This is a genomic window from Streptomyces sp. NPDC001732 (assembly GCF_053596315.1).
This window is the reverse complement of the sequence record NZ_JBSFFY010000049.1, coordinates 1-49,087: the sequence shown is the minus strand read 5'-3', so window position 1 is coordinate 49,087 and position 49,087 is coordinate 1. Positions and strand designations below refer to the sequence as shown.

At 70.3% G+C, this 49,087-nt stretch carries 37 protein-coding genes and 1 pseudogene; 25 read left to right on the top strand and 13 right to left on the bottom strand.

The genetic code is table 11. The features are described 5' to 3' along the window. Positions 1-115 precede the first annotated feature (115 nt). The 5 genes and pseudogenes from ACWCXX_RS31160 to ACWCXX_RS31140 form a co-directional block, all read left to right on the top strand. Positions 116-466 (top strand): annotated as a pseudogene (locus ACWCXX_RS31160) (heavy metal translocating P-type ATPase); the annotation flags it as partial. Next, complete coding sequence (locus ACWCXX_RS31155; RefSeq protein ID WP_451133071.1) at positions 463-984, top strand: copper chaperone PCu(A)C; 522 nt, start codon at positions 463-465, stop codon at positions 982-984. The pseudogene ACWCXX_RS31160 and the gene ACWCXX_RS31155, both read left to right, overlap by 4 nt. A gap of 344 nt (positions 985-1,328) precedes the next feature. Beyond that, on the top strand, positions 1,329-2,369 hold the full coding sequence (locus ACWCXX_RS31150; protein ID WP_451133069.1) for an ABC transporter substrate-binding protein: 1,041 nt from the start codon (positions 1,329-1,331) through the stop codon (positions 2,367-2,369). Positions 2,370-2,434: 65 nt separating this feature from the next. After that, on the top strand, positions 2,435-3,400 hold the full coding sequence (locus ACWCXX_RS31145; protein WP_451133075.1) for a FecCD family ABC transporter permease: 966 nt from the start codon (positions 2,435-2,437) through the stop codon (positions 3,398-3,400). Between the two features lie 5 nt (positions 3,401-3,405). After that, positions 3,406-4,200 (top strand): ABC transporter ATP-binding protein, encoded by a 795-nt coding sequence (locus tag ACWCXX_RS31140; protein ID WP_451133067.1) that lies wholly within the window; start codon positions 3,406-3,408, stop codon positions 4,198-4,200. Between the two features lie 17 nt (positions 4,201-4,217). Here the strand turns inward: ACWCXX_RS31140 and ACWCXX_RS31135 are convergent, their stop codons facing one another. From ACWCXX_RS31135 to ACWCXX_RS31125, 3 genes are all read right to left on the bottom strand, one after another. Continuing rightward, positions 4,218-4,658, bottom strand: a complete 441-nt coding sequence (locus ACWCXX_RS31135) for an amidase family protein (RefSeq protein WP_451133065.1) — start codon at positions 4,656-4,658, stop codon at positions 4,218-4,220. Continuing rightward, the gene (locus ACWCXX_RS31130; RefSeq protein ID WP_451133063.1) at positions 4,655-5,182 is read right to left on the bottom strand and encodes an amidase family protein; all 528 of its coding nucleotides are present in this window, start codon (positions 5,180-5,182) and stop codon (positions 4,655-4,657) included. The genes ACWCXX_RS31135 and ACWCXX_RS31130 overlap by 4 nt, the downstream gene beginning before the upstream one ends. Before the next feature lie 91 nt (positions 5,183-5,273). Beyond that, on the bottom strand, positions 5,274-6,608 hold the full coding sequence (locus ACWCXX_RS31125) for a D-arabinono-1,4-lactone oxidase (protein WP_451133061.1): 1,335 nt from the start codon (positions 6,606-6,608) through the stop codon (positions 5,274-5,276). A gap of 198 nt (positions 6,609-6,806) precedes the next feature. Here ACWCXX_RS31125 and ACWCXX_RS31120 point away from each other — a divergent pair, with 198 nt between their 5' ends. The 3 genes from ACWCXX_RS31120 to ACWCXX_RS31110 are packed head-to-tail and all read left to right on the top strand — an operon-like array spanning position 6,807 to position 8,780. Next, positions 6,807-7,979 (top strand): amino acid deaminase/aldolase, encoded by a 1,173-nt coding sequence (locus tag ACWCXX_RS31120; RefSeq protein WP_451133073.1) that lies wholly within the window; start codon positions 6,807-6,809, stop codon positions 7,977-7,979. A 55-nt stretch (positions 7,980-8,034) separates the two neighbouring features. Further along, the gene (locus ACWCXX_RS31115; protein ID WP_451133059.1) at positions 8,035-8,655 is read left to right on the top strand and encodes a TetR/AcrR family transcriptional regulator; all 621 of its coding nucleotides are present in this window, start codon (positions 8,035-8,037) and stop codon (positions 8,653-8,655) included. After that, entirely contained in the window at positions 8,652-8,780 is a 129-nt protein-coding gene (locus tag ACWCXX_RS31110; protein WP_451133057.1) for a hypothetical protein, read from the top strand. The genes ACWCXX_RS31115 and ACWCXX_RS31110 overlap by 4 nt, the downstream gene beginning before the upstream one ends. A gap of 131 nt (positions 8,781-8,911) precedes the next feature. Here the strand turns inward: ACWCXX_RS31110 and ACWCXX_RS31105 are convergent, their stop codons facing one another. The 3 genes from ACWCXX_RS31105 to ACWCXX_RS31095 form a co-directional block, all read right to left on the bottom strand. Further along, on the bottom strand, positions 8,912-9,502 hold the full coding sequence (locus ACWCXX_RS31105; protein WP_451133055.1) for a hypothetical protein: 591 nt from the start codon (positions 9,500-9,502) through the stop codon (positions 8,912-8,914). Positions 9,503-9,507: 5 nt separating this feature from the next. Beyond that, the gene (locus tag ACWCXX_RS31100) at positions 9,508-10,473 is read right to left on the bottom strand and encodes an aldo/keto reductase (protein ID WP_451133053.1); all 966 of its coding nucleotides are present in this window, start codon (positions 10,471-10,473) and stop codon (positions 9,508-9,510) included. A 115-nt stretch (positions 10,474-10,588) separates the two neighbouring features. Next, positions 10,589-13,039 (bottom strand): non-ribosomal peptide synthetase, encoded by a 2,451-nt coding sequence (locus tag ACWCXX_RS31095; RefSeq protein WP_451133051.1) that lies wholly within the window; start codon positions 13,037-13,039, stop codon positions 10,589-10,591. 212 nt (positions 13,040-13,251) lie between these two features. On the opposite strand from ACWCXX_RS31095, the gene ACWCXX_RS31090 reads away from it, so the two are divergent. The 4 genes from ACWCXX_RS31090 to ACWCXX_RS31075 all read left to right on the top strand — a co-directional run bounded on the left by ACWCXX_RS31090 (position 13,252) and on the right by ACWCXX_RS31075 (position 20,596). Further along, on the top strand, positions 13,252-14,451 hold the full coding sequence (locus ACWCXX_RS31090; protein ID WP_451133049.1) for a MalY/PatB family protein: 1,200 nt from the start codon (positions 13,252-13,254) through the stop codon (positions 14,449-14,451). A 79-nt stretch (positions 14,452-14,530) separates the two neighbouring features. Then, positions 14,531-16,531 (top strand): B12-binding domain-containing radical SAM protein, encoded by a 2,001-nt coding sequence (locus ACWCXX_RS31085; protein ID WP_451133047.1) that lies wholly within the window; start codon positions 14,531-14,533, stop codon positions 16,529-16,531. Further along, positions 16,524-19,802, top strand: a complete 3,279-nt coding sequence (locus ACWCXX_RS31080) for a condensation domain-containing protein (RefSeq protein ID WP_451133045.1) — start codon at positions 16,524-16,526, stop codon at positions 19,800-19,802. Before ACWCXX_RS31085 ends, ACWCXX_RS31080 begins: the two co-directional genes overlap by 8 nt. Then, a complete protein-coding gene (locus ACWCXX_RS31075; RefSeq protein ID WP_451133043.1) occupies positions 19,799-20,596 on the top strand; it encodes a thioesterase II family protein in 798 nt (265 codons plus the stop codon). Before ACWCXX_RS31080 ends, ACWCXX_RS31075 begins: the two co-directional genes overlap by 4 nt. 21 nt (positions 20,597-20,617) lie before the next feature. Here ACWCXX_RS31075 and ACWCXX_RS31070 read toward each other — a convergent pair whose 3' ends face one another. Genes ACWCXX_RS31070 through ACWCXX_RS31045 form a run of 6 tightly spaced genes read right to left on the bottom strand, consistent with a single transcriptional unit; the run spans position 20,618 to position 25,285 of the window. Next, complete coding sequence (locus ACWCXX_RS31070) at positions 20,618-21,382, bottom strand: thioesterase II family protein (protein WP_451133041.1); 765 nt, start codon at positions 21,380-21,382, stop codon at positions 20,618-20,620. Then, positions 21,379-22,434: a serine hydrolase domain-containing protein gene (locus ACWCXX_RS31065; RefSeq protein WP_451133039.1), complete on the bottom strand. Its 1,056-nt coding sequence runs from the start codon at positions 22,432-22,434 to the stop codon at positions 21,379-21,381. Before ACWCXX_RS31065 ends, ACWCXX_RS31070 begins: the two co-directional genes overlap by 4 nt. Before the next feature lie 58 nt (positions 22,435-22,492). Further along, a complete protein-coding gene (locus ACWCXX_RS31060) occupies positions 22,493-23,296 on the bottom strand; it encodes an ABC transporter permease (protein WP_451133037.1) in 804 nt (267 codons plus the stop codon). After that, a complete protein-coding gene (locus tag ACWCXX_RS31055; RefSeq protein WP_451133035.1) occupies positions 23,293-24,060 on the bottom strand; it encodes an ABC transporter permease in 768 nt (255 codons plus the stop codon). The genes ACWCXX_RS31060 and ACWCXX_RS31055 overlap by 4 nt, the downstream gene beginning before the upstream one ends. Further along, a complete protein-coding gene (locus ACWCXX_RS31050; RefSeq protein WP_451133033.1) occupies positions 24,057-25,031 on the bottom strand; it encodes an ABC transporter ATP-binding protein in 975 nt (324 codons plus the stop codon). Before ACWCXX_RS31050 ends, ACWCXX_RS31055 begins: the two co-directional genes overlap by 4 nt. Continuing rightward, positions 25,028-25,285 (bottom strand): acyl carrier protein, encoded by a 258-nt coding sequence (locus ACWCXX_RS31045; RefSeq protein ID WP_451133031.1) that lies wholly within the window; start codon positions 25,283-25,285, stop codon positions 25,028-25,030. Before ACWCXX_RS31045 ends, ACWCXX_RS31050 begins: the two co-directional genes overlap by 4 nt. Positions 25,286-25,608: 323 nt before the next feature. Here ACWCXX_RS31045 and ACWCXX_RS31040 point away from each other — a divergent pair, with 323 nt between their 5' ends. From ACWCXX_RS31040 to ACWCXX_RS30980, 13 genes are all read left to right on the top strand, one after another. Beyond that, a complete protein-coding gene (locus ACWCXX_RS31040) occupies positions 25,609-26,388 on the top strand; it encodes an SDR family oxidoreductase (RefSeq protein WP_451133029.1) in 780 nt (259 codons plus the stop codon). Positions 26,389-26,472: 84 nt separating this feature from the next. Then, positions 26,473-31,935, top strand: a complete 5,463-nt coding sequence (locus tag ACWCXX_RS31035) for an SDR family NAD(P)-dependent oxidoreductase (protein WP_451133027.1) — start codon at positions 26,473-26,475, stop codon at positions 31,933-31,935. Continuing rightward, positions 31,928-34,288, top strand: coding sequence for a lantibiotic dehydratase (locus ACWCXX_RS31030; RefSeq protein WP_451133025.1), 2,361 nt, complete (start codon positions 31,928-31,930; stop codon positions 34,286-34,288). The genes ACWCXX_RS31035 and ACWCXX_RS31030 overlap by 8 nt, the downstream gene beginning before the upstream one ends. Before the next feature lie 79 nt (positions 34,289-34,367). Further along, positions 34,368-37,481, top strand: a complete 3,114-nt coding sequence (locus tag ACWCXX_RS31025) for a glycine--tRNA ligase (protein ID WP_451133023.1) — start codon at positions 34,368-34,370, stop codon at positions 37,479-37,481. Between the two features lie 248 nt (positions 37,482-37,729). Then, positions 37,730-38,080 (top strand): hypothetical protein, encoded by a 351-nt coding sequence (locus ACWCXX_RS31020; RefSeq protein ID WP_451133021.1) that lies wholly within the window; start codon positions 37,730-37,732, stop codon positions 38,078-38,080. Positions 38,081-38,204: 124 nt separating this feature from the next. After that, a complete protein-coding gene (locus ACWCXX_RS31015; RefSeq protein WP_451133019.1) occupies positions 38,205-39,500 on the top strand; it encodes a radical SAM protein in 1,296 nt (431 codons plus the stop codon). Beyond that, positions 39,497-40,357 (top strand): radical SAM protein, encoded by an 861-nt coding sequence (locus tag ACWCXX_RS31010; RefSeq protein ID WP_451133017.1) that lies wholly within the window; start codon positions 39,497-39,499, stop codon positions 40,355-40,357. Before ACWCXX_RS31015 ends, ACWCXX_RS31010 begins: the two co-directional genes overlap by 4 nt. A gap of 7 nt (positions 40,358-40,364) precedes the next feature. Next, positions 40,365-41,174 carry an aldo/keto reductase gene (locus tag ACWCXX_RS31005; protein ID WP_451133015.1) on the top strand — a complete coding sequence of 270 codons (810 nt, stop codon included), beginning with the start codon at positions 40,365-40,367 and terminating at the stop codon, positions 41,172-41,174. Positions 41,175-41,238: 64 nt separating this feature from the next. Beyond that, a complete protein-coding gene (locus tag ACWCXX_RS31000) occupies positions 41,239-41,844 on the top strand; it encodes a phytanoyl-CoA dioxygenase family protein (RefSeq protein ID WP_451133013.1) in 606 nt (201 codons plus the stop codon). Continuing rightward, positions 41,841-42,530 carry a phytanoyl-CoA dioxygenase family protein gene (locus ACWCXX_RS30995; RefSeq protein WP_451133011.1) on the top strand — a complete coding sequence of 230 codons (690 nt, stop codon included), beginning with the start codon at positions 41,841-41,843 and terminating at the stop codon, positions 42,528-42,530. The genes ACWCXX_RS31000 and ACWCXX_RS30995 overlap by 4 nt, the downstream gene beginning before the upstream one ends. Before the next feature lie 27 nt (positions 42,531-42,557). Next, entirely contained in the window at positions 42,558-43,691 is a 1,134-nt protein-coding gene (locus ACWCXX_RS30990; protein WP_451133009.1) for an amino acid--tRNA ligase-related protein, read from the top strand. Then, positions 43,688-44,854 (top strand): cytochrome P450, encoded by a 1,167-nt coding sequence (locus tag ACWCXX_RS30985; RefSeq protein ID WP_451133007.1) that lies wholly within the window; start codon positions 43,688-43,690, stop codon positions 44,852-44,854. The genes ACWCXX_RS30990 and ACWCXX_RS30985 overlap by 4 nt, the downstream gene beginning before the upstream one ends. Positions 44,855-44,890: 36 nt before the next feature. Further along, positions 44,891-46,828 (top strand): prolyl oligopeptidase family serine peptidase, encoded by a 1,938-nt coding sequence (locus ACWCXX_RS30980; RefSeq protein WP_451133005.1) that lies wholly within the window; start codon positions 44,891-44,893, stop codon positions 46,826-46,828. On the opposite strand, the gene ACWCXX_RS30975 is transcribed toward ACWCXX_RS30980, so the two are convergent. Beyond that, positions 46,753-47,655 carry an AfsR/SARP family transcriptional regulator gene (locus ACWCXX_RS30975; protein ID WP_451133003.1) on the bottom strand — a complete coding sequence of 301 codons (903 nt, stop codon included), beginning with the start codon at positions 47,653-47,655 and terminating at the stop codon, positions 46,753-46,755. The genes ACWCXX_RS30980 and ACWCXX_RS30975 overlap by 76 nt on opposite strands. Positions 47,656-49,087: the final 1,432 nt, after the last annotated feature.

Below are 49,087 nucleotides of genomic sequence, written 5' to 3'. Positions count from 1 at the left end.
ACCTCGCTGCGTTGTCGGAACGTCCGAATACATCCAGTATGCGGACGCCCCTCCGCCTTGCGATGCACCGCATCTGACGCCGCGCGCTGATCCACTGAGGATTACGGGACAGCCCTTAGCCTCGGCCGACCTCGGGATCGCGATGGGCGCCGGCACGGACGTGGCGATCGGCGCCGCCGACGTGACGCTCGTGCGCGGCGAGATCGAGGCGCTCGCCGACGCCGTACGGCTGTCCCGCGCCGCCCTCGGCACCATCCGCGCCAACCTGGTGTGGGCGTTCGGCTACAACGTCGTCACCGTGCCGCTGGCCATGGTCGGCCTGCTGAACCCGATGCTGGCCGCCGCGGCGATGTCGCTCAGCTCGGTCCTCGTCGTCGTCAACAGCCTGCGCCTGCGCACCTGGCAGCCCGCCCCCACCGCCGCCCGCCCGCACAAGCCCGGACAGCGGGCGAGGAGCACCTGGTGAACATATCCATGACCGCCCCGGTCGCACGGAGGGCCGGGAGACTGCGACAGTCGCTGCTCGCGGCAGCCGCCCCCGTGGTCGCCTGCGTGGTGGCGCTGGGCGGGCTGACCGCGTGGACGTCCCTCGGGAATGCGGGTACGCCGCCCGACCTCGCCGTCTGCCGCGCCCGCGTCTTCCTGCCGACTGGCGGCACTCCGGACACGGCCGCCTTCTTCCGCATCACCAACCAGGGTGACTCCGCGGACGAGTTGACGGAAGTGACCTCCCCCTCGATCGGAGACGGGATCGCTCTGAGCCGCCACCGGATGACGCCGGAGGGCGCGGCCTACCGTGACGTCGCCGACCGGCTTCAGGTGCCGGCGCGCGGCACGCTGGACATGAGCCCGATGTCCAGCGACGTCACCGTGGCCGCCGACCCGGACTGGCACCTGGGCGACCGGATCTCCTTCGATCTGCATTTCACGCACAGCGGCACGGTGCGCGTGCGGGCGGAAGTCGTGCGGCCCGGATCGCTCTGATCGTGAGCCGCATGCCGCCCCGCAGTTCAAGGTAGTCGGCAGGCGGTGCCCCTTGGTTCCCGGCGGGGAAAAGGAGAATCCTCACGAGTGGATGTGCGGTAATGCGCCTTTCGCGTGGGCCCGGTCCGTGCCAGCATCTTGCCTGCGGAGTGCGATGGAATTCGCCTTCCCGAGCGCACTCCGCACTCCTGTCGGCTGCCCTGATCGCCACACCCCGTCCCGGTGCGGGAGGCAGCCGGCAGGATTTCTTCCTTTCTCCGTGCATTGCGGGAACCGGAAAGCTGGACCGCCCGACTACTGGATCGGGGGATCGGCCCCCTCCCGCGGACACCGGAGGAACGCGCATGCCCGTCACCAGACCAGCAGCCGCCGTCGCGGCCGTCATCGCCCTGAGCCTCGCGGCCACGGCGTGCGGCGGATCGGCCGATGACGACACCTCGGGCGCTCGTGCGGGAGCGGCCCCCGGGGGCGCCGGCTATCCGGTGAAGGTCGAGAACTGCGGCACGGCACAGGTCTTCGACAAGGCGCCGAGCAGGGTCGTCGTCATGAACGGCGCCTCAGTCGCCGAGGTTTCGACGCTGCTGGCCCTGGGGCTCGGAGACAAGATCGTCGCGAACCAGCAGTCGTACGGCATGTCCGAGGTGCCCGGCCGCGCCGAGGCGATCAAGAAACTCCCGACCGGCGGCGTCAAGCTGAACGACGCCTTCGGCATCCCCCGCGAATCGATGATCGGGCTGCGCCCCGACCTCGTCCTGTCCACCACGTCGTACGGCTTCGACGCGAAGAACGGATTCGCGACCCGCGACGAACTCAAGAACGCGGGGGCGCGCACCTACATTTCCCCGCAGGGCTGCCACGACGAGAATTCCAAACTCACCATCGAGGACAGTTACCGGCTCCTGCGCGACATGGGCCGAATATTTCACGTACCGGACCGTGCGGAGAAAATCATCACCGCCTCCCGCAAGCACATCGCCGACGTCGCGGCGAAGGTGAAGGGCAAGAAGAAACCGAAAGTCATGATGCTGTTCACCAACATGATGATGGGCGGCAACGAATTCAGCGCGGTGGTGGCCAAGGGAATCTACAACGACATTCTCGACAAGGCAGGAGCCGCCAACGTCTTCGAGAACGCGTCGAAGACGTCGTTCGCCGACCTCAGCAAGGAGAAGGTGGCGGCCACCGACGTCGACGCGCTCGTCGTCATCGCCTACCAGGACCCGAACCCCGCGGCCTACGCCGAGAAACTGTTCAAGGAGTTCCCCCAGTGGCCGGCCGCGAAGACCAAGACGTACGTGACGGTGTCCGACTCGATCTACCTGAGCCCCGACAACGACCGGGCCGTGGAGAAAATCGCGAAGAAGCTGCACCCGGAAGCGTTCTGACCCCACCGGGCCGGCGCCGCGCGGTGCTCGCACTCGTCGTCCTGCCGTTCGTGCTGGTCGCCGTGATGCTGGCCGCCGTCAGCATCGGCGCGGTCAACGTGCCGCTGGGCGAGGTGTGGCGCATCGTCCTGCACCACGTCACCGGCATCGGCAGCCCTCCCGGTGACGGGGCCGTGGACCAGATCGTGTGGACGTTCCGCACCCCACGCGTGGTGCTCGCCGCCGTCGCGGGCGCGGGGCTCGCCCTGTCCGGCGCGGTCCTGCAGACAGTGGTCGCCAACCCGCTCGCCGACCCGTTCGTGCTCGGCTTCTCCTACGGCGCCACGCTCGGCGCGGTCCTCGTCATCACCCTGGGCGGGGGAGCGGCGCTGTTCGGAGTGGGGGTGTCGGCCGCCGCGTTCGCCGGGTCGGTCGTCGCGGGCGCCCTGGTGTTCTGGCTGGGACGTCGACGTGGCCGGATGGCGCCGACCCGGCTGATTCTGGCCGGAGTGGCGGTCGGCTACGTGTTCCTGTCGGCCACCAGCTACGTACAGCTCCAGGCCACCCCCACCGAACTGCGTACCGTGATGTTCTGGATGCTCGGCAGCGTGGCCGGTGCCCAGTGGCACCAACTGCCCGCCGTCACCACCGTCGTCATCGGCTGCACCGCCCTGCTCACCCTCTTCGGCCGCAAGCTCAACGTGCTTCTCGCCGGCGACGAGACCGCCACCTCGCTGGGCACCGACGTCAACCGGCTCCGCACCCTCCTGCTCCTGCTCAGCGCCCTGCTCACCGGCTCGGTGATCGCCGTCGCGGGCGGCATCGGCTTCGTCGGGCTGATGATCCCCCACCTGGTACGGCTCACCACCGGCGCCGACCACCGCAGACTGCTGCCGCTGTCCGCACTGCTCGGAGCGGTCTACCTCGTCCTCGTCGACCTGCTCTCGCGCACCCTGAACCGGCCGAGCGAACTCCCGCTCGGCATCCTCACCGTCCTGCTGGGCGCCCCCTTCTTCCTATGGCTGCTGCGCCGCAACAAGGGTCTGGACTGACACATATGCGCCTCACCGTCGACCGGCTCCACATCACCCTCGACCGGCACCCGATCCTCAACGGCGTCGACATTGATGCCCGGCCCGGCGAACTCGTCGGACTCGTCGGCCCCAACGGCAGCGGCAAGTCCACCCTCCTGCGTGCCGTCTACCGTTCCCTCAGGCCGGCCGAGGGAGTGGTCCGGGTCGGCGACGACGACATCTGGAAACTCAGCCCGCGCGCCGCCGCCCTGCGCACCGCCGCAGTCCTCCAGGACGGAACCGGCAGCAGCGGCGGCCTCACGGTGATCGAGACCGTCGCCCTGGGACGGGCGCCCCACCACGACCTGCTGGGACGCGACGGACCTCAGGACCAGCATGCAGTGGAGGACGCCGTGGACCGGTGTGGTGTCCGGCACCTGGCGCACCGCGACTACGCCTCACTGTCCGGTGGCGAGCGCCAACGTGTCCTGCTCGCGCGGGCCCTGGCCCAGCAGCCTCACCTGCTCGTCCTGGACGAGCTGACCAACCACCTCGACATCCGCGCCCGGTTCGAACTGCTGCAGCTGATCCGGTCCGCCGGCACGACGACGCTCGCCGTCCTGCACGACCTCGATCTCGCGGCCCGCTTCTGCGACCACCTCGTCGTGCTCGACCGGGGCGACGTCGTCGCGGCCGGGCCTGTCCTCGACGTGCTCACTCCGGCCGTACTCGCGAAGGTCTTCGGCGTGGCCGCGTCGGCACGGCGCGACGAGGACGCAGTGGTGCGGCTGACATACGCGGCGGATCCGCTGAGCGCGGACGCTCGCGTAGCGAACTAGTTTTTCCGAGGTGCTGTTCAGCGCTTGAGGGCCGTGAGCAGTACCTCGCATGCCTCGGCGGCGGTTCTGGCCGTCTCCGAACAGATACGGCAGTGCTCGCGGTGCCCGGCATGCCGGCCGCACAGGATGCGGAAAACCTCGTCGGCACCGGTGAAGTCGGGACAGTCCCGCTCGACCGCGCAGCCCAGTTCGGTGAAGACGCGGGCCGATTCCGCCACGACCGCGGCCACCGCCGGCTCCACCGGCACGGCTCCGCCCAGCTCCGGCGACCAGGCCACACGCAGCGTCCGCGGATCGGCGGCGAGGGGCGCGGCGAAGACGGCGGGGTCCTCGCCGATCGAGATCGGGCAGCGCGGATCGGACCCGGCCATCACGGACAGCAGCAGAGCGACGTCCTCGACCGTGCGAGCCGGCGGACCCTGCACGACCTGCGTGGCCCAGGGGTCAAGTTGGGTCACAGCGGCACCCGGCCGGGCGAGGGGCGCAGACCGACGACGTTGCAGAACGAGGCCGGGTTGCGGATCGACCCGCCCATGTCGCTGCCGTCGGCGAGCGGCTGCAGGCCGGCGGCGAGCGCGGCCCCCGCGCCGCCGCTGCTGCCACCGGCCGACTTCGTGCGGTCGTACGGGTTGCGCGTGGGTCCGCACAGCGGATTGAAGGTGTGCGAACCCGCCCCGAACTCCGGCACGTTGGTCTTGCCGATCGTGATCGCCCCGGCGGCGCGCATCCGCTCGATGCTGACGTCGTCGTGCTCGGGGACATGCTCGGCGAGCAGCGGCGAGCCGTGGGTGGTGCGGATGCCGGCCGTGTTGTGGGTGTCCTTGTGGGCGACCGGCAGACCGTGCAGCGGGCCCACCTCCTCGCCGCGCGAGAGACGCTCGTCGGCCGCGGCCGCCTCCTCCACGGCCCGCTCGGCCGCCAGGGAGACGATCGCGTTGATCTCGGGGTTGAGCTGCTCGATCCGCTCCAGGTGCGCGGTCACCACCTCCCGCGCGGGGACAGCTCACGGGCGCGCAGCCGCCGGGCCAGACCGGTGGCGGTGGCGTCGCAGATCTCCGGGTGCAGGGGCTGGGTCACGGCCGGACTCCCTCGGGGCTGGTTCCCAGGACACGGTCGAGGTAGGGGTTGGCGAAGACTCCGGTCGGGTCGAGCGCGTCGCGCAGGGCGACGAAGTCGTCGAAGCGCTCGTAGCGGGGCCGGAGCCGCCCGGCGTCCAGCTGGTGCATCTTGCCCCAGTGGGGACGGCCGCCGTACGTGCCGAGGATGTCCTCGCAGGCCCGGAAGTACCGGTCGTGAGGCATGCGATGGTACTGGTGGAAGGCGATGTAGCAGCTCTCGCGGCCGTACGCGGTCGACAGCCAGATGTCGTCGGGCGCGGCGAAGCGCACCTCGAACGGGAACGACACCCGCTCCTCGTGGGCGTCGATCCACCGCTTGATCTCCTTCAGCGCGTCGACGACGTGCTCGCGCGGGACGGCGAACTCCCCTTCGTGGAAACGGACGTCGCGGGGCGAGGCGAAGACGCGGTACGAGAGATCGGACCACTCCCGCGTGGACATCGCCCGTGCGGCGAAGCGCGTGATCGGGGGGACCAGGCCGGGGAACCGCGTGCCGAGCCGGTTCAGCCCTTCGAAGCCGAGGTTGCTGACGGTCTCGTCCACGCGTCGGGCGACGGCGCCGATCGGCTTCAGCGGGGCGTCGGCGGGCAGGCGGTGGAAGCGGCGGGTCAGGGCCGTCGTGCTGTGCGGGAACCAGAAGAACTCGAAGTGGTCGTTGGCGTCGGCGAGTTCGTGCACGCGGTCGAACGTCTCGGCGACCGGCATGGCGGAGTCGTGGGCGTGCAGGGCGAACAGCGGGACGCACTGGAGGGTCACCGCCGTGATGACGCCGAGGGCACCGAGGCCGACGCGCGCGGCGGCGAAGAGCTCCGGCCGCTCGGTCGGCGAGCAGGTGGCCACCGACCCGTCGGCGAGAACGAGTTCGAGCCTCCGGACCTGGGTCGCGATGCCGCCGTAGCGGGTGCCGGAGCCGTGAGTGCCGGTCGAGACGGCGCCGGAGATCGTCTGGCGGTCGATGTCGCCGAGGATCTCCATGGCGAGGCCGAGTTCGGCGAGCAGCGGGTTGAGCTTCCACAACGGCATCCCGGCGTCGACGGTGACCAGTCCGGTCTCCCGGTCGGCCGAACGCAGGCCGGACATGCGGTCGAGGCGCAGCTGCACGCCCGGGGCGACGGCGACCGGGCTGAAGGAGTGGCCGGCGCCGACGGCCTTGACGCCGAGCCCGTCCCGTACCGCGTCCTCGACGGCGGCGGCCACCTCGCCGGTGTCCGCGGGACGCACCACACGGGCCGGACGCGCCGTCTCGTTTCCCGCCCAGTTCCGCCACGTGCTCGTGCTCGTACTCGTCATGGACCGGAAGCGTGGGGTGCCGCACCCCGTCACGTCAAGAGTCTTGGACCCTTGACTTGGACGCTTGACCAAGGGATGGTGGCCGCGCCCGCAGCAGGTCCGGAGAAAGGCCCGCAGTCAATGGGAGACGTGACGTCTCAGCAGCTCACCGCATCACTCCCCGCCCACCCGGCGCGTCCCGGCACCCCGGCCGGGTTCGTGGAACTGGAACGGGCCACGGCCCATCTCCAGCCGCCGTTCGCAGTGGTCGACGTCCAGGCCCTGCGCGCCAACGCGGCGCAGCTGGCCCGCCGGGCCGACGGCAAGCCGATCCGCCTCGCCAGCAAGTCGCTGCGCTGCCGCGCGCTGATGCGCGAGGTCCTCGGACTGCCCGGATTCGGCGGCATTCTGGCCTTCACGCTCCCCGAGGCGCTGTGGCTCGCGGAGGAGCACGAGGACGTGCTGGTCGGCTACCCCACCGCCGACACGGATGCGCTCGCCCGCCTGGCCGGGGACGAGCGGCTCGCCGCGCGTGTCACGATCATGATCGACTCGCCGGAGCAGCTGGACCTCGTGGCGGCCGCTGTCGGCCCGACCGGGCCGACGATCCGCGTCTGCCTCGATGTCGACGCCTCGCTGCGACTGCTCGGCGGCCGCCTGCACCTCGGCATGCGCCGCTCGCCCACGCACGACCCGCACCAGGCCCGCGACCTGGCGCTCGCCGTCGTCGCCCGGCCGCGTCTCCGCCTGGTCGGGGTGATGTCGTACGAGGGGCAGATCGCCGGCGTCGGCGACGACCGGCCCGGCTCGCGCGCGGCCCGCACGACCGTCCGGCTGATGCGGCGGATGTCCACCCGCGAACTCCGGCACCGCCGGGCCGCCGCCGTCCGGGCCGTACGCGCGGTCGCCCCGCTGGAGTTCGTCAACGGCGGCGGCACCGGCAGCCTGGAGACCACCTCCGCGGAGCCGGCCGTCACCGAACTCGGCGCCGGGTCCGGGCTGTACGCGCCCCGGCTCTTCGACCACTACCGCGCCTTCCGGCCGCTCCCGGCGGCGTACTTCGCGCTGCCCGTCGTACGCCGCCCCGCCCCGGGCCACGTCACGGTCCTCGGCGGCGGCTGGATCGCCTCGGGCGCCCCGGGGCCCGACCGGCTGCCGGTGCCGGTGTGGCCGCAGGGGCTGCGGACGCTGCCCCGGGAGGGCGCGGGCGAAGTCCAGACACCGCTCACCGGCGCCGCCGCGGACGGACTCCGCCTGGGTGACCGGGTCTGGTTCCGGCACGCCAAGGCCGGTGAACTGTGCGAGCGGGTCGAGGAGTTGCACCTGGTCGACGGCGACCGGGTGGTGGAGGTCGTACCGACGTACCGGGGCGAACGCCACGCCTTCCTGTGATCCCCCGCGGTCGGGGTACGGTGCCCCGGCCACCCACCGCTTCGAAGGAGTGCACATGACCCGCCGCTCAGCCGAGGAACGCCGCGAGCAGCTGGTCGAGGCCGCCCTGAAGGTCATGATCCGCGACGGCGTCGCCAAGGCCACCACCCGCGCGATCGTCGGCGAGGCGGGACTCCCTCTCGGAGCCTTCCACTACTGCTTCCGCTCCAAGGAGGAGCTGCTGCACGGCGTGATCGAACGGATCATGCACCGCACCCTGCCCCCGGTCCCGGCCCCGGCGACGCGGGCGGAGGACTCGACGCCGCACGACATCATCCGCACCGCCCTCCACACCTACTGGGACCGGGTCCGCGAGCGCCCCGAGGAACACCTCGTCACCTACGAGCTCACCCAGTACGCCCTGCGCAAGCCCGGCCTCGCGGACGTCGCCCGCCGCCAGTACGCCCACTACCTCCAGGTCATGCGCGACCACCTCGATGCCATCGCCGACACGGCCGGCATCAGCTGGACCGTCGACGCCGCCGGCCTCGCCCGCTACAGCCTCGGCGTCATGGACGGCCTCACCCTCACCTGGCTCATCGACCGCGACGACCCCCAGTCCCTGGCCGCCCTCGACGAGTACGTCGACCACCTGTGCGCGGTCGCCGCGCCCGACCGGGAGGGAGCCCGCACATGACGAGTCCGAGCACGCACGCCCTCGCGCTGCTCCTGCGAACTCTCCGCGAACCCCGCCCGGCCACCGCCGCACCCGCCCACCAACGCGTCCACGCCCCGAAGACCGGCCTCACCTCCCCGGCCTGAGGTTCTGTTCGGCATGTTCTCCACCGCCACGTTTCTGATGACACGTCATGTGAAGTGCGGGGCGATTCCGGCGCCGGTCGAGCGGGGCGCCTGACCTGGGGCTTCCGGGGAAGCGGGGCGGTCGGTGCGCCTCAGGGCACGCTGAACCTGAGGGCGAGGCGGGGGCACGGGGCGTCGGGTTCGTCCTCCGGGGGCGGGCCCCATGCCGCGAGGGCGGCGGACACCGTCTGTGCGCCCGATTCCAGGTAGCAGATCATGTTGACCGGGTACCGGCTGTTGTCGAACATGTAGCGGTCCATCGGCGTCGGCTCCTCGCTGATGCGGAGTCCGCGCTCTTCCGGCGGGCCGATGCGGTGCCAGTCGGGATGCAGATGGAAGGACCCGAGCACTTCGGTTCCCTCGCGCTCCGCCTGACGGTGGATGCGCAGCAGGTCGGCGGAGGAGCACCAGAAACCACGCCGGGAGTTTCTGTAGGCGCTTCCGAAGCATGGTTCTATCGAGTGCGAAAACTCCTCCAACGCCACTGGATCGGTGGCGCGAACGTTGGTCGCGAACTCTATGGAGGTGATGGCTGCGGTGCCGTCCTCCACGGTCCCGAGGAGGAGGGCGAAACAGGATGGAGGTTCATGCGGTAAGCACTTTTCGTATTCGTCGTGAGCCGCCGAGATGAAAGACTTCAGGGAATCGAAGTCGATGGACACGGCGTGCGGATTCATGGTCACGGGTTTCATCCTCCGTCGGGAGTGCGTGCATGCTCGTCCGCGGTGCGGCGGGACGCGGTGTCCAGGCGGCGGACGTCGCTCTCGGTGAGTTCGAGGGCTGCTCCCGGAATCAACTCGGCCAATTGCTCCGGTGTCCTGCTGCTGGCGACGGGAGCGACCACATGGGGCTGCGCGCGGAGCCAGGCGAGGGCGATCACGGCGGGGGTGGTGTCGTGTTCGCCGGCGACCTCGTCCAGGGCGCGGAGCACCGCCCGGCCGCGGTCGGTCGATCCGTACGCCTGCGCCGCAGCGCTGCGCACACTCTCCGGCGCGGGCGCCCCCTGGCGGTACTTACCCGTCAGAAAACCCTGTGCCAGGGCGAAGTAGGGGACGCAGGAGACGCCCTCGCGCTCGCAGACGGGGGCCAGAGCGCTCTCGAACGCCTCCCGCTCCATCAGGTTGAAGGGCGGCTGCACGGCGACGTACGCCGCAAGACCCGATCGCTTCGAGATCGCCAGGGACTCGGCCAGCCGGGGAGCGCTGATGTTCGAGGCCCCTATGTGGCGCACCTTCCCCGCCGTCACCAGCCCGTCAAGTGCCGAGAGGGTCTCTTCCAGGGGCGTGTGGGGGTCGTCGGCGTGTGTGTAGTAGAGGTCGATGCGGTCCGTTCGAAGGCGGCGGAGAGAAGCTTCGACGGCCTGCCGGACGACCGTTGGCGAGAGCCCCGTCAGATCGCTCTTGCGACCCACCTTGGTGGCTATCACCAGGCGGTCCCGAATTCTCCGTGACGCCAGCCATTCGCCCAGGATCGATTCGGATTCACCGCCGGTGTTCGAGGGGGCCCACTGGGAGTACGAGTCCGCCGTGTCGATGAAATTCCCGCCGGTCTCCACATAGGCATCGAGAATGCGGAAGGAGGTCGGCTTGTCGGCGGTCCAGCCGAACACGCTGCCGCCGAGGCAGAAAGGAAAAACGTCCAGATCGGAATGCATGATGGCAGTCAAGGGTGCCTTCTGAGTTCTGTCGGCGCGGCGGTCCGGGCCGGACCGCCGCGCGTCGAATGTGAGGTCTTTCTGCGATGCCCTCGCGGCACCGCTGCCACGGTCCTCAGGACCCGGAACCGTCCGCGTCCCCGGCCGTGGCCCGAAGGTGTTCGGCCAGCTCCCGCAAGGTGGGATGGAGGTAGACGTCCGACCAGACGAGTGCCGGGTCGATCGCCATGATGCGCAGGGCCGTCATGGAGTCGCCGCCCAGCGAGAAGAAGTTGTCGTCCCCGCGTACGACCTCGACCCCCAGGGCCTGTCGCCACACCGCGGCGATCCGCTTCTCCCACGGGGAGGCCGGCTCGTCCGCCGGATCTCCCGGCTCCGTTCCCCGGGCGGCCTGCGGGAAGGCGGTGGGCAGGGCACTCCGGTCGACCTTGCCGTGCGGGTTCAGCGGCATCCGCGCGATTTCCACCACGGTGCTGGGAACCATGTAGGCGGGCAGTTTCCGCGCGACGTGAGCGCGTACGTCCTGCGCCTGGAGGCTCTCGCCCTCGTGCGGGACGACATGGGCGACGAGCACGGGGGTGGTCGACGCGCCGGACTCCGCGATGACCACGGCCTCCTTGACCGCCGGGTGCTCCAGGAGCGTCGTCTCGATCTCCGCCAGATCGATGCGCAGACCGTGCACCTTGACCTGGAGGTCCGCCCGGCCGAGCAGTTCGATCACTCCGTCCGCGCCGAACCGGGCGAGGTCGCCCGTCCGGTAGAGCCGCTCGTCGGTGATGTCACCGTACGACCAGGTGATGAAGCGCTCGGCGGTCAGGGCGGGCTGGTTCAGGTATTCGCGCGCCAGACCGGTCCCGGCGAGATACAACTCTCCCGTGACACCGGGCGGAACGGGCTGGAGCCGGTCGTCGAGGATGTAGGTGCGCTGGTTCGCCATGGGACGCCCGTACGGGATGCTGGTCCAGGCCGGATCCGTGGACTCCACCTCGTGGAGGGTCGAGTAGATCGATGCCTCGGTGGCTCCGCCGAGTGCGACGAACCTGAGACCGGGCGCGTGCCTGCGGACCCGGTCGGGCAGCCGCACCGGGATCCAGTCGCCGGCGAGCAGGGCGAAACGCAGCTTGCTCAGCGCGGCCCCGCGGCCGTCGCCCGCGTTCTCGACGTGCTCAAGGAGAAGTTCCAGCAGCGCGGGGGCGGTGTTCCACACCGTGATCCCGTGGTCCGTCGCGAGTTCCGCCCAGTGCCCCGGGTCCTTGGCGCGGTCGGGGGAGGGGAGGACGAGTGTGCCGCCGGCCGCGGTGATGCCGAGGTACTCGTAGACCGACATGTCGAAGGTGGGCGAGGACAGGCCCAGGACCTTGTCCCCGGGGCCCACCCCGAAGCGTGTGTTGAGGTCCGCGATGTTGTTCACCACTCCGCGGTGGCACACGGCGATCGCCTTGGGGGTGCCGGTGGATCCCGAGGTGTGGATGACGTAGCAGAGGTTCTCCGGGCCCGCCCCGGACGTCGGATTGTGCTCCGGGAGACCGGCGAGGACGGCCGCCCGCCGGTCCAGCACCACGGTGCGGCCGGGCGGCCGGACGTCGTCCGGGCCGTCGACGAGATCGCTGCTGGTGATCACCGTCCCGCACGCAGCCCCCTCGATCAGGGCCCTGAGCCGCGGCGTCGGATGCGTCGGGTCGAGCGGTACGTAGGCTCCGCCCGCCTTGAGCACGGCGAGCATGGAAACCAGGAGATCGGGGGAGTGCCGAAGGTGCAGTGCGACGCGGTCGTCCGGACCGACACCCAGGCCGCCCAGGTGGTGCGCCAGCCGGTTGGCCGCCGTGTTGACCTCCCGGTAGGAGAGCCGCGTCGCCCCCTGGATCACGGCGACCGCGTCGGGCTGCCGCTCCGCCAGGTCCTCGAACGCCTCGTGCAGGCACGCCCCGTCGTGGGGCAGCGGTGTGGCGGTGTCGTTCCATTCGACGAGGATGCGGTGGAGTTCGTCCCGCCCGAGCAGCGCGAGTTCAGCCAGTGCGTGGTCGGGGCGGGAGAGACCGTCGCCGAGCAGGGTCACGTAGTGCGTCAGCAGCCGTTCCGCGGTCGCGGCGTCGAAAAGCCTTTGGTCGTAGTGCAGTTCGACGCGCCGGGAGGGGCCCGACGGGTCGGGAAGGGCGAACTCGATCTCGTACGGGCGCTCGGCGACGTCGTCCCCGGTAGCGCCGAGGCGTACGGCGACGGTGGCCGGACCGGGCTGGTCCTCCGCAGCGACCAGGGGGCCGCGGGTGGTGTTCTCGGCCAGGGCGCGGAGGGTGGACGCACCGGTGACGGTGAAGCGGATCAGGTCTCCGGGAGCAGGCGCGCCAGCGTCGTGCAGATCGACGAGTTCCTGCCCGGAGCAGCGGTGGAGCAGTGCGGCGAATCCCGCCAGGAGGACGTTCGCGGGGGAAGTCCGGCAGGCCGACGCCAAGACGGCGACGGCGTTCTCGTACGGGGTCGGTAACTCCTTGACCGCGACTGCCCCGCACCGGGGTGTGAGCGTGCCGCGCGGCCGGTCCGTGGGGAGCTGAATGGCAGAAGAAGTCAAGTCCCTTTTCTTCCCTGATCGAGGGTGCTTCGGAGGCAGTTGAATCATCGGCCAGGAAATCGGGACAGTAGTAGCCCCGCGTCGCCCACCTCAATGTGAGGAGCCTCACAAGTGATCGACGCTCGTCGGGGGGCAACACTAAGGTCCAATCGGTGGCAATTGCGCGAGATCCACATGACGTCAACCTGCGGCGACAGTAGGGAAACGGGGGAATGGTCAGCGTGAGTGCGCGATCGGCTTCACCCTTCGACACCCTCGATGCACCGGACCTGTTACGCCGGGACGGCGAGAAGTGGGCCACCGCGGGAGCCGGAGTGCTGTCCTCCTGGGTCGCCGACATGGACTTTCCCACCGCCCCCGCAGTGCGGGAGGCACTGCGCCGGAGGGCCGAGGGGGATCTCGGCTACCCCGCCTGGTTCGACCAGTCCGGTGGCGGTCCGCTCGGGGGAGTGTTCGCCGAGAGGATGCTGCGCCGGTTCGGCGCCGAGGTGGACGAGACGCACGTGCGCATGTTCACCGACATCAACCAGGCGATGCTGGCCACCCTCCAGGTCGCCACCCGGCCCGAAGACGCCGTTCTCCTGCACACCCCCGCGTGCCCGCCGTTCGTCGAGGTCATCGAGAGGATCGGCCGTCGGCCGCTGACCGTCCCGCTGCAAGCGACCGACACCGGCTGGGAGTTCGACCCGGACCTCATGGAACGGGCGGTGGCGTCCCGTGACTCCGGACGGTGCAGGGTCCTCTTCCTGGTGAATCCGCACAACCCGACCGGCCGCGTCTTCCGGCGCGACGAACTGGAGAACCTGGCTGAACTGGCCATCAGGCACGACCTGTTGGTGATCTCCGACGAGGTGCACGCGGACCTGACCCACCCCGGCCACCGCCACATCCCGTTCGTCTCGCTGAGCGACGAGATCGCCGCGCGCACGGTGACGCTCACCTCCGGCAGCAAGGCATTCAACCTCTCGGGTGTGCGCTGCGCCGTGGCCCACGTCGGGCCGAAAGCCGTCCGGGAAGCCCTCGACGAACGGCACGGCCTGATGTTCGGACAGGTGGGCGTGCTGGGCGTCGAAGCGCTGAAGGCGGCCTGGACCCAGGGGGACGACTGGCTGGACGACGTCACCGGGGTGCTGGACCGCAACCGGCGGCGCGTGGCCGAACGCCTGCCCGAGGGCCTTCGCTACCGACTGCCGGAGGCCACGTTCCTGGCCTGGCTCGACTGCCGCGGCCTCCGCCTCCCGGACCCGGACCCCATGCCCTACTTCCGGGACGAGGCGAAGGTGCTGCTCTTCTCCGGCCCCGCCTTCGGAGCGGCCGGAAACGGCTTCGTACGGCTCAACTTCGCGACGTCCGGGCCGCTGCTCGACGAGAAGCTGGCACGCATGGGTGCCGCGTCCCGCAGGCGTCACTGATCCGATCGGGCCCGCCGTCAGGAGACCGGGCCCGGAGAACTGCCAGTCGACCGGCACCGCGATTGAGTACGGAGGGTTTGTGACCACCCATGTCATCGAAGAGGCGGGAACCGGCAGCGAGCGGACAGTGATGCACCGGGCGGGGGATTCTGCCGACTTCGAGTCGTTCCTGGAGCGATGTCGCCGGCGTCGGGCACGACTGGCCGACGATCTGGGGACGGCCCCGGCGCGGACCCGGTACTTCCCGGTGCTGGCCGTCCTCGCGCCCGTGATGACCCAGGCCGAGGGAGAGATCACCTACCCCGGCGACCCCATGGCCCTCTACGCCGCACTCAGCGTCGCCGTCCACCGGGCCGTGCACGACGCGGGTCCCCTGGAAGAAGCCACGCACTACAACGACCTCGCGCCCGAGTGGACCGCCTTCCCGTCCAAGGAGTACCGGGCCTCCGTGGGCCACGACGGACTGCGCCCGTACGGAACCGCGCCCAACACGGACCAGACGGTGTTCGATCCGCGCGTCTGGGACGAGGCGGCACGGGGCACCTGGATCCGGCTGCTGCGCGAGGTCCGGCCGGGAGTCGTCCTCATCAGCGCCGTCTCACCGGCGCACAGATATGCCCTGGAGATCGCCGCCCTGGTCAGGAGCGAGGTTCCGGACGCCTATGTCGTCCTCGGCGGCCGGCACGCCGACGAGACCGTCACGGCCGCCCCCGGGGGAAAACGACTGCTGGTCAGGCCCAGCGGCACACCGGCCGTGATCCGGGAGGGGAAGGTCCCCCCGGTGATCGACGCCGTCGTCGCCGGTGAGGCGTACCACGCGGTCGACGTACTGATGAGGGCGCTCGCCCTGGCCATGGACCTCGAACACCGACGGGTGGACCCGGCCCAGGTACTGCCCTGTCTGCAGGGGTTGCTCCACCAGGAGGGCGTCGGGCCGGGAACGTCGCTCGTCCTCCTCTCGTCGCGCGATCCGGGCGAACCCTTCCACGCCGTACCGCTCAACGGCCCCGCCCTGGACCTCGCGTCCCTTCCCGCACCGTACGAGGCCTTCGCGATCCGTTCGCACTTCCCGGTCTTCAAGGACCCGGACTCCGGCGCCGCGCTGCGCACCGCGCATTTCATGGTTTCCAACGCATGCCCGTACCGCTGCAACTTCTGTTCCGAGTCCGCCCGGGTCGGGCACGGGCTGAGGCGCTTCAGGGACGACGCGATCGGAAGGGCGATCGAGCGGATGTGCGAGTACGTGGGCTACGGCGCGAAGGCGGTCTTCTTCGACGACTCCGTGTTCTGGAGCGGACGCTACAAAGACATAACGGAATTCTGCCGGGAGCTCAGCCGCATCCGGGCCACCGACCTCGCATCCCACGATCCGCGCCTGCGGACGCACCTCACCGACGAAGACGACGTGGAGCGGCTGCGACGCCTCCGGTGGGGGGCGCAGCTGACCGTCGACACCCTGGTCGCGCTGCACTCGGGAAGGGAGTCCGACGAGATCCTCCGGCAGATGCGGGACGCCGGGTGCTCGTACGTCTACATCGGCATCGAGAGCATGTCCTCCCAGGTCATGGACGGCATCCACAAGAACCTCCGGCGCGAGGAGAGCCGCCCCTGGGGGTCCAAGGTGCGGGAGGCGGCGGCCCTCGTCAAGAAGCACGGTCTGCAGCTGGGCACCTCCGTGCTGTTCGGACTGGACGGGGAGACGCGCTCCAGCATCGACGAGACGATCCGCGAAGTGGGCCGCCTGATCGACGACGGCTTGATCGACCTGGCCAGCCCCAACATCCTCACCTACCACCCGGCAACCCCGGTCACCCGGCAACACGGCATGCACGAGCGGCTCGACTACCACTCGCCGCGCATCGACAACAGGGAGCCGTACATCTACTTCGAGGAGGCGTTCCCCGGCGTCGTCTCCGTCCTCCTCACCGAGGACGACATCTGGCACATCCACGAGGAGACCCGGGTCCAGTGGGGAGGGGCGCGCAACGACACGCCCGTCGACAGGGGACCGGCCCCGGGGGAACCGCCCGGGGAATCTCCCGGTGGGCGCACCGAACCCCTGGAGGCCGTCCATGGCTGAGAAACGGACCACCGAGTACCTCGCCGGCCCCGACGAGACGCAGGCCGCCGTCCTCGCCCCCCTGGCGCCGACCCAACGCCGCATGTGGCTGCTGGAACAGCTCAGACCTGGACGCACCGAGTACAACGTCGTCGACCTCTGGGCCGTCGACGGTCCGCTGGACACGTCGGCCCTCGAAGCGGCGGTGGGCGACGTGCTGCAGCGCCACGAAGTCCTGCGCACCACCTTCCACCTGATCGACGGCGAACCGGTGCAGCGGATCCACCCCGTGAGCGCGGTGGGGCTGGAGGTGATCCCGGGGGTACTGGAGGGGGCCGCGGCACACGAGCGCGTCGAGAGCCTCGCACGCACCCCGTTCGACCTCACCAGCGCGCCGCTCGTGCGCTGGACGCTCCTGCGCACGGGAACCGACACCCATCTCCTCCAACTCGTCGTGCACCACCTCGTCGTCGACGGATGGTCGCTGGAGATCCTGCTGAGCGACCTGTCCGCCTGCTACGCCGCACGGCTGCGGGGCGCGGAGCCCCGGCTGCCCGCAGTGCCCACGCCGTACCGGACGTACGCACTGCGACGCACCGATCCGAAGGTCCTGGAGGAACAGACCGCTTTCTGGAAGGAACTCCTCCGCGACCTGCCACCACCCCCGGCGCTGCCCCCGGCCGCCCCGGGCACACCGTCCGGCGCCCTCCGCGAGTCCCTTCCCGTCGACCCGGCGCTGGTCCGGCAGGTCAAGGAGCTCGCCAAGGCGGAACGCGTCACGGTGAGCGCCGTCTGGCTCGCCTGTTTCGCCGTCGTCCTCGGGCGTTGGGGAGGGACCCGGGACGTGGTCCTGGGAACCCCGCTCAGCGGCCGGACCGGCGCGGACCTCCTCCAGACCGTCGGTTTCTTCATCTCGACGGCCGTGCTGCGCCTGAGGCTCCCGGAAGCCGAGTCCGGCCGCGAGACGCTCAGACGCGCACACGAGATGCTGATCGGTGCCCAGCTGCACCAGGAAGTGCCGTTCGACGACGTCGTCGCCGCCGTACGGCCGACACGGGACGCGGACCTCGCCGCGCCGTTCTCGGCGTGGTTCAACGTGCTCGGCTATCCGACCCATCGGCTCCGCCTCGGGACCGCGACCGCGCGGCGCCTGCCGGCCCCGGTCGCCGGTGTGCCCTTCGGCGTGTCCCTCTACGTGGACCAGCGCGACGAGGACGCCGTACGACTGGACCTCGTGCACGACCCCGCATTCCTGGAACGCCCCTACGCGTCGGCCCTGTTGACGCAGATGCTGGCGGTGGCACGCTCCTTCGCCGACGACGTGTCCGTACACCTCGACGCCCTCGACCTCGACGGGGGACGGCACGGGGCCCCGGAGACTCCCGCGCCCGTGCCCGTCCGGGACGGCATGCTCGACAGGCTCCGCCGCCACCCCGCCGGGAATCCGGCCGTCACCGACCACGAGGACAGCTGGACCTACGCGGACCTGCTCGCGGCCTCGGCCGGTGTCGCCCGGCGGCTCGGGGACGCGGGCCTGGCCCCCGGAGACCTCGTGGAGATCGAGGAGGCCCCCGGACGGCACCTCGCCGCGGCGGTGCTGGGCGTCTGGGAGAGCGGCGGGGTCTTCCTCGTCATGGACCCGAACCACCCCGCGCCCTGGCGGGCGAGGCTGAGGGAGAAGGCGCAGCCGCGCTTCGTCCTGCGGTGCACCGGCGACGGAGTGTCCGTCGAGGAACCGGGGCCCGGTGCACGGGCGCCGCACCACCGCGTCGGCGGCGGCCCCCACCCGGACGCGGGACGCCCGCTCTACCTGCTCCCCACTTCGGGCACGACGCGCGAACCGCGGCTGGTGCTCGGTGCCGAGCGGCCTCTTCTCGCCTACCTGGAGTGGTGGTCGTCGCGGTACAGGATCGGTCCGGGGGACCGGTTCTGCGCACTGTCCGGGCTGTCGCACGATCCGCTCCTGCGCGACATGCTGCTTCCGCTGTGGAACGGGGGAGTGCTGACGGTGCCACCGCTCGGGCACCGGGTGGACCCCGCCCGCACCGCACAGTGGCTGGCGGACCACCGCGTCTCGGTGGTCCACGCGACGCCGATGGTCGGGCGGCTGATCGCGCAGGCCGCGCGGCGCGAGGGTGCGGCGCTGGACCACGCCCGGCTGGTCTGCTTCGGCGGCGACGTCCTCACCGACGAGACGGTCACCGCCTGGCGCGCCGTCGCCCCGTCCGCGCGGATCGTGTCCGTCTACGGGACCACCGAGACGCCCCAGGCCGCGAGTTGCCACGACCTGCCGCCCGGCGCACCCGGCCGCGACCGGCACGAGACCCCCCTCGGGCACGGTGCCGTCGAGGCGCGTCTCGACGTCCGCACGGCAGGGGGCCTGCGGGCCGCCTGCGGTGAACTGGGTGAAATCGTCGTCCGTAGCCCCCTTCTGACGATGGGTTACCTGGACGACGAAGCCGCCGCCGCACAGGTCTACGAGAGCGACCGGGGGGACGCCCCCGGCCGGACCGTCTTCCGCACCGGGGACGTCGGCCGCCGCCTCGCCGACGGTTCGGTGGCGTTCGCCGGCCGCGGCGACGCCATGGTGAAGTCCCGCGGGCACCGCGTCTCGCCAGCCCACCTCGCCGCCGAGCTGCGCGCTCTTGCGGGAGTGGCGGATGCGGCGGTGGTACCGCGTGACGGGGGAACGACGGGCGCACGGCTGATCGCGTACGTGGTCCCCGAGGCCGGTACCGCGACGGAACCGCAGGACGTTCTGCAGCGGCTGGCGCGGCTCCTGCCGAGCGGCCACCTGCCCGACGACGTGTGCTTGCTGGCTGCCCTGCCCCTCACCCCCAACGGGAAGCTGGACGCCCGGCGGCTGCCGGCCCCCGGCGTGCGCACGGGCGGGCCCGGTGCCGCGGCCCCGAGCGGCCGGGCGGCGGCCCCGAAGGGCACGGGGACCCACGCCGAGCCGCGCCGTGGGGACCTGGAACGGACCATCGCGGGCGTCTGGCAGGAGATCCTGCGCCTCCCGGCGGTCGGGACCGACGACAACTTCTTCGACCTCGGCGGCACCTCCGCGGCCGCTGTACGGCTCCGCATCCGGCTGGAGGAGGAACTCGGCCGGGAGCTGCCGCCCCTGCTGGTGTTCCAGAGCTCCACGGTCCGGCGGATGGCGGGCCGGCTGTCGGGGCCGCCCGCAGCGCCCAGGGAAAGCCCGTTCACGCCACCGGCACGCCGCACGAGCGCTCGCGAACTGCGGCGCGCCGCCAGGGCGGCCATCAACTCCGAAGGGGGCCACCGATGAACCGGAACCGAGCCGTGCCGACGGCGGCGCGGAGCAAATGGATCAAGGAACCCGTCCCCCGGCCCGGCACACGACGTCCACGGCTGCTCTGCTTCCCGTTCGCGGGCGGCGGCGCGACCGCCTTCCGTACCTGGCCGGCACTCCTGGAGGACGTCGCGGACGTCCATGCCGTACGGCTTCCGGGACGGGAGGAACGACACGGGGAACCGCCGGTCACCGACCTCGACGCGCTGGCCCGTGAGGTCGCGGACGCCGTCTCCGACTGGTGCCTGCCCCCCTACGCCCTCTACGGCCACAGCATGGGGGCGCGACTCGCGTACCGGGTCGCCCACGCCCTGGCGGAGCGGGGACTTCCCATGCCGGGGCTCCTCGTCGTCGCGGCCCACCAGGCACCGCACCAGCCCGCACCGCGGCCACTGATGCACTCCCTGCCCCGCGAGGAACTCGTCCGGAGAATCAGGGAGTTCGGGGCCACCCCCCAGGTCCTGCTGGACAACCCGGAGATGCTCGACTTCTTCCTGCCCGTCATCCGTGCGGACTTCGCGCTGAGCGAGGCGGCAAAGGAGCAGGAAGCCCGCCCCCTGGACGTGCCGATCCTCGCGCTCGGAGGGGAGGACGACGCGCCGGTCGGCATGAACGAACTGAACGCCTGGTCCCTGCACACGACGGCGGCCTTCCGGGTACGCCGGTTCGCGGGGGGACACTTCTTCCAGTTCTCGAGCGAGGAGCAGCTGATGGAGCTGCTCCGGGAGGAGCTGGAAGATCTCGGGGACGGGCGGGACGAGGGCTTTTGACGTGCCGGAAGCAAAGTGCCGTCAGCGACCGGCACGGTCCTTTGCGAGCTGATGTGCGACGGCCTCGACGAGTCCCGGCACGGCGTCGCCGAGGAGGAAGTGGCCACCGCGTACGGACCGGGTGGTGAAACGGCCCTCGGTGAGACGCGCCCACTCGTCCTCGCTGCCCTCGCCGAGAACGCGGTCGTCGTCGCCCCTGACGGCGAGGACCGGAGCCTTGATCCGGCCGAAGTCGTCGGCGCTCCAGGTCTCGAACGCCTGGAAGTCGGCCCGGATCGCGTTCTCGGTGAGCTCGAAGATCGATCGGCCGTACCGGCCGTCGTCCATGGCACCGGTGGCGACCAGCGAGGCGTACAGCTCGTCGGACGGCAGTTCGTGCGTGAGCCGTCCGGCCGTCACCCGGCCCGGCACCGGCGCGCTGGCCGTGATCAGCCGGACGACCTCGCACTCCTGCGCCTCCTCCAGGAGTTGCGCGACCCGGAAGGCCACCGGCCCTCCGAAGCAGTGCCCGAACAGGGCCACGGGACCGGTGTGGCCTGCGAGTTCGGCGGCGATGTGCCGGGCGACGTGTTCCATCGAGGTGAGGAGGGGCTCCCGCAGCCGGCTCTCCCGGCCGGGCAGCCGCACCCCGACGACCGAGATCCAGTCGGGGACCAGCTCGCTCCAGAGCCGGAAGGGCGCGGCGCCGGCGCCGGCGTGGGCGATGCACAGAAGGCGCAGTCCCGGGGGACCGGGGTCCGGCGAGCCGAAGTTCACCAGCACCGAACGGGGGCGCGGGGCGGTCATCGCACGAGTCCGTAGAGGTCCCGCACCACCCGGCTCTCCAGGCGTCCGGGCCCCAGTCCCTGGAACGACTCGTTCGTCGCCAGGTGGCACACGACGAGCCCGCGCTCCACGTCGCCCACGGCGATGCCGCAGTTGGAGCCGGTGTGTCCCACGACGCGGGAGCCGCGAGGCGCGCCGAAGAGGACGGAGTCGACGCAGGCTCCGAGTCCCCAGGAGATGTCCAGGTCGCCGAAGTAGCCGTCCACCAGCCCACTTCGGTGGGCGGTCGTGATGATCTCCAGGGCCTCGGGCCGCAGCACCCGCTGGCCGTTCGCCTCTCCGCCCCGGACCAGGCATTCCACCAGACGCGCCAGCTCGTGGGCCGGCCCGTGCGCGCCGACGCTCGGGTGCTGTGCGAGGAACGAGGAGGGAGTGGGGTCGGGGACTTCGCCGCCCTCTTCGGCCGGGTCCTCGTCCCAGCCGTACAGGGGGAGCGGGACCAGGTCGGCCGGGGTGCCGAACAGCGTATGGGTCAGCCCCAGGGGCGACAGGAAGTTCCGGTGCACGTACTGCTCATGGGTGACCCCCGACAGACGGCCGACCCATTCGGCGACCACGACCCAGGAACCGACGGGGCTGTACCGGGCCCGGGAGCCGGGCGGGGCGGAGAGCGAGGTCTCGCACAACGCGGCGAGGGCCTTCTCGTGGTCGGTCGTGTAGAACGGTGCCTCGCTGTCGATCGCGTACGGCACGGCGTGCGACATCAGCTGCGCGATCGTGACGTCGTGCTTTCCGTTCCGGGCGAATTCGGGGACCACCTCCGCGACCGGCGTCCGGGGGCTCATCCCGTGTTCGTCCAGCAGCCGGGCCACGGCCATCGCACCGAGCAGCTTCGTCGAACAGATCCACGGGACGGCGTCGTTCCGGAGCAGGGGCGTTCCCGGGGACGATTCCCCGAACACCTCGTCGACAACCGTCTCGCCGTCCACGGAGGCGTAGAGCTGCACACCCAGGTGGCGATCGTTCGCGATGGCCGACCGAATGCGGTCGATCGCACGGTCAACAGGGTTCATCTGTCATCTCCCGATGGGGAATTGGATCGGTGGGAATGCTGGGCACCGGTCGGGCGGGTCACCCCGACAGCTCGATGGTTCCTCGGCGGCGCTCGCTCGTCACCGCGTGTTTGAGGAGAAGAATCCCGATCAGCAGCCAGAAGCCGCCCACCGCGATTTCCCGTACGAGAGAGGGGAGGACATCGCTCCGGCCGCCGGAGTCCAGGACCGTGCGCAGCGCATGGAGTCCGTGGGTGAGCGGAAGGAAATCCGTGACCGCGCTCACGGCCCCGGGCCAGTAATCCACCGGAACGTTCACACCGCAGAACGTCATGAGGGACAGATAAGCGAGGTTCAGGGCGAGGAACTGCAGTGCGGGGAAGCGCATGACGACAGCGCCGATGGCAATCCCCAGCGCATAGGCCGACGCTCCCGTCACCAGCATGAGGAAAGGTACGAGGAGCAGGCCGGGGAAAGGCAGTCGGATTTCGAAGACCAGGGCTGCGACGAACAGGGCCGCCGTACTGCTGACGACACCGGTGACGAGGCAGTAGATGCCGCGTCCCAGGTAGGTGAGCGCATAGTCGGCGGGCGCCGCCACCTGGAGGGCGAGAGTCCCCAGTGCGCGTTCCCGCACCGTGGAGGTGATGACGGCGAGAGCCTCGATGCACACGATGGCGGTGGCGTTTCCGATGACCATGTACCGGATGCGCTCCGGGGACTGGACCAGCAGCCCCATGCTGCCGAAGAAGATCACCTGGGCCACGAGGCGGAGAAACCAGCCGAACACCCAGGCGCGCCAGGTGTAGAACGTCGAGAACTCGCGGAACCCGATGCGTGCCGCAGTGGTGAAGACGCCGCCCCACTCAGAAATCAGTCTCATTCCGTCCCCGCGATTCCATGGGCCCGTGCGCGATGCATGAAGCGGTTCACCACGAGGAATCCGAGCCCGAAGGAGACGCCTCCCAGCAGGCACAGCGCTCCCAGCCGCAGTCCGAAGTCCTCGATCGGTGCCGGATCCGTCGCCGAACGCAGGAGGTCGGCGCTCCAGTAGAGGTAGATGAACCAGCTGGCCGGTCTGATCCACAACGGCAGGAACGTCACGGGAACCAGCACGCCGCCCAGGACGTAGAACGGGTATCCGAGGGCGTTGGCGAAGCGCTTCGCGGACCGGGCGGTCACGAAGGCCCCCGCCATCACCGTCGCCGTGCCCGCCGTGGCGAGCGCGGTGACCAGGAGCGTCAGCAGGATGTGCCACGGGTGCGCGGTGGGCAGTGAGATGCCGAAGAACACCCGGGCGGTGAGCAGCGCCTCGGCGAAGGCGAGGAGACCGGCCACGGAGACGACGAGGATCCGGCCCGTGAGCATGAGCGAGAGGTTGGCGGGCGACGCGGTGAAGAGCTCCAGCATGCCTTCCTCGCGGTCGTCGTCGATGATCGACCCGGCGAGATCGAGGGAGACCAGCCACAGGGCCATCAGCGTGGGGGCGATCACCGCGTAGGGGGCGAGGTCCGCGCGGTCCGCCGCCTTGAACGAGGACAGGAAGATGGCCGAGAAGAACGGGATCGTGGTGAAGACCAGGAGGTGTCCCGCGTTTCTCCGGAAGAGGCGGAGCTGGATCCTTGTCCCGGCGAGGAGTTCGTTCATACCGAGAGCCCTCGGTCTCCCACCACGGCCACGTACACGTCCTCCAGGCTCGGCAGGCTGGTGCGCAGCACGGTGACCCCGCCCGAGACGAGAAGCTCCAGGACCGGCCGTACCGTTCCCGGGGAGTCCGTGTTGATCTGGATCCAGTCGTTCGGGTGCGTGTCGATCGAGGCGACACCGTCGAGCCGGCCGATCTTCTCGCGCAGGTCGGCCGGGACGTGCTGCGCCTCCACCCGCTCGAATGCGGTGATCCACCGGCCGATGGTGTCGGGACTGGCCGTACCGACGACCCGGCCGTGGTCGATCAGGGTGATGCGGTCGCAGACCGCCTCCGCCTCGCGCATGTCGTGGGTGGTGAGCAGGATCGTCCGGCCGTCCCTGCGCAGGTCGTGCACCAGAGTGCGGAATTCCCGTGCTGCCACGGGGTCCATGCCCACGGTCGGCTCGTCCAGGAAGAGGACCTCGGGGTCTCCCACCAGCCCGCGTGCCAGATGAAGGCGCTGCTTCATGCCGCGCGACATGTGGTCCGCCAGTGTGTCCGCGTGTTCGCCCAGTCCTATGCGTTCGAGAAGGTCTGCTGTGCGGGCTTTCCGGCCGTTCCTGGAAAGGCCGTGGAGCGCTGCCCAGTAGTCGAGGTTCTCGCGGGCGGTGAGCCGGCCGTAGAGTCCGCGCTCCCCGCCGAAGACGATGCCGATCCGGCGGCGGACCTCGGCGGTTTCGGTGGCCACGTCGTGGCCCAGGACACGGGCCTGTCCGGAGGTCGGCAGCAGGACCGTCGAGAGGATTTTGATGAGGGTGCTTTTCCCGGCTCCGTTCGGCCCCAGGATGCCCCTCACCTCACCGGGTTCGATGTGCAGGTCGATGCCGTGCAGCGCCGTGAAGGACTTCTTCTCCGAGGAGCGGGTGACACCGGTCCGGGATTTTCTGATGTAGGTCCGGGTTAATTCCTGGACATCAATGGCGTGATTCATGTCTGGCCTCCCGCGTCAGATGGCTGCGCAACGACCTCGACGAGCAACCCGATTTCAGGCCATTCGAAGACGGTTCGCAGACTCGCTGTCACGCCGAAAGTCTCTTCAATCCAGGTGCTGAGATGAGCCGCGTTCACCGATGTGAGGCCGAGATCGAACAAATCGTCATTCTCTTCGACCGGCTTTCCGATCAGGGCTTCCACCTGCTCCGTGATGAGCTGCCGAATCTCCGCCTCGCCGAATTCAGGCCGCATCGCGCCAGGAGATCATGGGCGGATGGGAAGGGTCAAGTCGCTTGGCAGGTACGGTTCTTCGCTGTCACGGCGGTGTGGGCGATGCCCGATGGGTCCGGCTTGTCTCGGTTTTCGGAAGTGATCCGGATCTCTCTTTCGATATCTCTGGACTGCGACAGTCCCGGCTGCGTACTTTGGCTCAGGGGTGCTTGATCGTCTGGGTGCCCGAACACCTCCGTCCGTTTGTGAGGACGGGTGACGAAACACATGCTTGCCGATGTCTCCAGTACTGTGGCGGGATTGTCGTGACTCACTTCAGGCGAGATCTTTACGGTGGTCGTGTCGTGGTCATCACGGGCGGTGCCACCGGAATCGGATTCGGTATGGCCCGCGAGTTCGGGCTGCACGGTGCACATGTGGTGCTGGCCTCGCGCAATGAGGAACGTCTGGAGGCCGCGCGGACCCGGCTCGCGGGGCTCGGCGTGAGCTGTGCCGTCGTGCCCTGCGACGTGCGCGACGAGGAAGCCGTGGCGCGGATGGTGGACGAGACGGTCGCCGAGTCCGGCGGCATCGACGTGCTCGTCAACAACGCCGCGGGCAACTTCTACTCACCGGCCGAGACCATGTCCAGCCGGTCCTTCCGTACGGTGATCGACATCGATCTGCTCGGCACGTTCCTCTGCACCCGTGCCGTGGTTCCGCACATGATCGAGCAGCGCTCGGGGGCCGTGCTCAACATCGTGATGACGGATCCGCACCGGGGGAGTGCCCACTTCTCCCACGCCGCGGCCGCCAAGTCCGGAGTGCTCGCGCTCACCACGAGCTGGGCGCGGGAGTGGGGCCGCCACAACATCAGGGTGAACGCGCTCGCTCCCGGCCCGACGCCCTCGAAGGCCGCCGTCGAGAACATGGCGGTGGGCCGGCCGGGCGTGCCGCCGTCCTTCGAGAAGCACCGCGGCCGCATCCCGCTGGGCCGTCTGGGGCAGCCCCAGGACTCCGCGCTCGCGGCCCTGTTCCTCTGCTCGGACGCCGCCTCCTACATCACGGGCGTGAATCTCGCCGTCGACGGCGGCATCTCCCTCCCCGTCATGACCAGCGAGATCGAGGACCCCGCGGCGGAGTGACGCCCGGGGCACGACGGAGGGCGGCGACGCCGTACCGGTGGTGGGACGGACCCATTCGCTCTACAAAGGAATCTGACTGTTTCGATGGTTGCTGACGAAGACGACCGCATAGCAGTGATCGGTCTGGCCGGCCGATTCCCCGGGGCACCCGACACGGCGGCCTACTGGGCGAACCTGGTGGCAGGAGAGGTGAGCCTCTCGCGCCTGACGGACGAGGGACTGCGCCGGGCAGGCGTTCCGGAGTCGAGTATTCAGGATCCGTCGTACGTCAAGTACGCCCCGCTGCTGGAGGACGCGGGCGACTTCGACGCACGCCTCTTCGGATTCACACCGCGCGAGGCCGAGTTGAGGGACCCTCAGCAGCGGATCTTCCTGGAGGTCGCCTACGCCGCCCTGGAGGACGCGGGCATCGACCCCCGGCGGCCGGAGTCCATCGGGGTGTTCGCGGGAGGCGTGACCAATCGCTACGCGGACCTGAACGTGCGGCGCAACGCCAAGGCCGTCCGGACGTACGGCGAGATCGGGATCCAGGCCGGCAACCACAACGACTACATCTCCACCATCGTCGCCTACAAATTGGACCTCCGGGGCCCGGCGTTCACCGTGGCCACGGCCTGCTCCACCTCGCTCCTGGCCGTGCACCTCGCCTGCCAGACCCTCCGGAACGGCGAGTGCGACGTGGCCCTGGCCGGCGGCGTGCAGCTGGAGATGCCGTACGGCGCCGGACACCGCTGGGTCCAGGGCGGCCTCTACTCGCGCGACGGCCGCTGCAGACCGTTCGACGCGGACGCGGACGGCACGATCTTCGGCAGCGGCGCCGGCGCGGTCGTCCTCAAACCCCTCGCGGACGCCCGGCGGGACAAGGACCGCGTCCTCGCCGTCATCCGCGGATCCGCCGTCAACAACGACGGCAACCGCAAGGCCGGTTTCACCGCTCCCAGCGTGGAGGGCCAGTTCGCCGCGGTCTTCGAGGCGCTGACCGTCTCCGGCGTGGACCCGGCCCACATGGGCTACGTGGAGGGGCACGGCACCGGCACCCCGGTCGGCGACCCCATCGAGGTGCAGGCACTCACCAGGGCGTACCGGGAGTTCACCGACCGGCGCGGCTACTGCCTGCTCTCCTCGGCCAAGGGCAACGTCGGCCACCTCGGCCCGGCCTCCGGTGTCACCGGCCTGATCAAGGCCGTACTCGCGGTCAACCGGGGGCTGATCCCGGGCACCGCGAACTTCACCGCTCCCAACCCCCTGATGGAGATCGCCGACACCCCCTTCACGGTCACCGCGGACACCGTTCCCTGGCCGGTTCCGGGACCGCGCTACGCGGGTGTCAGCTCGTTCGGCATCGGCGGCACCAACGTACACATGATCGTCGAGGGACCCCCGGCGGTCGAGACCACCCCGTCCTCCCGCCCCGCCCTCGTCCTGCCGCTGGCGGCCGCGTCGCCGGCCTCGCTCGCCGAGTCCGCGCGCCGGGTCGGCGAGCACCTCGTCACGGCCGGAGAGGACGCGGCCGACGTCGCCCACGCGCTCCGGCGCAGGCCGCTCCACCACACGCACCGGCTGGCCGTCGTCGGCGCCGACCCGGCCGAAACGGCGGAAGCCCTCGCCGAGTTGGCCGAACGCCCCGTGGAAGCACCGCCGAAGGCGGGCCCGCTCGTCTTCCTCTTCCCCGGACAGGGCGCCCAGCACCCGCGCATGGCCTCGGAGCTGTACGCCTGCGAACCGGTCTTCCGCGAGGCGTTCGAGGAGTGCCTCGCGGCTTTCGGCGAACCGGTCGCGGACGCCCTGCGCACCCACCTGCTCGCACCCGGCCCCGACGCGGAGGCCCTCGGCACGGAGCGGCTGCGCGCCACCGACCTCGCCCAGCCGGCCCTGTTCGCCGTCGAATGGGCCCTCACCCGGCTGTGGGCCTCCTGGAACGTCCGGCCCGAGGCGTTGATCGGCCACAGCATCGGGGAGATCGTCGCGGCGACCGTCTCAGGGGTGTTCGACCTCGCCTCGGCGGCCCGGCTCGTCGTACGCCGGGGGGAACTGCTCGCCCGGTCCCCGCGCGGCCGCATGGTCGCGGTGTCGATGTCCCGGACGCAGGCCGAGACGTTCCTCGCCCAGCACCCCGAGGTGTGGGTCGGTGCCGAGAACGGCCCCCGTGCCTGCGTGCTCTCCGGGGCGGCGGACGCCGTCGGCAAGGCCGTCGACGAACTCTCGGCCCGGGGCCAGCGGTCCGTGGAGCTCGAGGTCGACCGCGCCTTCCACACCCCCCTCACCCGGGACGCGGCGGACGAGCTCGCCCGCTTCGTCGCCACTCTGCCCCTCGGACACCCCACCATCCCCTGGGTCTCGAACGTGACCGGGCAGTGGATCGGCGACGAGGACGCCACGGACCCCGCCTACTGGGGACGGCAGATGCGCATGCCGGTCCGTTTCGGCGACGCGGTGGAGGCGGCCGCGGAACTCGACGGGCCGCTGCTCCTGGAGGTCGGCCCGGGACAGCTCACACCACTCGTACGACGCCAGGTGACGGGCTCCCGCGGCGGCCGGGCAGTGGCTTCGCTGCCCACGGGCAAGGAGACCACCGGCACGCTCAAGACCCTCTACCGCGCCGTGGCGAACCTCTGGCAGGCGGGCGTCGACGTCGACTGGGCGCAGCTCACCCGGGACGAACGGCGAGGGGGCGTCACCGTCCCCGGATACGTCTTCGACCGGCAGACCTACTGGATCCACCCCGACCCCGAGGAACCGCACGGGGCCTCTGGCCCCGCACCGGCCGCCCGCACCGCCGACGGCCCGAGCACGTCCGCCGACGACCCGGGCGAATCCGTCGACGACCGCGTCACCGTGCCGACCTGGGTGGAAGAGCCCGTGCCGGCGCCGGGACCCGAGGCGGTGGCCGGCCGCAGCTGGCTCGTCCTCTCCGACGAGGCCGTGCCGCGGCTCACCGAACGCCTCGGTGCGCAAGGAGCGGCGCACGTCACCGTGGTCGGCCCGGACGGGCAGTCGCCCGGTGGCCTGCCCGCCGCCGTCCGCGAGCAACTCCGCGACGGTGCCGAACCGCTGGAGATCCTGCACCTCTGGGCGTTCGGGAAACGGCCCGACGGACTGTCGGACGACCGGGCGGCCGAGCACTGGCTGGAACGGGGATACCGGCCTCTCCAACGTCTCCTCCTGGAGATCGGCAGACACGCTCCCGCGGACCGCCCGGTCCGGGTCACGAGTGTGGTGAGCGGACTGTGGGACGTCTCGGGGGCGGACACCGAACGCATCGAGCCCGGCAAGGCGCCGATCGCGGCCGTCCTCGACGTCGGGGCCAAGGAACGCGAAGCCCTGCGTACACGGGTCGTCGACCTGACACATGTGCCACCCGGCGGGCTCGACTCCGCCCTCGCCGCACAGTTCTGGCCCGAGATCGCGGACGACCGGGGCACGGGTGCCCTGCGGCGCGCCGTACGCGGCCACCGGCGGTGGATTCCGTCGTTCCGGCCCGTGGCGGAGGACCGGGTGCACGAGGCCGCCCCCGCGGTGGCGGCCGGTGACGTGTGGGTGATCACCGGAGGCCTCGGCGCCCTCGGCCTGGTCGCCGCCGAACGCCTCGCCCACCGCGCGCCGGTCACCCTGGTACTGCTGGGCCGCAGCGGTCTGCCCGACCGTGCGCAGTGGTCCCGGCCCGACGCGCTCGACGCCGGCACCCGCCGGGCCGTCGAGGCGGTGCTCCGCATGGAGGGTCTCGGAAGCACGGTCCTTCCGCTGGCCGTGGACGTGACCGACCGCGACCGGCTCCGCGAGGCCCTGGACCGGGTCCGCGAGAGCTCCGGACCGGTCACCGGCGTGGTGCACGCCGCGGGTGTCGCGGGCGGAGGGATGCTCGTGGTGAAGGACCCGGACGAGGCGGAGAAGGTGCTCCGCCCGAAGATCACCGGTGCCCTCCTCCTGGACGAGCTCCTCGGGGACGAGCCGGAGATCTTCGTGCTGTACTCCTCCGTGGCCGCCGTCACGGGACAGTTCGGCCTGGCCGACTACGCCGCGGCCAACGCCTTCCTCGACGCCTTCGCCCACGACCGGGACCGCCGCCGCCCCGGCAGGACCGTCTCGGTCAACTGGCCCTCGTGGGCCGGAGCGGGCATGGCGGTCGACGCGGTGGCGAAGCAGTCCAGGTTCCTGCGCGGTGCGGAGGAACAGCAGCGGAACGAACCCGTCCTCGTGCCGCTCCCCGACGGCCCGGCGGGGGAACGGTCGCTCCGCGCCCTGCTCACCCCCGCCTGCTGGCTCGTCGACGAGCACCGGCTGGGGGAGACGCCCGTCCTCCCGGGAACCGGGCACCTGGAACTCGTTCTCCGCGCCGCACGGACGTTCCTGCCGATGCCGATCGAGCTGACGGACGTCACGTTCACCGCCCCCGTGGCCGTACCCGGCGCCACGGAACTCACGATCACCTTCAGCGCCGAACCCGGCACGGAGGGCACCGCCTGGCGGTTCCGCACCGAGAGGGCCGACGGCGGGGACGGCGGACGCCGGGTCGCCCACGCCCAGGGGCGCGTTGCCGCGGCCGACGGCGGGGCGCCGCCCCGCCACGACCTCGCGGCGCTGCGCGCCACCCACACGCAACCCCTGGCGCCCCCGCGCCACAACGACGGTTCGGGGCTCATGACGGTGGGCCCGAGGTGGCTGAACGTGACGGACGTGCGGGGCGACGGCCACACCGCACTCGCAAAGATCGCCCTGCCGGCGGAGTTCCGCGAGGACTGCGCCGTGAACCTTCTGCACCCCGCGATGCTCGACTGCGCCACCGCGTTCGCCGTTCCCCTGCCGAACGACCGCAACGCACTGCCGTTCACCTACCGGCGGCTCGTCGCGCGCGGACCGCTGCCCGACCGGATCACCGCGCTGATCCGGGTGCGGCCGGACGGGCCCAAGGGCCTGCACCTGCGCGACGTGGCCCTGCTGGACGAGGAGGGGCGCGAAGTGGTCACGGTCGAGGGGTTCGCCCTGCGCGAGGTCGAACGGTCCATGGCGACCCGGGCCGTCCGGAACACCGTGAGGACGGCCGCCCCGGCGAGACCCGAGCCGACGCGCGGGGACCCGCCGGAGGCCGCCGACGCGGAGAACGACGAGACGTTCCTGGGCGTGGCCGAGGGCGGGCGGCTGTTCGAGGCGTTCACCGGCGCGGTGCTCGGCCCCCAGGTGGTCGTGGCGCCGGAGGGACTCGCCCGCAAACTGCGTCGTACCCACGAACTGACCATCTCGTCGGTGCGGCAGTCGGCACCGTCGCGGGCCGCGCGGACCGCCGAGGAAGCACCCCCGCCGAAGAGCGCGGACCCCACCGCCCCGGCCGTGGACGCGGGCGTGCGGCTCCTGTGGTCGGAGATCCTCGGCAGCCCCGGAGCGCCGGAGGACGACTTCTTCGAGACCGGGGGAGACAGCCTCGCGGCCGTCCAGCTCGTCGAACGGGTCAGGGAGGACCTGGGCGTGGAGCTGCCGATCTCCGCGCTCTTCGACCACCCCACCCTCGCGGAGTTCTCCGCGGCCGTCGAGGAGGCGCGGAACAGTGGCTGACCGGACGGGTGACCGGCCCGGACACCACGTCCCGCTCGCCGACGGAACCTTCGCCCTCTGGGACCAGGGCGTGCTCCGCACGGCGGGTATGCCGTTCGACTGGATCACCGGTCTCGAAGCGCCGGACCTGCCCCCGGCACCGGGTCCGGCTCCCCGTCCGGAGCCGGGCCCGGGGGCCGGGCACACGCCCGAGGAGTTCTCCGCCCACTTCGCGCGGGAGCTGCGCGTCACGGTCGAGCGGCTGCGCGAGACCGTCCGGCAGCCGCGGTTCCGCGAGGCCGTGGCGTGGCAGAACCCCAAACTGCTCGCGAGGTACGTGGACGCGTTCGCCGAGCGGCCGCTGCCCGACCGCCTCACCAAGAGCGACCGCAGGAAGGCGATGAGGCTCACCCGCTACCTGCAGCGGTACTGCACGAAGAACGAGACCATCGGCTTCTTCGGCCCCGTGGCCTGGGCACGGCTGAACGACGGCCACGGCCTGAGCGCGGCGCCGGGGGACCGGCTGCTGAGAAGCCGGTCGGTGCACTTCGAGAGCTGGGCCGTCGACGCCGTCGGCGCGGCGCTGACCAGGCGCTTCGAGCTGCGCCCCTGGCTCGCGCCGCGGCGCAACCCGTCCGTCGCGCTGGAGGGCGACACGGCCGTCGCGCCCCAGCGACAGCCGGTCCCCCTGGACGAGCTGTCCCTCGCGCTGCTCAACTCCGCCGACGGCACCCGCGCGGCCGTGACCCTGGCCGAGGAGGCCGCCTGGCTGGGGTTCGTCGACCCCGGGGCGCAGGACGAGGTCTTCGAACGGCTCGACGACCTCGCGAGGCGCAGGCTGCTGCGCTGGGACCTGACGCTGCCGCTCGGCTCCTGGCCCGAGCGCGACCTGTGCGCGCGCCTCGACGCGGTGGGGGACAGCCGGCTGCGGGACGGGGCCCGCTCGGAGGTGGACCGTCTGCTGGCGGCACGGGAAGCGACGCACGCGGCCGCGGGGGACGCCGATGCCGTGGTCCGGGCCGTCGAAGAACTCAACGCGGTGTTCGAAGAGGTGACGGACGTGCCGTCCTACCGGCGACCGGGGGAGTTCGCCGGCGGACGGACCCTCGTCTACGAGGACGCCCGACGCGACATCGACGTCCGGCTGGGCGGCGATCTGCTCGCGGGGCTCGGGGACGCCCTCGATCTCGTCCTGCGGTCGGCGCGGTGGCTGACCCACCGGGTCGCCGAGCACTGCCGCGAGGTCGCCGACCGGTGCTTCGACGAACTGCGGGCGCGCGGCGACGGGCGACCGGTCCGGCTGAGCGCTCTGACCCTGCTCCTGGGCCCCCACCTCATCGACGGAAAGGACCTGATCGCCGCCAGGGCCGGAGAAGAACTGCGGCAGGCCTGGTGGAACATCCTGGGACCCGAGTGCGGGGACGGCACGTCCCCGGTGCGGCTGACGTCGGCTGCCCTCCGTGCCCGGGTGCGGACGGCGTTCGACTGCCCGGGGCCCGGCTGGACCGCGGCGCGGTACCACAGCCCGGATCTCATGCTGGTGGCGTCCGACGCCGCACGGGCCACGGCGGACAACACGTTCTTCGTCCTCGGCGAACTGCATGCCGCCGTCAACACGTTGGAGAACCGGGTGTACGCCACTCAGCATCCGGACCCCGAAGCGCTGACCCGCCAGGTGGCGGGCGACGGCCTCCGCGGACGCATCGTGCCGATGCTCCCGAAGAGCTGGCGTGCCGTGACCTCACGGACCTTCCCGCCCCTGACCCATCTGCTGCCGGACTACACCTACTGGTCGATCGGCGACGACGCCGGGGGCGCGCCGGTGGACGACGTGCTGCCGGCCGGCGGCCTGCGCGTCGAGCGGCGCGGGGGCCGCCTGCGGGTGAGCGACCCGAGCGGTGCGTTCGACGCCGATCTCGTCGAGGTGCTCGGCGAGTTGCTGTCCATGGTGACCGTCGATGCCTTCGGCATGGTGCCGCCGCTGCCCCACCATCCGAGGATCATGGTGGACGACCTGGTCGTGGCGCGTGAGACCTGGCGCGTACCCGTCGCGGGGACCGGGCTGGGACAGGGGGGCGACGACGCCGCGAGATTCCTGGCGTACCAGCGGTTCGCGGACCGTCTCGGACTGCCGCGACGGGTGTTCGCACGCGTCAGCGGGGAGCGCAAGCCGGTGTACGTCGACCGGCGGAGCCCCTTGCTGATCACCTCGTTCCTGCATCTGGTGCGGAGGGCAGCCGAGGGGCCCGACGCGGAACTGACGGTCACCGAGATGCTTCCCGACCGGGAACACCTCTGGCTGCCGGACGCCGACGGCGACCGGTATACGAGCGAGTTCAGGCTCGTGGCTGTCGACCGGGCGGCGGCACCCTGATCGGTAGACTCTGGCGGGCCTGACGTCTCCCGTGCCTCGGCCGGGAGATGCTTCGAGCCCGTGCCGCGTCCGTGGAGGAATGATCTCAGTGTTGACCATGCAAGAAGCCCTACTGGTGCTGAACAAGTACTGGACCGAACACGGGTGTTTGGTTGTTCAGCCCATGAACACTGAGGTGGGTGCGGGAACGCTCAACCCCTCCACGTTCCTGCGGGTTCAGGGGCCGGAGCCGTGGCGCGTCGCGTACGTCGAGCCGAGTGTCCGTCCCGACGACTCCCGCTACGGGGAGAACCCCAACCGTCTGCAGACGCACACGCAGTACCAGGTGATCCTGAAGCCGGAGCCCGGGAACGCCCAGGAGCTGTTCCTCGGCAGCCTGCGCGCGCTGGGGATCGACACGGCGGCACACGACATCCGGTTCGTCGAGGACAACTGGGCCTCTCCCGCGCTCGGTGCCTGGGGCCTCGGCTGGGAGGTGTGGCTCGACGGGCTGGAGATCACCCAGTTCACCTACTTCCAGCAGGCCGGTGGCATCGCCCTGGACCCGGTGTCCGTCGAGATCACCTACGGCATCGAACGGATCCTGATGGCGCTTCAGGGCGTCAGCCATTTCAAGGATCTCGTGTACGCACCCGGCGTCACCTACGGCGAAGCCTTCGGCCAGGCCGAGTACGAGATGAGCCGCTACTACCTCGACGAAGCCGATCTGGACACCCAGCGGACGCTGTTCGAGACCTACGCGGGCGAAGCGCGCCGCATGCTCGACGCGCACCTGCCCGTGCCGGCGTACTCGTACGTCCTCAAGTGCTCGCACACCTTCAACGTGCTCGACGCGAGGGGTGCCATCTCCACCACCGAGCGGGCGCGTGCGTTCGCCCGGATGCGCGGTCTGGCCCACGAGGTCGCCGCGCTGTGGGTCGCCCGCCGCGAGGAGCTCGGCTTCCCCCTGGGCACGGGCTCGGGCCCCGCGGTGTCCGATGCCCCGGCAGCCGCACGCGCCGAGGCACCCGTTCCGGCCCCGGTCCCCGTCCCGGCCGAGGCACCCGCCCCGGCCGAGGTCCGGGCCGAGGCCCCGGCCCCCGACTCCGGTGCTTCTGCGCAGACCGCTTCGACGCCCGAGGGCTCCGCCGGGCAGGGGCCCGCGACGATGGTGCTGGAGATCGGCGTGGAGGAGATGCCGCCGGCCGAGGTCACCCGCACCTCGCAGGCGGTGCGGGACGCACTGACGGAGAAGCTGGCCACCACCCGGTTGGGCCACGGTGACATCGCCGTCTTCGCCAGCCCGCGTCGCGTCGTGGCCGTCGTCGAGGACGTGCACCCCCGCGAGGCGGACTACGAGCAGACGGTGCGCGGGCCCCGGGTCTCCGCCGCCTTCGACGCCGAGGGGAACCCCACGAAGGCGGTCATCGGCTTCGCGCGCAGCAACGGGGTGGAGCCGGCCGACCTCGGCCGTGTCTCCGTCGGGGCCAACGAACACGTCGCGCTCACCCGTCAGGTGGTCGGACGCCCGGCGGACGAGGTCCTCTCCGCCCTGCTTCCCGAGATCGTGACCGGCCTCCGCGCCGAGAAGAACATGCGGTGGAACGCCCCCAAGCTCGCCTTCACCCGTCCGATCCGCTGGATCACGGCCCTGCTGGGGGAGCAGGTCATCCCTTTCGCGGTGTCCACCCTGACGTCGGGGCGCACGACCCGGGTGCACCGTGACGTGGCCTCTCCGACGGTCGAGGTACCGACGGCCGACGCGTACCTCTCCCTTCTGGAGCAGCACGGCATCCTCGCGGACGCGGCCGAGCGCCGGCGGCTCGTGGTGGACGGCGCGACCCGGCTCGCCGCGGAGGTGGGCGGACGCATCGACGTGGAGCGGCACGGGGGACTGATCGACGAGATCACGAACCTCGTCGAGTCCCCGACCCCGATCCTGGGCGGCTTCGACCCGAAGTACCTCGCACTGCCCGTCGACATCCTCGTCACGGTCATGCGGAAGCACCAGCGCTACCTGCCCGTCGTGGACGAGCAGGGGAAGATGCTGCCGTACTTCGTGGCGGTGGCCAACGGAGCCTGCGACCACGACGTCGTCCGGCGCGGCAACGAGGCCGTGCTGCGCGCCCGGTACGAGGACGCCTCCTTCTTCTGGAAGGCGGACCTGGAGACGCCGCTGGGCGAGATGAAGGAGAAGATCCGCCTCCTCACGTTCGAGGAGCGGCTGGGCTCCATGGCGGACCGCGCGGACCGCATCTCGGCCGTCGCCCGTCGGCTCGCGGACGTGCTCGGCGTGTCCGGAGCGGATCGCGAGACGCTGGAGAGGGCGGCGTCCCTGACCAAGTTCGACCTCGGCTCCCAGATGGTCACGGAGCTGTCGAGCCTCGCGGGCATCATGGCGAGGGAGTACGCCTTCCGGGCGGGGGAGGGCGAGGCGGTGGCCCGTGCGCTCTTCGAGAACGAGCTTCCGCGCTCCGCCGGCGACGCACTGCCGGTCACGCTCCCGGGCGCGCTGCTGGCCCTGGCGGACCGCTTCGACCTGCTGGCCGGTCTCTTCGCGATCGGAGCCGAGCCCACGGGCAGCTCCGACCCCTTCGGCCTGCGGCGTTCCGCGCTGGGCACGGTCAACATCCTGCTCAGCCGTGGCGACCTCGCCGGTCTCACCATCCGTCATGGGCTGGCGATCGCGGCCGAACACCAGGTCGTCCCGGTCGACGAGAAGACCCTGGACGGCGCGGTGCAGTTCGTGCTGCGCCGCTTCGAGCAGCAGCTGATCGAGACGGGACACGCCACCACGGACGTACGGGCGGTACTGGTGCGGGCCGAGGCGCCATTGCTGGCCGCGCGCACCCTGGAGGAGCTGGAGAACCTGCGGGACGACGAGCGGTTCGGCACCGTTCTGACGGCGTTCCAGCGGGTCCGGCGCATCGTTCCGGCCGAGGTGGAAGCCGGGTACGACACCGCCCTGTTCGAGGAGCAGGCCGAGCACGCCCTGCACGTCGCGCTGAGCAAGAGCCGGCAGGTCCTCGACGGAGAGACCTCGCTCGTGCGCTTCAACGCGGAGACGGGCGAGCTGGTCGAGGCGGTGAACACCTTCTTCGACGACGTCCTGGTGATGGCCCCCGAGCCGCGCGTCCGGGCGAACAGGCTGGGCCTCCTCGCCGCCGTGCGCGACCTCGCGGAGGGCATCATCGACTGGGAGGCGCTCGTCTGACGGGGGACGCCTCCGGCCGACGAGAACAGGAAAGAGGCCTGCGCCCCGTCCCGCACGACTGCGGGACGGGGCGCAGGCCCTTTTCCGTATGCGGACACCGGCGCAATTCCGGTGGGAAAAAGGGGCTGCCGCAGGAATATACCGGCGGTAGACCGTGCGTGTGGCTCGGTATGTGAGGCTGATCCTCAGTGGTCAGAACGCATATGCAGAATGACCAGATCCTGCCCTCTCTTTAAGGAGGCTTTGGGATGCCCAAGCCACGCGAAAAGAAGGACAACCACCTGCTGTACGCCGATGCGGTCGCATCGCGGGGTAAGTCGGGCGTTTGGTTCGGCGAGCGCGAGGACTTCAAGTCCAAGCAGGTCAGCGTCATGGACGCGGTCAAGGAGCGGGTCGAGTGGGTTCCGGTTGAGAACGCCGTCATGGCGATCAGCCTTGACCCGCCCGGCATCGTGCTCATGGCGCCCAACCCGTCGCTGCCCGGCATCATCGTCCTCGCGGATGGTGCCACGGCTGAGAACACCGAGTATCTCAAGAAGCACTACACCGAGATCGTCCAGGGTGTTCTGAAGGACGCGGACATCGCGGAAGAAGAGTAATTCCTGCGCTAGTCACCACCCCTGTTGCGGTGTCCTCGGCACGTCGCGAAGACACCGCAACAGGTCCATTTGCTGTGCGATTAAAACGTCCGCATGGCTGGTTCCGCGTGCTTAGGAGGTCGCCATGACGAGCGATGTCGATCGACTCTGGAACAAGTATCTGCTTCTCGCGCAGGGGGACGAGGGCATCGTTTTTGACCCTGTCTCCCTGGAGAGTGCCAGTCTTACCGCCGACGAGATGAGGCGACTCGCCGCGAAGGAGCCCGAACTCCTCGCGGAGATGAAGGAGCTCGGCTTCTCCCCGGAGCCTTCGGCGGTGCCACAGCGCGAGCGCGTCCTCGACCGGGTCCGCGGTCTGGGGATGACGGGAACGCCGGCCCGTATCAGCGGCTACCGCATTGTGGTGACCGACACGTGCAACATGCACTGCACGTATTGCTTCGTCGACACCAACACGGGCGCGGACGACATCACCATTCCCGACCTGCGCGAGGGGCTCGAGTACCTCTTCGAGCAGAACGCCGGCCGGGACGAGGTCACCATTCAGTGGTTCGGCGGGGAGCCGACCACCCGGTTCGACCTGATGAAGTACGGCGACGAGTACAGCCTCGAACTCGCGGAGAAGCACGGGGTCGGGCGCGTCCAGTTCACCGTGGTCACCAACGGCGTCCTGCTCAAGGACGAGATGATCGACCACTTCAAGAAGTACAAGTACGGCGTCGGCGTCTCCTTCGACGGCCGTCCCGACGACAACAAGATCGAACGCTTCCTGCTCTCCGGGAAGCCGGCCGACGCACGGATCCACCGCAACATCCAGCGGTTGCTCGAAGCGGGCGTGCACGTGGGCTGCAACCTCACGCCCACGCCGACCAACGTGAGCGACCTGCCGAACACGGTGGAGTACGTCCTCTCGCTCGGCATCAACTTCATCTACGTCAACACACCGATCCCGATCTCGGGACGCTGGCACGTCGACGGCGAGGCGCTGACTCGCGCGGTCTTCCGGTCGCGACTGCTGGCGCTGTCCCAGGGCGCCATGCTCTTCTCCTCGCTGGACCGCATCTACCAGGCCCTGGACACCCGTCTGCCGAAGATGTACGAACACATCCAGCAGGACGGCGGCCTCAATGCCGCACTGCTCTCACGCGGCCGGATCTCGATCCTCGACCTCAACTGGCGGGACGACTCGTTCGTCTTCCCGATCAGTGAACTCCGGGAGAACCCCGAGCTGTTGGGACAGGCCGCCAAGAATCTGCTGCCGGCCCCGCAGTGCGGCGACTGTCCTGCCGCCGCCGTCTGCGGGGGGCCCTCCCGCAACGACGTGTCGCTCCGGAACAATGCCGAGCCGGATCCGCAGATGTGCGACTTCTTCCAGGTGGGTCTTCAGCTGGCCCTCACCGACCAGACGGGGCTGCAGTGACCGATCCGACCGCAGCACTTCAAGGAGTACTGGTCTCGACCGCCGACAACTGTGCGGTGAACTGCCGGTTCTGCTTCCGCGCCGACGTCGGCCGGGACGTCCTGGGCCTCGACACCTACGCCCGAGCCCTGTCGCGCCTTCGTGAGATCGGAATCGACGAGCTGTGCCTCTCCGGCGGGGAGCCGACCGATCACCCGGAGTTCGCCCGACTCGTCCGGGTGGCGCTGCAGTTCGGCTTCCGGGCGTCGGTGGTCACCGCCGCCCGGACCGGGCCGAGGCTCGACGCGCTTGCCGAGGTGGCGGGCATGCTCAGCCACGTCACCGTGTCCGCGGACAGCCGGAAGGCGGATGAACTGGGTCGCACCGGCCGGACCATCTCATCGACCGACAAGGTCTTCGAGGCGCTCGGGCACCGCCGGGCCAGCCTGCACGTCACGGCCTACGACCTGGGCGACGACGATCTGACCGAGATCGCGGCGGTGGTCGGGGCGGCGGGGGTGCCGGTCGAGGTCAGCCCCCTGCTGCCCTCACCGACGTTCCGTTTCGAGAATCCGAACCTTGCGCGCGACCTGGAGCTGATATCCACCTCGTTCGGCATGTCCGACCAGTTGCGCACGGTCGTGTCGGACTACCACGACTGGCTGCACGGTTCGGTGACACGGTCCTGCGAATCCGCACGGCTGTATCTGTCCGCCGACGGGTTCCTGCGCCGCTGTCCCTACGACAGGTCCGGGCAGGTGTCGGTCTCCGCCACGCGGCAGGAGATCCGCGACGCACTCGACCGGTCGTTCCGCACGCCGCCGACGACAGGACTCGCCTGCATGGCGATCTGCCGTTCGGACAACCAGGAGGGGTGAGTCGCTCATGACCATGACCGAGGGTCAGCCGGCCATCGTGGTGGGCACCATGCGGTGCTCGGGATCGTTCAACGGCCTGATGGTTCTGGGCCGCGACGCCGACGCAGGAGGCGAGTTCGTCCGGCGGGCGATCGCGAAGGGATTCGCAGCCTTCGACACATCTCCCATCTACGGCCGCGGGGCGGCGGAGGAAGACCTCGGCAACCACCTGCCCGACGACGCCGTCGTGTGGACCAAAGCAGGTGTCGACATCACCACGCCCCTGCCCACGCTCGACTACAGCCTCGAAGGGCTGGCCGCATCCCTGCAGGGCAGCCTGAAGCGGCTGCGGCGCGAGCGGGTCGACGTCGCCTTCGTGCACAACCCGGAACCGGCGCGGGTCTCGGACATCGACCTGGCCGGGTTCGCCCGGCACTGCGCGGAGACCGGGCACGCGGACCTCATCGGCGTCAGCGTGCTCCTGCCGGAGGTGAGCCTGCCGCAGATCGCCGGCCGGCTGCCGGCCGGCAGCCTGGTCATGTGCGAGGCGGACCAACTGGACCCCGAGGACACCGCCACGCTCGGACTGCTTCGCGACTACCGTCTCGTGGTGCGCAGCCTCTTCTCGGGCGGCTCACGGCTGCACACCGTGGCGCCCGGCCTGAAGACGGAGTCGATCTCCGCCAGGATCGCCGAGATATGCGAGATGTACGCCCCCGAGGCTGTCGTCATCGGCCCCCGGAACGTCGAGCAGCTGGACGACTATCCGGCCGGGCCGGCCCGGACGACGGCCGCCGGGAAGCGGCACTCGGCCGAGGAGACACATGCCGACGCTTGAGGACAGGGTGGCCCAGCAGCTCAGGGTGTTCGGGTTCGCCCGCATCGAACAGGCGGCGGCCGAGGTGATCGACGACCTGACGCGCGCGTTCGACCGGGTGGTCGAGCGCCCGGCCGGCGCCGTGCCGGAGGAGCGGGTGACCGCGTTCGACGTCCTCGCCGAGATGCCCGAACTCGGGCTCGTCACCGAATCGGAGTGGGTGCGCGCTGTCTGCCGGACGTTCTTCGAGCGAAATTTCCAGATCGTGACCAGCGACGCCAATCTGCTGGTCGGCGATTCGTACTGGCACTCCGACGGGTTCTACCAGACGCCCTTCCTGCGCTTCGTCCTGTACCTGGAGACCACCGAAGCCGAAACGGGGGCGCTGCGCTTCATCCCGGGATCGCACCGGGCCGACAACGGATGGCTGGGAGATCCGACACGGCACGTCATAAGGCACGAGAAGGACCTCGGCCTCGACGGCGGTGACGTACCGGGCGTCGTGGTCGAATCCCGGCCCGGTGATGTCATCGTCTTCGACACGAACGTCCTGCATTCCGCGTGGCACGGTGGTGTCAGGCGGCAGTTGGCATTCAACTGCGTCGGCGAACCGGTGACCGAAACCGAACGGCGCGACACGAACCGCTATTTCCTGAACCGCTACGTCTCCGGATCGGTGCCGATCGGATGAAACTCGCCCCCTTCTCAGTGACCGAGGCCGATGTCACCCACTTCAGGACGTTCGGCTTCCTGCATCTGCGCGGTATCCAGACGGACGCGGCACCGGCGATCGCCGAAGCCTTCGAAGGCGTCTTCGCCAAGGAACTCCCGTTGGTCGGCCGGCAGGGCCGTGCGGGAGTGACCCGTATCGCCGAGCGCAGCGACGTGCTCCAGGAGGCGCTGCTGGCCGACGACCGCTGCCCGCTGCTGGCACGTCGGCTGTTGGGCGGGAATGCCGCCTACGTCGGTGGTGACGGGGTCCGCTACGACGGTGCCACCTACTGGCACCGGGACGGCAACCACCGTGCTCTTCGGCTGCTCAAGATCGTCCAGTACCTGGAGCCGCTCGGCCCCGACACCGGAGCCCTCCGGTTCATGCCGGGCACGCACCGTCGGGGCGGCAGCTGGGACGACTTCGCCGCGGAGATGGAGAATCCGGCCCGCCATCTCGGCATGGAGCCGACCGAGGTGCCGTGCTTCGTCGTCGAATCCTCACCGGGTGACCTCATTGCCTTCGACCCGCATTCCTACCACGCGTCGTTCGGTGGTGCCGACAACCGACGCCAGATCACCACCACGTACGCCGCTGTTCCGGAATCGCCCGAAGGCCGGAGGGAATTGAGCGAGTACTTGCTTGCCGACCGGTCTGTGCTGTGAACCATGGATGAAGGGGACGGATTTGTGATGGACGAAGCGACGGACAGGGCCGGAATGCTGGCGCCCCACCGCGAACTGATCAGCAAGCTGCGGTGGGAGGCCCACAAGTGGCTGCACGATCAGGGTTATGCGGAGATCGTTCTGCCGTCGGTCTGGGCCCAGTCGGAGGAATACGGCGTCGAGGAGTTCTCGCTCCTGCACAGCAGGAAGTCCTCCGACCTGGACCTCAGATTGCTGCAGTCCCCCGAGTTCCCGCTCTTCAACGCGATGGCCGAGGGCGTGACGCGGAGTTACACGTTCGGCCGCTGCTACCGGTACGAGGCGGACGCGTCGTTCTCCGACGGAAACTACCTGATGGAGTTCGAGCAGCTGGTCTTCGCCCAGAGCGGCACCACGGTCGAGGAGATGGTGGCGCTGACGGATCAGCTGGTGATCCATCTGGCGAAGGCGTTGGGGATCGACCTCGACCGGCGGGAGTTCTTCCACCTCGGCCCCGGCGGGCTCGTGCCCGAGCACATCACCAACGGTCTGGCCGTCGAGTCCCTCGTGTTCCTCACCTTTCCCGAGGAGAGCACGCTCGCGCACCGCGACCAGTTGCTCAAGAGGCTCACGGACACCGGCGCCCGCTGCTTCGCACTGGACGAGTCCGCGGACGAGCCCGGCCCGCAGGCACTCGCCGCTCGGCAGCGGTATCTGATCGAAACGAATGACACCAACCGCGCAGTGGTCGAGGAGATCGTGCGGGAGGCGGCCGGTCCGGGCCTCGACGCCACCTGGAACATCTACCCGCCCTTCGGCTGGAGGCCGTCCGAGGTGACCGACTCGACCTACAAGGTGCGGTCGATCACCTCGCGCCGGAAGCGGGCCGCCGACGGCAGCGAATGCATAACCGACGCGGAGTTCTACCTGGGTGGTCTCGAGGTGATCCACATCCGCGGCTACGCGGACCACACCCAGTTCCTGGAGAACCTCCAGCACGCGGGTCTGCCGGATCTGCGCCGGCGCTACGAGTACCTGCTGCCCTCGCTGGAGAGGGCGCCCTCGGGGATGGTGGCCAGCTTCCTCGGGTGGGAGCGGCTCATCGCCGTCCTCCTGGGCCTCCCCTCCGCCTCCGACGTGCCCTACTTCCCGCGGGCCGGGAACGGAGCTCCTCGCTGGTGACCGCGATTCCACCGTCCCGGGAGACCGCCCCGCTGGAATGGCTCGACGGACTGCGGGAGTCCCGCGGTGTCGCCTGGGACGAGAGCACGAGCACCTGGTACGTGACCCGCTACGACGACGTGTACGCCCTGCTCGGGGACCCCCGGCTCGGGGCACAGGTCGAGACGTGGTGCCCACCCGGTCTGACGGAGGAGCAGCGGAAGACGTACTGGCGGGTGACGGAGTTCGTCGACCTCTGGCCGGTGTTCTCCGACCCGCCGCGCCACACCGGCATGCGGCGTCTGCTCCTCCCGCTGTTCACTCCCGCTGCCGTCGGCCGGGTCGTCGCCGCGCTGAAGGAGTCCGTCGCGGCGACGAGCCCCGGCACGCCGGGCGACCGGCTGTTCGAGGGGGTGGTGAGGCCCGCCCTCGCGGCAGGTCTCGCCCGTCTGATCGACGAGCCCGCGGAGACACTGGCAGAGCTCGCGGACTGTGCCACCCGGATCCTCGCCGTCGGACCGAGCGAGACGTACGACCCCCGGGTCGGCCTCGACGCCGAGCACGCGCTGGACGAGTTGACGGAGCACGTCGCACGGCGCTGCGGGGCGGGGCGGGGCGTCCTCGCCTCCGCGCTGGGCGACGCCATGGCGGAAGGGTCCTTGGACCTCCAGGACGCCACCGCGGTCTACGCCCAGCTCGTGACCGGGGCGCTGGAGCCCGCCGCGACAGCCGTCGCACGGTTGCTGGAGGAGGTGACAGGGCCGAAGGGCGAGTCGATCGACCTCACGGCGGGCCTCGACCCGGTGGTCGACGAAGCCCTGCGGCTGGCCACCCCCTTCCACCTGGCCATGCGGCGCGCACTGACCGACTTCACCCTGCACGGACACGTCGTACGGGCCGAGGCGCGGGTGGTGCTCGTGCTCGTGGCGGCCAACCGTGACCCGAGAAGGTTCGCGGACCCGCTGGCCTTCCGCCCCGACCGGACCGGAGCCCGCCATGTCGTGTTCGGACGGGGGCGGCACGCGTGTCTCGGGGCCGCGCTGACCCGGCATGTCATGAGGGAACTGGTCGTCGAACTCACCGCAGGAGGGGTACTGAAGGAACTCCCGCCGCTCAGCGCGGTGTGGAACGTGGACTTCGGCGGGCGATTCGTCCAGGACGTGGTGGTCGGGCAGCGTGTGTGACACGGACCGGAGAGAGGGCGCAGGTCGGCGATGCGGATGAAGGAAGCAAGGTACGGGACGTGGTCGTCCCCGGTCTCGGAGGAGCACGCAGCGCACAGCATCTTCCGGCTGGGCGACATCCAGGTCGACGGCGACGACGTCTACTGGGCGGAGGAACGGCCCGAGGAGGGTGGACGGATCGCTCTGGTGCGGCGCCGCCCGGACGGCCGCGTCGCCGATGTCGGTCCGCCCGAGCTGAGTGTCCGCAGCAGTGTGTACGAGTACGGCGGCGGCAGCTTCCTCGTGGACGACGGCACGGCCTACGTGGCGAGCGACGGCGATCTGCGGTTGTGGAGGTTCGGGGCGGACGGCGGGGAGGCACCCCTCACACCCGAGAACCGGTCCGTCCGCTACGCCGATCTCTCCATCGACCACAGCCGCGAGCGTCTGGTGTGTCTGGCCGAGGTGCACGGTGAAGGCGGGACGTACCCGGACCACCGTCTTGTGTCCGTGCCCCTGGGAGGAGGGGCAAAGGAGCCGGAAGTCCTGCTCCGGGGACGGGACTTCCTCTGCTCGCCACGGGTCGGCCCGGACGGGAAGCAACTGTGCTGGATCGAGTGGTCGGCGCCGAACATGCCCTGGGACGGCACCGAGCTGTGGCTCGCCGACCTGGACGGGGAAGGACGGCCCACCGGAGCCCGCAAGGTGGCCGGCGGACCCGCCGAGTCGGTGATCCAGCCGCAGTGGGGCCCGGACGGAATGCTCTACTTCGTGTCCGACCGGTCCGGATTCTGGAACATCCACCGGCTGTGTTCCGGGAGGTCCGAGCCCGTCACCGCCCTGAAGGCGGACTTCGGCCGCCCGCAGTGGGTGCTCCACCTCGTCAACTACGCGTTCCTCGACGCCACCACCATCGCCGCGGCCGGCTGCGACAACGGACGCTGGCGGCTCTACGTCGTCGACGTGCCGACGGCGACGGCGCGGGAAATCCCGCTCCCCCACACCGAGGCGGGATCGGTCGTCCGCTCCCGTCGCAGCCGGATCGTCCTTGATGCCGCCACGCCCTTCGCGCCCCGGTCGGTCGTCGAAGTCACCCCGGAAACCGGCGCGTTCGAGGTGCTCGGGCGTGTCCAGGCAGCAGACCCGATCGCCGAGGAATTCCTCTCGGAGCCCGAGCCGGTCTCCTTCACGGGCGGTGGAGGACAGACCTCGCACGCCTTCTTCTACCGGCCGCGCAACCCGGACTTCCGCGCCCCCGACGGTACGCTGCCCCCTCTGCTGGTCCGTGCGCACGGAGGGCCCACGGCGGCGTCGAGCCCCATGCTCGACTATTCCATCCAGTACTGGACGTCGCGGGGCATCGCCGTACTCGATGTGAACTACGGCGGCAGCTCCGGCTACGGGCGGGAGTACCGTGAGCGCCTGGTCGGGCGTTGGGGCGAGACGGACGCCCTGGACTGCGTCGCGGGCGCCGAGCACATGGTGGCCCTCGGGGAGGTGGATCCCGACGGCCTCGTCATCCAGGGGGCGAGCGCCGGTGGCTTCACCGTGCTCAACGCGCTTGCGTTCCACTCGACGTTCCATGTCGGCATCTGCTACTACGGAATTGCCGACCTCGTAGCCTTCGACCAGGGCACGCACAAATTCGAGTCGCACTACTGCGAACGTCTCGTGGGGCCGTACCCGGGAGCGAAGGACGTCTATCGGGAGCGGTCACCGCTGTACTCCGCGCATCGGGTGAGCAGTCCGGTGATCCTTTTCCAGGGACTGGCCGATCCCGTGGTGCCCGCCGACCAGTCCCGCGCCATGTACGAGGCGGTGCGTGAGAACGGTGTGCCTTGCGCCTATCTGGCCTTTGAAGGAGAGGAGCACGGTTTCCGGGAGGCCGACAACGTCCATCGGTGCATGCGCGCGGAGCTCTACTTCGTCGGGAGCGTTCTCGGGTTCACCGATGCTTTCTCCGACGCCGTGGTCAAGATCGAGAATATGGCCTGACGCGGCCGTGCGGTGAGATGACGGCCCCTGGCCCGGCAGGCGTCTTCGGGAAAGGGGCCCGGCCTCCTGGGAATACCTTCGACGGCTTCGGCGTCATCGGCGAGGATCGCCTGGTGCAGCGCCTGCAGCTGCCGTCCGGGGGGAATGCCCAGATCGTCGGCGAGGATCTGGTACGTCTCGCGATAGACGGCGAGGGCCTCGTGGCGCTGGCCGGACAGCCACAGGGCCAGCATGAGGTCGGCGCGCAGCCGTTCCTGGTGCGGATGGGCGGCGACGGTGGCCAGCAGCTCGGGGATGATCTCCACATGCCGGCCGATGATCAGCTGCGTCCGGAAGTACTCCATCAGCAGGCCCAGCCGGAGTTGATCCAGTCTGGCGGCTTCGGCCTGCATGACCGGTGTCTGCGCGAGGCCGCTCAAGGGCTTGCCGCGCCACAGCCGAATCGCCTCGTGGAACAGCTCGCCGGCCTGCTCGGGGTTGCCGTTCCGACGGCTCTCCTTGCCGAACTCCAGCAACCGCATGCATCGCTCCAGGTCCACTTGATCGGGAGCGGTCGAGAGCTGGTAGCCGTCCCCCGTCGTGGCCAGCCGGATGTGGCTCACCCTCTCGAACAACCTGCGCAGCCGGCTCACGTACAGCTGAACGTTCTTCCGCGCACTCGGCGGCGGCTGCGCGCCCCAGATGGCTTCGATGATGCTGCCGCTCGACACATGGCGGTTCGCATTCAGACACAGATGTGCAAGTAAGATCTGCGGCTTTGTCCCCCCTGGTGGCACCGGGAGGCCGGATATGTTGATTTCGAGCGGGCCGAGAATGTTCAGCTGCATGTGGGGCAATGCATTCTCGCTCTCATGGGATGCAGGGCAGCGAAGGAATGGGCGGCGGTGGGGTGGGCTGTGCGGGTCGCCGTGAGAGAGGAGCCGGGCAGGAAAGTCTGGAGGCGGCTGTGAATGCTGTGCTGCGGAATTTCGCTCGGTTAAGGAAAGAGCTGCGGCAGGGGCCCGAGTAAATTACACGCATGAATCACGGTGAAAACCTCTCCCTGATGCGACAAGGTGAATTCTTTTCACGAGCGTGGAGGGGGCGACTTTCGGGCCGGTGGAAGATGGGCAGCACTTTCTGACGGAAGTTACACAGTGATGTTGCATCCCGTCAAGATCATTGGATGAGACATCGACCCCGGGTAACTGCCGAGCAATCCGGAGGATTATTTTCCGGTTGCTGCCCTGGTGATGGGTCAAAGATTATTTCTGGCCGTTCTTGGATTGGTCGTCCCGGGCTGCGGCCGGAGGCGTGCGCAAGGTGCGGTCGATGGACGCGGGACGGATGCGCCGGGGCGTGAGGAGGTGTGCGGTGTACGGGACACCGTCCGGCGTGCGGTGACGTTCGGTTGCCCGGGGGAGGGGTGGGAGTGTCCTCAATCGTGCCGAATCAGCCGTCCGGGCGCCCTCGGTGCTCGACTCGCTGTGAAGAGTGGTCTCGGGGGCCGTGGGCGCGTCGGCCGCCGACATTTCCGTGCGGGGCGGGAGAGGGGCGGGGGTCCTGGCCCCGGATCCCTGGCCCGGGGTCTGCGGCGGTGTGCCATGTGGATGGTGCTGTTCCGGACGTTTCCGTACGGACCGGGTCCATGTGCGGTTCACTGCACGGCAGTTGGGGCCGCCCGAGGGTGGGCCCGTCTCGGGGACGACGGCTTTGCCCGACCGTTGCCGGGACGGCCTTGCCGCAACCGCTGGAAGCCGGGCACGGTGCAGGGCCGTGCACGCCCTGCGGGCCCGGCACGATCGGAGACCGGCTGCACCCGGCAGGGCGAACGGCTGCGGCCACGACGCACGTTTGGCGCACGGGTCCGTGTGCGCCGACGGGGGTGCCCCGTGAGGCGCGCTTCCTTCGCACCGGCCGGTTATCGCTCGTTTCCGGCGTCGCCGCACGTGGAATGCGCGACGATTCCGGAGCCGATGAAGTGGGGACGCCGACCTGTGAATCCATGGCTCGGACCGCTCGGTCCGTTTCTCTTCCCGCTTCTCGTCTCGCGACGAGCGTTTTCGAACGGGGACACCCATGCCCCGGACACATCCGCGCCCGGCTGCATCGGCCTCAAGCGCTGGGCGGTACAGGGCAGTATCGGCATTCACCGGAAATGGTGATCCCCGACCCGGCTCGATGGCTAAGGGCTGTCCCGTAATCCCCGGCGGGCGCGCGACGACAGCTACAGCACCTCGCTGCGTTGTCGGAACGTCCGAATACATCCAGTATGCGGAC

Coding starts and splice junctions, on each gene's coding strand:
- ACWCXX_RS31150 (WP_451133069.1), top strand. CDS start 1,329: ATGCCCGTCACCAGACCAGCAGCCGCCGTCGCGGCCGTCATCGCCCTG.
- ACWCXX_RS31145 (WP_451133075.1), top strand. CDS start 2,435: ATGCTGGCCGCCGTCAGCATCGGCGCGGTCAACGTGCCGCTGGGCGAG.
- ACWCXX_RS31140 (WP_451133067.1), top strand. CDS start 3,406: ATGCGCCTCACCGTCGACCGGCTCCACATCACCCTCGACCGGCACCCG.
- ACWCXX_RS31125 (WP_451133061.1), bottom strand. CDS start 6,608: ATGACGAGTACGAGCACGAGCACGTGGCGGAACTGGGCGGGAAACGAG.
- ACWCXX_RS31115 (WP_451133059.1), top strand. CDS start 8,035: ATGACCCGCCGCTCAGCCGAGGAACGCCGCGAGCAGCTGGTCGAGGCC.
- ACWCXX_RS31110 (WP_451133057.1), top strand. CDS start 8,652: ATGACGAGTCCGAGCACGCACGCCCTCGCGCTGCTCCTGCGAACTCTC.
- ACWCXX_RS31100 (WP_451133053.1), bottom strand. CDS start 10,473: ATGCATTCCGATCTGGACGTTTTTCCTTTCTGCCTCGGCGGCAGCGTG.
- ACWCXX_RS31090 (WP_451133049.1), top strand. CDS start 13,252: ATGGTCAGCGTGAGTGCGCGATCGGCTTCACCCTTCGACACCCTCGAT.
- ACWCXX_RS31080 (WP_451133045.1), top strand. CDS start 16,524: ATGGCTGAGAAACGGACCACCGAGTACCTCGCCGGCCCCGACGAGACG.
- ACWCXX_RS31075 (WP_451133043.1), top strand. CDS start 19,799: ATGAACCGGAACCGAGCCGTGCCGACGGCGGCGCGGAGCAAATGGATC.
- ACWCXX_RS31070 (WP_451133041.1), bottom strand. CDS start 21,382: ATGACCGCCCCGCGCCCCCGTTCGGTGCTGGTGAACTTCGGCTCGCCG.
- ACWCXX_RS31065 (WP_451133039.1), bottom strand. CDS start 22,434: ATGAACCCTGTTGACCGTGCGATCGACCGCATTCGGTCGGCCATCGCG.
- ACWCXX_RS31060 (WP_451133037.1), bottom strand. CDS start 23,296: ATGAGACTGATTTCTGAGTGGGGCGGCGTCTTCACCACTGCGGCACGC.
- ACWCXX_RS31055 (WP_451133035.1), bottom strand. CDS start 24,060: ATGAACGAACTCCTCGCCGGGACAAGGATCCAGCTCCGCCTCTTCCGG.
- ACWCXX_RS31050 (WP_451133033.1), bottom strand. CDS start 25,031: ATGAATCACGCCATTGATGTCCAGGAATTAACCCGGACCTACATCAGA.
- ACWCXX_RS31045 (WP_451133031.1), bottom strand. CDS start 25,285: ATGCGGCCTGAATTCGGCGAGGCGGAGATTCGGCAGCTCATCACGGAG.
- ACWCXX_RS31035 (WP_451133027.1), top strand. CDS start 26,473: ATGGTTGCTGACGAAGACGACCGCATAGCAGTGATCGGTCTGGCCGGC.
- ACWCXX_RS31025 (WP_451133023.1), top strand. CDS start 34,368: ATGATCTCAGTGTTGACCATGCAAGAAGCCCTACTGGTGCTGAACAAG.
- ACWCXX_RS31020 (WP_451133021.1), top strand. CDS start 37,730: ATGCCCAAGCCACGCGAAAAGAAGGACAACCACCTGCTGTACGCCGAT.
- ACWCXX_RS31015 (WP_451133019.1), top strand. CDS start 38,205: ATGACGAGCGATGTCGATCGACTCTGGAACAAGTATCTGCTTCTCGCG.
- ACWCXX_RS31005 (WP_451133015.1), top strand. CDS start 40,365: ATGACCATGACCGAGGGTCAGCCGGCCATCGTGGTGGGCACCATGCGG.
- ACWCXX_RS30995 (WP_451133011.1), top strand. CDS start 41,841: ATGAAACTCGCCCCCTTCTCAGTGACCGAGGCCGATGTCACCCACTTC.
- ACWCXX_RS30990 (WP_451133009.1), top strand. CDS start 42,558: ATGGACGAAGCGACGGACAGGGCCGGAATGCTGGCGCCCCACCGCGAA.
- ACWCXX_RS30980 (WP_451133005.1), top strand. CDS start 44,891: ATGAAGGAAGCAAGGTACGGGACGTGGTCGTCCCCGGTCTCGGAGGAG.
- ACWCXX_RS30975 (WP_451133003.1), bottom strand. CDS start 47,655: ATGCAGCTGAACATTCTCGGCCCGCTCGAAATCAACATATCCGGCCTC.